This is a genomic window from Phenylobacterium terrae, from assembly GCF_042681205.1.
Lineage (GTDB): Bacteria > Pseudomonadota > Alphaproteobacteria > Caulobacterales > Caulobacteraceae > Phenylobacterium > Phenylobacterium terrae.
The window spans coordinates 1,981,082-2,035,001 of record NZ_JBHUEY010000001.1 but is presented as its reverse complement, the minus strand read 5'-3'; the positions used below and the strand labels follow the sequence as shown (position 1 = coordinate 2,035,001).

Annotated in this window: 55 protein-coding genes (2 of these 55 cut by a window edge); 34 read left to right on the top strand and 21 right to left on the bottom strand. The window is 70.2% G+C overall.

Features of this window, described 5'->3' with window-relative positions; all coding sequences use genetic code 11:
* A protein-coding gene (locus tag ACFSC0_RS10230; RefSeq protein WP_377283038.1) for a glycerophosphodiester phosphodiesterase crosses the window boundary here: on the top strand, positions 1 to 379 show its 3' portion. The gene continues 680 nt to the left of window position 1, outside the view; 379 of the gene's 1,059 nt are visible here — the last part of the coding sequence; the start codon falls outside the window, past its left edge; it ends in the stop codon at positions 377 to 379.
* 29 nt (positions 380 to 408) lie between these two features.
* Here ACFSC0_RS10230 and ACFSC0_RS10225 read toward each other — a convergent pair whose 3' ends face one another.
* On the bottom strand, positions 409 to 2,244 hold the full coding sequence (locus tag ACFSC0_RS10225; protein ID WP_377283039.1) for an ABC transporter transmembrane domain-containing protein: 1,836 nt from the start codon (positions 2,242 to 2,244) through the stop codon (positions 409 to 411).
* A gap of 117 nt (positions 2,245 to 2,361) precedes the next feature.
* Here ACFSC0_RS10225 and rpmE point away from each other — a divergent pair, with 117 nt between their 5' ends.
* Positions 2,362 to 2,586, top strand: coding sequence for a 50S ribosomal protein L31 (gene rpmE, locus ACFSC0_RS10220; protein ID WP_377283040.1), 225 nt, complete (start codon positions 2,362 to 2,364; stop codon positions 2,584 to 2,586).
* A 107-nt stretch (positions 2,587 to 2,693) separates the two neighbouring features.
* Here rpmE and rcdA read toward each other — a convergent pair whose 3' ends face one another.
* Together rcdA and ACFSC0_RS10210 are read right to left on the bottom strand one after the other, a co-directional pair.
* A complete protein-coding gene (gene rcdA, locus ACFSC0_RS10215) occupies positions 2,694 to 3,206 on the bottom strand; it encodes a protease adaptor protein RcdA (protein ID WP_377283041.1) in 513 nt (170 codons plus the stop codon).
* A 93-nt stretch (positions 3,207 to 3,299) separates the two neighbouring features.
* On the bottom strand, positions 3,300 to 3,512 hold the full coding sequence (locus ACFSC0_RS10210) for a DUF1192 domain-containing protein (protein WP_377283042.1): 213 nt from the start codon (positions 3,510 to 3,512) through the stop codon (positions 3,300 to 3,302).
* Between the two features lie 84 nt (positions 3,513 to 3,596).
* On the opposite strand from ACFSC0_RS10210, the gene ACFSC0_RS10205 reads away from it, so the two are divergent.
* The 3 genes from ACFSC0_RS10205 (at position 3,597) to ACFSC0_RS10195 (ending at position 10,178) form a co-directional block, all read left to right on the top strand.
* Positions 3,597 to 4,586: an NAD(P)H-quinone oxidoreductase gene (locus tag ACFSC0_RS10205; protein ID WP_377283043.1), complete on the top strand. Its 990-nt coding sequence runs from the start codon at positions 3,597 to 3,599 to the stop codon at positions 4,584 to 4,586.
* 141 nt (positions 4,587 to 4,727) lie between these two features.
* Positions 4,728 to 7,340 (top strand): TonB-dependent receptor, encoded by a 2,613-nt coding sequence (locus ACFSC0_RS10200; RefSeq protein WP_377283044.1) that lies wholly within the window; start codon positions 4,728 to 4,730, stop codon positions 7,338 to 7,340.
* 237 nt (positions 7,341 to 7,577) lie between these two features.
* Positions 7,578 to 10,178: a TonB-dependent receptor gene (locus tag ACFSC0_RS10195; RefSeq protein WP_377283045.1), complete on the top strand. Its 2,601-nt coding sequence runs from the start codon at positions 7,578 to 7,580 to the stop codon at positions 10,176 to 10,178.
* A 100-nt stretch (positions 10,179 to 10,278) separates the two neighbouring features.
* On the opposite strand, the gene ACFSC0_RS10190 is transcribed toward ACFSC0_RS10195, so the two are convergent.
* Entirely contained in the window at positions 10,279 to 10,479 is a 201-nt protein-coding gene (locus ACFSC0_RS10190; protein ID WP_377283046.1) for a hypothetical protein, read from the bottom strand.
* A 97-nt stretch (positions 10,480 to 10,576) separates the two neighbouring features.
* On the opposite strand from ACFSC0_RS10190, the gene ACFSC0_RS10185 reads away from it, so the two are divergent.
* Together ACFSC0_RS10185 and ACFSC0_RS10180 are read left to right on the top strand one after the other, a co-directional pair.
* Positions 10,577 to 12,085: an MFS transporter gene (locus tag ACFSC0_RS10185; RefSeq protein ID WP_377283047.1), complete on the top strand. Its 1,509-nt coding sequence runs from the start codon at positions 10,577 to 10,579 to the stop codon at positions 12,083 to 12,085.
* A gap of 27 nt (positions 12,086 to 12,112) precedes the next feature.
* A complete protein-coding gene (locus ACFSC0_RS10180; protein ID WP_377283048.1) occupies positions 12,113 to 13,621 on the top strand; it encodes an MFS transporter in 1,509 nt (502 codons plus the stop codon).
* An 87-nt stretch (positions 13,622 to 13,708) separates the two neighbouring features.
* Here the strand turns inward: ACFSC0_RS10180 and ACFSC0_RS10175 are convergent, their stop codons facing one another.
* Complete coding sequence (locus ACFSC0_RS10175; protein WP_377283049.1) at positions 13,709 to 14,956, bottom strand: TetR/AcrR family transcriptional regulator; 1,248 nt, start codon at positions 14,954 to 14,956, stop codon at positions 13,709 to 13,711.
* Positions 14,957 to 15,194: 238 nt separating this feature from the next.
* Between ACFSC0_RS10175 and ACFSC0_RS10170 the strand changes: the two genes are divergently transcribed.
* A complete protein-coding gene (locus ACFSC0_RS10170) occupies positions 15,195 to 16,463 on the top strand; it encodes an LLM class flavin-dependent oxidoreductase (RefSeq protein ID WP_377283050.1) in 1,269 nt (422 codons plus the stop codon).
* Positions 16,464 to 16,472: 9 nt separating this feature from the next.
* Complete coding sequence (locus tag ACFSC0_RS10165; protein ID WP_377283051.1) at positions 16,473 to 17,249, top strand: alpha/beta fold hydrolase; 777 nt, start codon at positions 16,473 to 16,475, stop codon at positions 17,247 to 17,249.
* A gap of 211 nt (positions 17,250 to 17,460) precedes the next feature.
* Here the strand turns inward: ACFSC0_RS10165 and ACFSC0_RS10160 are convergent, their stop codons facing one another.
* Positions 17,461 to 18,888, bottom strand: coding sequence for a carboxylesterase/lipase family protein (locus ACFSC0_RS10160; protein WP_377283052.1), 1,428 nt, complete (start codon positions 18,886 to 18,888; stop codon positions 17,461 to 17,463).
* 187 nt (positions 18,889 to 19,075) lie between these two features.
* The gene (locus tag ACFSC0_RS10155; RefSeq protein ID WP_377283053.1) at positions 19,076 to 19,921 is read right to left on the bottom strand and encodes a hypothetical protein; all 846 of its coding nucleotides are present in this window, start codon (positions 19,919 to 19,921) and stop codon (positions 19,076 to 19,078) included.
* A gap of 119 nt (positions 19,922 to 20,040) precedes the next feature.
* On the opposite strand from ACFSC0_RS10155, the gene ACFSC0_RS10150 reads away from it, so the two are divergent.
* From ACFSC0_RS10150 to ACFSC0_RS10135, 4 genes are all read left to right on the top strand, one after another.
* Positions 20,041 to 21,615 carry an AMP-binding protein gene (locus tag ACFSC0_RS10150; protein WP_377283054.1) on the top strand — a complete coding sequence of 525 codons (1,575 nt, stop codon included), beginning with the start codon at positions 20,041 to 20,043 and terminating at the stop codon, positions 21,613 to 21,615.
* Positions 21,616 to 21,792: 177 nt separating this feature from the next.
* Positions 21,793 to 22,638, top strand: a complete 846-nt coding sequence (locus tag ACFSC0_RS10145; protein ID WP_377355142.1) for a DUF5961 family protein — start codon at positions 21,793 to 21,795, stop codon at positions 22,636 to 22,638.
* A 105-nt stretch (positions 22,639 to 22,743) separates the two neighbouring features.
* Positions 22,744 to 24,777 (top strand): elongation factor G, encoded by a 2,034-nt coding sequence (locus ACFSC0_RS10140; protein WP_377283056.1) that lies wholly within the window; start codon positions 22,744 to 22,746, stop codon positions 24,775 to 24,777.
* A 136-nt stretch (positions 24,778 to 24,913) separates the two neighbouring features.
* Complete coding sequence (locus ACFSC0_RS10135; RefSeq protein WP_377283057.1) at positions 24,914 to 26,152, top strand: pyridoxal phosphate-dependent decarboxylase family protein; 1,239 nt, start codon at positions 24,914 to 24,916, stop codon at positions 26,150 to 26,152.
* Positions 26,153 to 26,195: 43 nt separating this feature from the next.
* Here ACFSC0_RS10135 and ACFSC0_RS10130 read toward each other — a convergent pair whose 3' ends face one another.
* Positions 26,196 to 26,792 carry a GNAT family N-acetyltransferase gene (locus ACFSC0_RS10130; RefSeq protein ID WP_377283058.1) on the bottom strand — a complete coding sequence of 199 codons (597 nt, stop codon included), beginning with the start codon at positions 26,790 to 26,792 and terminating at the stop codon, positions 26,196 to 26,198.
* Between the two features lie 77 nt (positions 26,793 to 26,869).
* Here ACFSC0_RS10130 and ACFSC0_RS10125 point away from each other — a divergent pair, with 77 nt between their 5' ends.
* Positions 26,870 to 27,361, top strand: coding sequence for a Cif family virulence factor (locus ACFSC0_RS10125; RefSeq protein WP_377283059.1), 492 nt, complete (start codon positions 26,870 to 26,872; stop codon positions 27,359 to 27,361).
* 12 nt (positions 27,362 to 27,373) lie between these two features.
* Here ACFSC0_RS10125 and ACFSC0_RS10120 read toward each other — a convergent pair whose 3' ends face one another.
* Positions 27,374 to 28,363 carry a sulfotransferase domain-containing protein gene (locus ACFSC0_RS10120; RefSeq protein ID WP_377283060.1) on the bottom strand — a complete coding sequence of 330 codons (990 nt, stop codon included), beginning with the start codon at positions 28,361 to 28,363 and terminating at the stop codon, positions 27,374 to 27,376.
* Between the two features lie 94 nt (positions 28,364 to 28,457).
* Between ACFSC0_RS10120 and ACFSC0_RS10115 the strand changes: the two genes are divergently transcribed.
* Complete coding sequence (locus tag ACFSC0_RS10115) at positions 28,458 to 29,075, top strand: DUF938 domain-containing protein (protein ID WP_377283061.1); 618 nt, start codon at positions 28,458 to 28,460, stop codon at positions 29,073 to 29,075.
* Positions 29,076 to 29,102: 27 nt separating this feature from the next.
* Here the strand turns inward: ACFSC0_RS10115 and ACFSC0_RS10110 are convergent, their stop codons facing one another.
* From ACFSC0_RS10110 to ACFSC0_RS10095, 4 genes are all read right to left on the bottom strand, one after another.
* A complete protein-coding gene (locus ACFSC0_RS10110) occupies positions 29,103 to 31,931 on the bottom strand; it encodes a TonB-dependent receptor (RefSeq protein WP_377283062.1) in 2,829 nt (942 codons plus the stop codon).
* 221 nt (positions 31,932 to 32,152) lie between these two features.
* Positions 32,153 to 33,355, bottom strand: coding sequence for an acetyl-CoA C-acyltransferase (locus tag ACFSC0_RS10105; protein ID WP_377283063.1), 1,203 nt, complete (start codon positions 33,353 to 33,355; stop codon positions 32,153 to 32,155).
* 36 nt (positions 33,356 to 33,391) lie between these two features.
* Positions 33,392 to 35,491: a 3-hydroxyacyl-CoA dehydrogenase NAD-binding domain-containing protein gene (locus ACFSC0_RS10100; protein ID WP_377283064.1), complete on the bottom strand. Its 2,100-nt coding sequence runs from the start codon at positions 35,489 to 35,491 to the stop codon at positions 33,392 to 33,394.
* Positions 35,492 to 35,609: 118 nt separating this feature from the next.
* Positions 35,610 to 36,467: a LysR family transcriptional regulator gene (locus ACFSC0_RS10095; RefSeq protein WP_377283065.1), complete on the bottom strand. Its 858-nt coding sequence runs from the start codon at positions 36,465 to 36,467 to the stop codon at positions 35,610 to 35,612.
* Positions 36,468 to 36,566: 99 nt separating this feature from the next.
* On the opposite strand from ACFSC0_RS10095, the gene ACFSC0_RS10090 reads away from it, so the two are divergent.
* From ACFSC0_RS10090 to ACFSC0_RS10060, 7 genes are all read left to right on the top strand, one after another.
* On the top strand, positions 36,567 to 37,247 hold the full coding sequence (locus tag ACFSC0_RS10090; protein ID WP_377283066.1) for a flavodoxin family protein: 681 nt from the start codon (positions 36,567 to 36,569) through the stop codon (positions 37,245 to 37,247).
* A gap of 11 nt (positions 37,248 to 37,258) precedes the next feature.
* Positions 37,259 to 37,924 carry a hemerythrin domain-containing protein gene (locus ACFSC0_RS10085; RefSeq protein ID WP_377283067.1) on the top strand — a complete coding sequence of 222 codons (666 nt, stop codon included), beginning with the start codon at positions 37,259 to 37,261 and terminating at the stop codon, positions 37,922 to 37,924.
* An 18-nt stretch (positions 37,925 to 37,942) separates the two neighbouring features.
* Complete coding sequence (locus tag ACFSC0_RS10080) at positions 37,943 to 38,356, top strand: DoxX family protein (RefSeq protein WP_377283068.1); 414 nt, start codon at positions 37,943 to 37,945, stop codon at positions 38,354 to 38,356.
* Positions 38,357 to 38,417: 61 nt separating this feature from the next.
* Positions 38,418 to 39,224 (top strand): SDR family oxidoreductase, encoded by an 807-nt coding sequence (locus ACFSC0_RS10075; protein ID WP_377283069.1) that lies wholly within the window; start codon positions 38,418 to 38,420, stop codon positions 39,222 to 39,224.
* A 126-nt stretch (positions 39,225 to 39,350) separates the two neighbouring features.
* Entirely contained in the window at positions 39,351 to 39,581 is a 231-nt protein-coding gene (locus tag ACFSC0_RS10070) for a DUF2061 domain-containing protein (protein ID WP_377283070.1), read from the top strand.
* An 18-nt stretch (positions 39,582 to 39,599) separates the two neighbouring features.
* Positions 39,600 to 40,079, top strand: a complete 480-nt coding sequence (locus ACFSC0_RS10065; protein ID WP_377283071.1) for a Dps family protein — start codon at positions 39,600 to 39,602, stop codon at positions 40,077 to 40,079.
* Positions 40,080 to 40,113: 34 nt separating this feature from the next.
* The gene (locus ACFSC0_RS10060; RefSeq protein ID WP_377283072.1) at positions 40,114 to 40,824 is read left to right on the top strand and encodes a hypothetical protein; all 711 of its coding nucleotides are present in this window, start codon (positions 40,114 to 40,116) and stop codon (positions 40,822 to 40,824) included.
* Between the two features lie 125 nt (positions 40,825 to 40,949).
* On the opposite strand, the gene ACFSC0_RS10055 is transcribed toward ACFSC0_RS10060, so the two are convergent.
* On the bottom strand, positions 40,950 to 41,672 hold the full coding sequence (locus ACFSC0_RS10055) for a Crp/Fnr family transcriptional regulator (protein WP_377283073.1): 723 nt from the start codon (positions 41,670 to 41,672) through the stop codon (positions 40,950 to 40,952).
* 171 nt (positions 41,673 to 41,843) lie between these two features.
* Here ACFSC0_RS10055 and ACFSC0_RS10050 point away from each other — a divergent pair, with 171 nt between their 5' ends.
* Together ACFSC0_RS10050 and ACFSC0_RS10045 are read left to right on the top strand one after the other, a co-directional pair.
* Positions 41,844 to 42,026 (top strand): hypothetical protein, encoded by a 183-nt coding sequence (locus ACFSC0_RS10050; RefSeq protein ID WP_377283074.1) that lies wholly within the window; start codon positions 41,844 to 41,846, stop codon positions 42,024 to 42,026.
* A 36-nt stretch (positions 42,027 to 42,062) separates the two neighbouring features.
* The gene (locus ACFSC0_RS10045) at positions 42,063 to 42,632 is read left to right on the top strand and encodes an NUDIX domain-containing protein (RefSeq protein WP_377283075.1); all 570 of its coding nucleotides are present in this window, start codon (positions 42,063 to 42,065) and stop codon (positions 42,630 to 42,632) included.
* A 3-nt stretch (positions 42,633 to 42,635) separates the two neighbouring features.
* Here ACFSC0_RS10045 and ACFSC0_RS10040 read toward each other — a convergent pair whose 3' ends face one another.
* Positions 42,636 to 43,457, bottom strand: a complete 822-nt coding sequence (locus tag ACFSC0_RS10040; RefSeq protein WP_377283076.1) for an SIR2 family NAD-dependent protein deacylase — start codon at positions 43,455 to 43,457, stop codon at positions 42,636 to 42,638.
* A 113-nt stretch (positions 43,458 to 43,570) separates the two neighbouring features.
* Between ACFSC0_RS10040 and ACFSC0_RS10035 the strand changes: the two genes are divergently transcribed.
* The 3 genes from ACFSC0_RS10035 to ACFSC0_RS10025 all read left to right on the top strand — a co-directional run bounded on the left by ACFSC0_RS10035 (position 43,571) and on the right by ACFSC0_RS10025 (position 44,395).
* Positions 43,571 to 43,741, top strand: a complete 171-nt coding sequence (locus ACFSC0_RS10035) for a hypothetical protein (RefSeq protein ID WP_377283077.1) — start codon at positions 43,571 to 43,573, stop codon at positions 43,739 to 43,741.
* Positions 43,742 to 43,747: 6 nt separating this feature from the next.
* Entirely contained in the window at positions 43,748 to 44,122 is a 375-nt protein-coding gene (locus ACFSC0_RS10030) for a hypothetical protein (protein WP_377283078.1), read from the top strand.
* 78 nt (positions 44,123 to 44,200) lie between these two features.
* Positions 44,201 to 44,395 (top strand): hypothetical protein, encoded by a 195-nt coding sequence (locus ACFSC0_RS10025; RefSeq protein WP_377283079.1) that lies wholly within the window; start codon positions 44,201 to 44,203, stop codon positions 44,393 to 44,395.
* Here the strand turns inward: ACFSC0_RS10025 and ACFSC0_RS10020 are convergent.
* Positions 44,392 to 44,787, bottom strand: a complete 396-nt coding sequence (locus ACFSC0_RS10020) for a VOC family protein (protein WP_377283080.1) — start codon at positions 44,785 to 44,787, stop codon at positions 44,392 to 44,394. The two genes, ACFSC0_RS10025 and ACFSC0_RS10020, sit on opposite strands and share 4 nt — an antisense overlap.
* 53 nt (positions 44,788 to 44,840) lie before the next feature.
* On the opposite strand from ACFSC0_RS10020, the gene ACFSC0_RS10015 reads away from it, so the two are divergent.
* The gene (locus ACFSC0_RS10015; protein WP_377283081.1) at positions 44,841 to 45,263 is read left to right on the top strand and encodes a PAS domain-containing protein; all 423 of its coding nucleotides are present in this window, start codon (positions 44,841 to 44,843) and stop codon (positions 45,261 to 45,263) included.
* Between the two features lie 69 nt (positions 45,264 to 45,332).
* Positions 45,333 to 45,590 carry a hypothetical protein gene (locus tag ACFSC0_RS10010; protein WP_377283082.1) on the top strand — a complete coding sequence of 86 codons (258 nt, stop codon included), beginning with the start codon at positions 45,333 to 45,335 and terminating at the stop codon, positions 45,588 to 45,590.
* On the opposite strand, the gene ACFSC0_RS10005 is transcribed toward ACFSC0_RS10010, so the two are convergent.
* Positions 45,587 to 45,754, bottom strand: a complete 168-nt coding sequence (locus ACFSC0_RS10005; RefSeq protein WP_377283083.1) for a hypothetical protein — start codon at positions 45,752 to 45,754, stop codon at positions 45,587 to 45,589. The two genes, ACFSC0_RS10010 and ACFSC0_RS10005, sit on opposite strands and share 4 nt — an antisense overlap.
* A gap of 110 nt (positions 45,755 to 45,864) precedes the next feature.
* Entirely contained in the window at positions 45,865 to 46,806 is a 942-nt protein-coding gene (locus ACFSC0_RS10000) for a CPBP family intramembrane glutamic endopeptidase (protein WP_377283084.1), read from the bottom strand.
* Positions 46,807 to 46,989: 183 nt separating this feature from the next.
* Here ACFSC0_RS10000 and ACFSC0_RS09995 point away from each other — a divergent pair, with 183 nt between their 5' ends.
* Both ACFSC0_RS09995 and ACFSC0_RS09990 read left to right on the top strand, forming a co-directional pair.
* The gene (locus ACFSC0_RS09995; protein WP_377283085.1) at positions 46,990 to 47,193 is read left to right on the top strand and encodes a hypothetical protein; all 204 of its coding nucleotides are present in this window, start codon (positions 46,990 to 46,992) and stop codon (positions 47,191 to 47,193) included.
* Between the two features lie 86 nt (positions 47,194 to 47,279).
* Positions 47,280 to 47,558 (top strand): hypothetical protein, encoded by a 279-nt coding sequence (locus ACFSC0_RS09990; RefSeq protein WP_377355141.1) that lies wholly within the window; start codon positions 47,280 to 47,282, stop codon positions 47,556 to 47,558.
* On the opposite strand, the gene ACFSC0_RS09985 is transcribed toward ACFSC0_RS09990, so the two are convergent.
* On the bottom strand, positions 47,555 to 48,208 hold the full coding sequence (locus tag ACFSC0_RS09985; protein WP_377283087.1) for a 2-hydroxychromene-2-carboxylate isomerase: 654 nt from the start codon (positions 48,206 to 48,208) through the stop codon (positions 47,555 to 47,557). The two genes, ACFSC0_RS09990 and ACFSC0_RS09985, sit on opposite strands and share 4 nt — an antisense overlap.
* A gap of 70 nt (positions 48,209 to 48,278) precedes the next feature.
* Here ACFSC0_RS09985 and ACFSC0_RS09980 point away from each other — a divergent pair, with 70 nt between their 5' ends.
* Together ACFSC0_RS09980 and ACFSC0_RS09975 are read left to right on the top strand one after the other, a co-directional pair.
* A complete protein-coding gene (locus tag ACFSC0_RS09980) occupies positions 48,279 to 48,920 on the top strand; it encodes a TetR/AcrR family transcriptional regulator (protein ID WP_377283088.1) in 642 nt (213 codons plus the stop codon).
* Positions 48,917 to 50,407: an MBL fold metallo-hydrolase gene (locus ACFSC0_RS09975; RefSeq protein ID WP_377283089.1), complete on the top strand. Its 1,491-nt coding sequence runs from the start codon at positions 48,917 to 48,919 to the stop codon at positions 50,405 to 50,407. Before ACFSC0_RS09980 ends, ACFSC0_RS09975 begins: the two co-directional genes overlap by 4 nt.
* 142 nt (positions 50,408 to 50,549) lie before the next feature.
* On the opposite strand, the gene ACFSC0_RS09970 is transcribed toward ACFSC0_RS09975, so the two are convergent.
* Entirely contained in the window at positions 50,550 to 51,380 is an 831-nt protein-coding gene (locus ACFSC0_RS09970) for an enoyl-CoA hydratase/isomerase family protein (protein WP_377283090.1), read from the bottom strand.
* A gap of 86 nt (positions 51,381 to 51,466) precedes the next feature.
* Entirely contained in the window at positions 51,467 to 52,744 is a 1,278-nt protein-coding gene (locus ACFSC0_RS09965) for a DUF6880 family protein (protein ID WP_377283091.1), read from the bottom strand.
* A 187-nt stretch (positions 52,745 to 52,931) separates the two neighbouring features.
* Between ACFSC0_RS09965 and ACFSC0_RS09960 the strand changes: the two genes are divergently transcribed.
* A protein-coding gene (locus tag ACFSC0_RS09960; protein ID WP_377283092.1) for a coiled-coil domain-containing protein crosses the window boundary here: on the top strand, positions 52,932 to 53,920 show its 5' portion. 136 nt of this gene lie beyond the right edge of the window; only the first 989 of its 1,125 coding nucleotides appear in the window; it begins with the start codon at positions 52,932 to 52,934; the stop codon falls past the right edge of the window.

Below are 53,920 nucleotides of genomic sequence, written 5' to 3'. Positions count from 1 at the left end.
GCTGATCGCCGCCGAGGGCGGGCCGGCCGACGAGAAGGGCGCCCGCTACGCCGACATGCTCACGCCGGCGGGCCTGAAGGCGATCAAGGCCTACGCCGACGGAATCGGCGTGGAGCTGCCCCTCGTGCTGAACCTGGACGACGGCGCCGTCGGCCCGCCCACCCCGCTGGTCGCCAACGCCCACGCCGCCGGCCTGCAGGTCCACGCCTGGACCGTCCGGGCCGAGAACCACTTCCTGCCCGCGAACCTGCGGCGCGGGACCGCTCCGGACGCCTACGGCGACGTCCACAGCCTGCTCCGGGCCCTCTACGCCGCCGGCATCGACGGCGTGTTCAGCGACTTCCCGTGGGTGGCGGTGCAGGTGCGCGGCGGGAAGTAATCCTTCCTCCCCTTTAGGGGAGGGAGCTCTCACGTCCCGAACTGCAGCGCGGCGAGCCGCGCGTAGAGGCCGCCCTTGGCCACCAGTTCGTCGTGGGTCCCCTGCTCGACCGCCTTGCCGGCCTCCATCACCACGATGCGGTCGGCCTTGAGGACCGTGGCCAGGCGGTGGGCGATAACCAGCGTCGTGCGGCCGGCCATGGCGGTGTCGAGCGCGGCCTGGACGAGGCGCTCGTTCTCGGCGTCGAGGGCGCTGGTGGCCTCGTCGAGCAGCAGGATGGGCGCCTCGCGGACCAGCGCGCGGGCGATGGCCAGCCGCTGGCGCTCGCCGCCGGAGAGGGTGCGGGCCCGCTCGCCCAGGCGGGTCTGATAGCCCTCCGGCAGGGCGTCGAGGAAGCCGGCCTGCGCGGCGCGGGCGGCCGCGCGCACGTCGTCGAGATCGGCGTCCTCGCGGCCGAAGCGGATGTTCTCCAGCGCCGAACCCGAGAACAGCGGCGAGTCCTGGGCGACCAGCGCCATCCGCCGGCGCACCTCCACGGGATCGGCGGCGCGCAGGTCCACACCGTCCAGCCGCACCGCGCCCGATTGCGGGTCGTAGAAGCGCAGCAGCAGGCGGAAGACGGTGCTCTTGCCCGCCCCCGAGGGCCCCACCAGCGCCACCCGCTCCCCCGGCCGCACCTGGAGCGTAAAGCCGTCCAGCGCCGGCAGGTCGGGCCGGCCGGGGTAGGCGAAGACCACGTCCTCGAAGGCGATTTCGCCGCGGGACGGGCTGGGCAGCGGGACCGGGACGGCCGGCGCGGCGATGCGCGGCCTGGCGTCCATCAGCTCGCCGATCCGCTCCATGGCCCCGGCCGCCTTCTGCAGGTCGCCCCAGGTCTCGCCGAGCGCGCCGACCGAGCCGGCCGCCAGCACCGAGAGGAAGGCGAACTGGAAGAGGGCGCCCCAGCTCATCTCGCCGCGCAGGCCCGCGTGGACGCCGAGCCAGAAGACCCCGACCACGCCGCCGAACACCAGGGCGATGACCAGGGCGGTCATCACCGCCCGCGCGGTGATCCGCCGCAGCGAGGTGGCGAAGGCGTCCTCCACCGCCTCGCCGAAGCGGGATGCGGCGGCGCGCTCGCGGCCGAAGGCCTGCACCGTCTCCAGCCCGTCCAGCGTCTCGCCGGCGTAGCCGACGGCGGCGGCGAACCGGTCCTGGGTGGAGGTGGTGAGCTTCCTCACCCGGCGGCCGAACAGGAACAGCGGCGCCAGGACCAGCGGGAAGCCGGCCAGCACCAGGCCGGTCAGCGTCGGGCTCACCCAGACCAGCAGGATCAGCGCCCCGATCAGCATCACCAGGTTGCGCAGGGCGACGGAGATCGAGGTCGCCAGCAGCGTCTCGACGATCTGGATGTCGGTGGTCAGGCGCGAGAGCACCTCGCCGGTGCGCACGGACAGGAAGAAGGACGGGTCCAGCGTCAGGATGTGGCCGTAGGCGGCCTTGCGCAGATCGGCGACCACCCGCTCACCGAGCTTGGTGACGAAGAAGTAGCGCAGCGCCGTGGCGATCCCCAGCGCCAGCGCCACCGCGCCCAGCAGCAGGAACCAGCGGTCGACCTGCGCCGCCTGGGCGGTGGTCAGGTTGTCGACCAGCAGCCGCACCGCGCCCGACAGGCCCAGCGTCGCCGCCGTGGAGCCGAACAGGAAGACGACGCTGAGGATCGCATCGCCCATGTGCGCCCGGGCGAAGGGCAGCAGGCGCGAGAGGGTCTTGAGGTCGCGGCTCTTGCCGCGCCGCGCGGCCTCCTCCGTCAGGTTGTGGACCAGGCTCGCGCCTGCGCTCGGCCGCCCCTGGGCGTCGGCTTGCGGGGCCGCAGATTCACTCACTAAGCGCTCGCCCTTGCCTTCGGGGGCCCTCTTGAAGTATAGGCCCGGCTCCTTTGGGGCCCGCCGCAGCGGGCCCTGCCTCATTCAGGCCGACCCTTTACGTCAGGCGCACGCGCGATGAAACAAGACACCCACCCGGACTACCACTTCATCACCGTGGTCATGACCGACGGCACCACCTACCAGACCCGTTCGACCTACGGGAAGGAAGGGGCCACGCTGCACCTGGACATCGACCCGAAGACCCACCCGGCCTGGACCGGCGGCAACCAGCAGCTGCTGGACCGCGGCGGCCGTGTCTCCCGCTTCAACGCCAAGTTCGGCGCCTTCACGCGGAAGTAGCTCGGGTCACAATCCGAATTCGCGAAACGCCGCGCCCCTCGGGCGCGGCGTTTTTCGTTGGGCGCCCTCCTCTCCCCCGCGCTTCGCGTCGCAGGAGAGGAGACTTCCTACCCCCCGAACGCGCTGCGCAGGCGGTCGAACTGGGACTGGACGGGGTTGGCGGGCTCGGCGCCTTCGTCCTGGGCCAGGTACATCCGCTCGTCGAGGTGACGGACCCGCTCGTAGAGGCGCTCGGCCCGGTGCAGCAGTCCGGTCAGGCCCGGCGGCAGCTCGGCCTCGGCTTCCGGACGGGACTTGGAGACCTCCTGGGCGCCCAGGCGGTAGCGGGCGTCGCAGGCCGCCTCGGGGGCCATGTCGCCCTCCTTCACCGCCCGCTGGACCAGCAGCCAGGAGGCCACCTGCATCAGCCGGGTGGTCAGCCGCATGCTCTCGGCCGCGTAGGCCAGGGCCGCGTTGCGGGAGAGCAGCTTGGATTCCTGCCGCCCGGCGCCGTCCAGATAGGCGGCGGTTTCCTCCACGAGGTCCATGCCCTCCTGGAAGGTGCGCTCGAACAGCTCAGAGCGGGCGAAATCGCGGATCACGGTCGCGCGCCAGGGCCCGGTCGGGTCGGTCTCGCTCATGGGGGCGTCACGCCTCTTCCGTCAGCCTGCGGAGCAAATCGGCTCCGCCTCTAGCGGGCTGCAACGCCCGTGCCAAGCCGTTGTCCAGAAAGCTCAATTCTTGCCGCCGGAGAACAGGGCGTCGGCCGCGGCGCGCCCGGAGCGCTTCTTGTCGATCTGGGCCTGCACCCGGGCGATTTCGCCATTCAGGATGGCGATCCGCTCCTCGAGTTCGGCCACGCCGAACAGCTCCAGGTCCTCCCTGACCGCTTCGGCGAGGCGCTGGCCGCGTCCGATGCGGACATCCGCCGGTTCGTCGATGGCCACGCGAGCCTCCCTTTGCGGCCTGAGCTCCAGCCGGCTATTTGGCCGCAGCGCCGGTGAAGGCGCAAGTTCGCGGAGGTCACACCGATGAGCCAATCGACGCAGGGCCAGAGCATGGCCGCGGTCGCCATCGAGGGCGGCAAGGGCCCGGCCCAGGCCCTGAAGACGGTGCAGATCCCCCGCCCGGCGCCGGGGCCCGGCCAGATCCTGATCAAGGTGCAGGCGGCCGGGGTGAACCGGCCCGACATCGCCCAGCGCCAGGGCTTCTACCCGCCGCCGCCGGGCGCGCCGGAAACCATGGGCCTGGAGGTCGCCGGCGAGGTGGCGGAGGCCGCCGGCCGCTGGCAAGTGGGCGACCGGGTCTGCGCCCTGCTGGGCGGGGGCGGCTATGCCGAGTACGCGGTCTGCGACGCCCGGCACGCCCTGCCGATGCCGAAGGGCCTGGACTTCACCGAGGCGGCCGGCCTGCCCGAGACCGTCTTCACCGTCTATGCCAACGTCTTCGAGCACGGGTCGCTGAAGGCGGGCGAGACCCTGCTGGTCCACGGGGCGACCTCCGGCATCGGCGTGACCGCCATCCAGATGGGCAAGGCCGCCGGCGCCAAGGTGATCGCCACCGGCCGCGGCGCGGCCAAGGCCGAACAGGCCCGGCAGATGGGCGCCGACGTCGCCGTCGACGCCACGAGCGAGGATTTCGCCGAGGTCGCCGCACGCGAGGGCGGCGTGGACGTGGTCCTCGACATGGTCGGCGCCCCCTATTTCGAGCAGAACCTGAAGGCGCTGAACACCGGCGGGCGGATCGTCTACATCGCCGCCCAGGCCGGCGGGACCCTCGAGGTGCCGATCGGCCGGCTGATGCAGAAGCGCGGCCTGATCACCGGCTCGACCCTGCGCCCCCGCCCCGCCGACGAGAAGGCGCGCCTCGCCGCCGAGGTCGAGCGCGTGGTCTGGCCCTGGATCGAGGCCGGCAAGGTCAGGCCCCACGTCGACCGCACCTTCCCGCTCGCCGAGGCCGCCCAGGCCCACGCCCACGTGGAGAGCGGGACGCACCTGGGGAAGGTCGTCCTCGTCACCTGACGGGCGAGCCCCGCCCCACGTCTGTACTGGAAATTCGAACGCGGACCCCAGCGCGTCATTCGTCTGGGCATTGACGCGCAGGCAGACATACCCGTATTTCTAAGCTTAACAGATAACACTGATAAGCGATCGGGGGAGACTATGGGGTTCAAGCATCGGTTGCTGCTGTCCGGAGCGGCGCTGAGCGTCGCGTTCGGCGCGACGGCTGCGCGGGCGCAGGAGGAAGCCAGTCTCCTGGACGAGGTGGTGGTCACCGCCGAGAAGCGCGAGGAGAGCATCCAGGATGTGCCGGTGGCGATCACCGCCTTCACGGCCGAGCGCCGCGAGCTGATCGGCATCGAGACGGTCACCGACATGACCAACTTCACGCCGGGGCTGAACTACTCGGTCGGGACGGACCGGATCACCCTGCGCGGCATCGGACGGCTGACCAACAACCTCGCCTCCGAGGGCGGCGTCGCCAACTACGTCGACGGCGTCTACTCCTCCTCGAGCGTCTCGGCCGGCGGCTCGCCGCTGATGATCGACCGGGTGGAGGTGCTGCGCGGCCCGCAGGGCACGCTCTATGGCCGCAACTCCATCGGCGGGGCGATCAACACGATCTCGAAGCGTCCGACCAACGAGTTCTACGCGGAGGTCCGCGCCACCTTCGCCAACTACGACCGGCAATATTACGAGGGGGTGATCTCCGGCCCGATCACCCAGGGACTGCGCTACCGCCTGTCGGTCGGGCGCCTGAACCAGGACGAGGGCTGGTTCACCAACTACGCCGGCGGCCCCGACGAGGGCGAGATCCGGGACAGCTGGTACTACGAAGGACAGCTGGAAGCCGACCTGGGCGAGAACGTCGAGGCCTGGGTGAAGGTGGCCTTCAGCCAGTACAACAACCGCGCCTCGCCGGGCGGCCGCAGCGGCGGCTCCTTCGCCCAGCCGGACCCCTCGTTGTTCGGGCCCGGCAGCCTGTCGCCCTCGACCGGCTTCGGCTACCTGAGCGGCGCCAACCTGGTGGCCATCGGCCCGATCCGCGGCAACACCGTGCTGCAGACCGGCGACCTGCGCGGGTTCTCGACCAACATCCCCGGCGAGAACGACCAGGAAAGCGAGTCGATCGTCGGCGAGATCATCTGGCGCCTGCCCGGCATGGATCTGAAGTACCTGGCCGGCTACTCGCACTACGACTACGAGCTGACCACCGACTTCGACGCCTCGGCGATCGTCTCCTACCAGGTACCGTTGAACCCGACGGGCCTGTGCGCCCTGCTGGGCCCGGCCCGCTGCCAGCCGTTCACGGTCTTCCCGAACGTCGTCTCGCAATATGTGGAGGACAAGGAGTGGTGGAGCCACGAGGTGAACCTCACCTCAACCACCGAGGGGCCCCTCCAGTGGATCGTCGGCGCCTACTACTATCATGAGAAGTACCGCCAGCCGGTCACCCTGACCGAGCCGGACCAGCCGCAGCTGGCCGCCCCGCTCGGCGCCGCGCCCAACCCGCTGCGGATCATCTACCACACCAACCAGGCGATGGAGGCCGAGTCCAAGGCCGTCTTCGGCCAGATCGACTGGTCCTTCGCCCCCACCTGGAGGGCCACCGTCGGCCTGCGCTACACCCAGGACGAGAAGGCCGGCGTCGAAAGCACCCGGCAGATGTGCCTGGGCCTGCCATCCTGCCTGGCCTCGATCGCCGGCCTGTTCGGGGTGAGCCCCGCCAACGCCACCATCGCCAACCTGGGCTCCCTGACCCCGGCCCTGGACATCACCAACTCGGTGGCCTCGGGCCTGCCGCCGGCGGGGGTGACCGCGCCGCAGAACGGCGTGGTCGGTCCGGCGGTGACCAATCCGGCGACCGGCATCCGCTCGCGCGCCCTGGCCGGCGAGTGGGACGCCTGGACCGGCACCGCCGGCCTGGAGTGGAAGCCCGAAGAGGAGACGCTGGTCTATGGCCGCTACAGCCGCGGTTACAAGGCCGGGGGCTTCAACTCCGGCACCATCACCGCCTTCCCCGAGACCAAGCCCGAGTTCGTCGACGCCTACGAACTGGGCGTGAAGCGGGACTGGTCGCGCAGCTTCCAGACCAACATCTCGGCCTTCTACTACGACTACACCGACGCCCAGGTGCTGGTGACCTACCAGCCGGAAATCGGCCCCCGCTATTCCACCTATTTCAACCTGCCCAAGTCGACGATCCAGGGGATCGAGATCGAGAGCACCTGGGCGCCGCTCGACAACCTCCGGATCCTGGCCAACTACGCCTATCTCGACGCCCAGATCGACGAAGCCTGCTGCATCGTCGACTCCGACGATCCGACCGCCATGCTCCCGGGCGCCCGCCCGGCCGGCCCGCTGGGACCGATCGACGCCGCGACCGGCCAGCCGACCCGGGGGCAGGACCTGGCCGGCCAGACGCTGCCGGCCTCGCCCAAGCACAAGGTGGCCGTGAACGCCCTCTACACCTGGGATCTCGCACCGGGCTCCCTGACCGGTTCGATCAGCTGGCTGTGGCGGGACGAGGTCTATTCCTCGATGTTCAACCGCGAACTGAACCTCGCCCCGTCGCGCAGCCAGATCGACGCCCGGCTGACCTTCACCGACGCGGAGGACCGCTACACCCTGGTCGCCTACGTCCAGAACCTGACGGACGAGGAGGACATCGACAGCATTGGCGCCTCGCGCAACTCGCTCGGCGTCATTCAGCCGGGGGCCTACTCGCTGGTCCCGCCCCGGACCTACGGGGTGCAGATCCAGTATCGCTTCTAGAGCCCTAGATCCCTCTAGAGCCACCTGGGCGCGCCGCTTCCGCGGCGCGCCCTTTCTTTGCCCGCGGCGTGGCCCGGCCAACACACCGGCGCTGGATACCACTCTTTAGAATCGCTCCGGCACAGTGCGGAAACGACGTGACGTTGACGGGAGCGCCGCCGTACCGCACCTTCCGACCAACGAAAAATAACGACGATCTGTTGGGGAGAAACAATCGTGAGCCGCAAGACGCCACTCATGGTGACCACAGCGCTGGTCACCGCAACGCTCGCGGGCGCCGCCCACGCGCAGGACTCCACGCCCAGGACCACCGAGAACCCCAATCAGGGCCTCGCGGCGGGCAACGTCATCGAAGAGATCGTGGTCACCGCCGAAAAGCGGGAGCAGAGCCTGCAGGACGTGCCGGTCGCGGTCTCGGCCTTCACCGACGAGACCCGCGAAGTGGTCGGCATCCGCTCCGTGCAGGACCTGACCAACTTCACGCCGGGCCTCGCCTACGCGACCAACACCGACCGCATCAACATGCGCGGCATCGGCCGGTTCACCAACAACCGCTCCTCCGAGGGCGGCGTGGCGATGTACAGCGACGGCTTCTTCACCTCCTCGGTGACGTCCTTCGCCCGCTCCACGCTGTTCATCGAGCGCACCGAGGTGCTCCGCGGTCCGCAGGGCACCCTCTATGGCCGCAACGCCATCGGCGGGGCGCTGAACATCATCTCCAAGCGGCCGACCGATGAGTTCTACGCCGAGGTCCGCGCCAACTTCGAGAACTACGACCTGCAGACCTACGAGGCGGCGGTGTCCGGGCCCCTATGGGGCAACATCCGCGGTCGCCTGGCCGGGACCTATACCAGCCAGGACGAGGGCTACTTCACGAACATCAGCGACGGGCGCACCGAGGGTGGGCGCGGGGACACCTGGCAGATCGAGTACCAGCTCGACGGCGAGCTGGCGGACGGCAAGTTCGAATGGTGGTTCAAGGGCTCCACCGCGGAGTGGGACACCTTGGGCCGCGGCCCGGGCGGGCGCACCACCGCCGTGATCGGCCAGCGTGAGATCGGGCAACTGCTGATCGGCGCGGCCCCGTCGCTCACCCCCAACCCGAGCTTCGGCTACACCACGCCCTATGCCGCCAACAGCGGCGACCTGCGGCTGTTCGACACCAATACGCCGAACGTCATCACGCTCGAGGACGTGGACTTCACGCTCCACGCCACCTTGCACCTCGACGGGTTCGACATCCGCTATATCGGCGGCCACCACTATTACGACTACCGGCTGCAGTCGGACCTGGACAACAGCTCCAACGTCGGGCCGATCCAGATCACCAGCGCCACGCCGTTCTTCCGCACGCCGACCAATCCGACCGGCGCGCCGGGCTTTGCGATTCCGCCGGGGGGCATCGCCTTCTTCCCCAGCCAGGTGAACCAGTACCACGAAGAAGTCTGGTGGTTCTCGAACGAGCTGAACTTCGCCTCGACGACGGACTCGCCGCTGCAGTGGCTGTTCGGGCTCTACCAGTACCGGGAAGGCTCCAACTACACGCTGTCCGACGCCCGCTTCCCGGACCAGCCGCAGTTCGCCAACCCGATCAACTTCAACATCGCCGCCCCGACCGCGTTCGTGCCGGCGGCCCCCAACCCGCTGCGCCGCTACGCCTACGGCAGCTCCCAGAACGTCAACGAGTCCTACGCCGCCTACGGGCAGGTGGACTGGGAGATGACCGAGCAGTGGAAGCTCACCGCGGGCCTGCGCTACACCTATGACCGCAAGCGCGCCTTCGAGAGCGCCCGGCTGTTCTGCTGGCTCTCGACCAGCCCCGGGTGTCCGACGCGGGCGTTCCTGACGCCGGTGGACGTCACCTCCATCGTCGTGGGCCAGGGCCCCCAGATCGACCCAGCCGTGGTCGTGGCGCCCTACACCGATCCCACCACCGGCTACCGCCATCGCCTGCTCGAGCAGGACTGGGACGCCTTCAGCGGAACCCTGGGCGTCCAGTGGGAGCCCGATCCCGACACCATGGCGTACGCGAAGTACACGCGCGGCTACAAGGCCGGCGGCTTCAACGCCGGCACCGTCACCCTTCAGCAGCTGGTCTCTACGGACAAGGAGCTGATCGACGCCTACGAGATTGGCCTGAAGAAGAACTTCGGCGGCAACCTCCAGGTCAACGCGTCCGCCTTCTACTACGAGTACAGCGACATCCAGGCGCCTCTCTCCGGGATCAATCCGATCACGCAGAACGCCACCACCGAGTTCTTCAACCTGCCGCAGGCGACGAGCAAGGGCTTCGAGCTGGAGACCATCTGGCAGCCGATCGACAACCTTCAGCTGCTGCTCAACTACTCGTATCTGGACGCGACGATCGAAGAGGCTTGCTGCTTCAGCGATCCGGACGATCCCAACGCCACCCAGCCCGGCGCCCAGCCCGCGACGCCGACCGGTGCGCAGAACCTCTCGGGCCAGAAGCTGCCTTCGTCGACGCCGCACCGGGTGACGGTGAACGCCAACTACACCTGGGAGCTGGCGCCTGGCGACCTGACGGCCTCGGTGAGCTACGTCTGGCGCGACGACACCTACTATTCGGTGTTCAACCGCTGGTACAACCAGGCCAAGGCCTACGAGACGGTGGACGCGCGGGTCCTGTTCAACGACGCCGACGACCGGTTCACGGTCATCGGGTTCGTCAAGAACATCTTCGATGTGGAAGGCGCGGCCGGGGCGGACGCCAACCGGCGCAACACCGCCATGCTGCCGACGTTCGGCTTCATCACCCGCAACCTGTCGCTGATCGCGCCGCGCACCTACGGCGTCGAGCTGCAGTACCGGTTCCGGTAGAGACCCCTTTCAGGAGAGCAAGGCGGGGCGCGTCGCGCGAGCGGCGCGCCCCTTGTTTTTCCGGCGAAGGCCCGACCGTTTCGGCTCCGCCGGATTGTGTCTATTCGGTAAGAACAAAGTCGTTGACGCCGCGTCGCCACCTAAGCACCGTTGAGGAATAAGCGGTCGACGCGCGCGCCTCCTGCCGAGGTTGCTTGCCGACGCAATAATAATTTGGCCGGGCAAACTTGCCGGGCAGGAGGAACAGGGTGACGTGCGGCCACAATTCGCTGGCGCGCGAGCTGGCGATGCTCGCCTTCATCTTTCCTCGACATCTTGGGCCGGCCGCGTGAGGCGCGGACGGCGAGCGCGGCCGCTTGCGGCGGAGCGCGCCTGCTCGTGAGCCTCAAGGAGAGTGTATGACGCAGACGGAAACAGCGGCGCCGCGTCTCAGCTTCCCGGTGAAGCTGATCTACGGCCTGGGCTCGATCGCCTATGGCCTCAAGAACCAGCTGATCGCCAGCCTGCTGCTGCTCTACTACAACCAGCTGATGGGCGTGCCCGCCCACATCGTCAGCCTGGCGCTGTCGGCCTCGATGATCCTGGACGCCTTCTGGGACCCGGCGGTCGGCTATTTCTCCGACGGCCTGCGTTCCCGCTGGGGGCGGCGCCACCCGCTGATGTATTTCTCCGCCATCCCGTTCGCGATCTCGTTCGTGCTGCTGTGGCATCCGCCCGAGGGCCTCAGCGACTGGCAGATGTTCGGCTGGCTGCTGACCTTCGTGATCCTCTCGCGGGCCACCATCAGCCTCTACGAGGTGCCGAGCTCGGCGCTGGCGCCGGAGCTGGCGCCCGACTACCACGACCGCACGGTGCTGCTCAGCTACCGCTATCTGTTCGGCACCATCGGCGGCGCCCTTTCGGCGATCATGGCCTACGGCTGGTTCCTGCGCTCCACGCCCGAGCAGCCGATGGGCCAGCTCAACGAGGCCGGCTACAGCCCTTATGCGATCACCGTCGCCCTGATCACCATCGTGGTGATCATCTTCTCGGCCGCCGGCACCCACCACACCATCCCGCGCCTGCACGTGCCGCCCAAGCGGCGGGCCAGCCCGGCGGAGATCTTCCGGGAGATGTTCGCCACCCTGTCGAACAGGAACTTCCTGGTGATCCTGATCGCCGGCGCCTTCTCCGGCATCATGCTGGGCATGGTCAGCGGCCTGCACATCTACTTCAGCACCTATTTCTGGGAGCTGCCGTCCTCGAGCCTGCTGATCATCGTGCTGGCGCCGCTGATCTCCTCGCCCATCGGGGCGATCCTGGCGCCGAAGATCTCGCGCAGGATCGGCAAGAAGCCCACCGCCATGCTGCTGCCGGCGATCGGCATCACCATCTCGATCGCGCCCATCGTGCTGCGGCTGATGGGGCTGATGCCGCCGAACGGCACCGACATCCTGCTGTGGATCCTGGTGGTCGACCGCATCCTGGCCTCGGCCTGCCACACCGGCGCGGCGATCATGCTGACCTCGATGCTGGCCGACACGGTGGAGGAGAGCCAGGTGAAGACCGGCCGCCGGTCCGAGGCGCTGCTGCTGTCGGCGGACAACACCCTGCAGCGGCTGGCGCAGGGCCTGTCGGTGATCATCCCGGGCGTGCTGCTGACCGTCGTCGGCTTCCCCGAAAAGGCCAAGCCGGGCTCGATCGATCCGCAGATCCTCACCAACCTGGCCTACATCTACGTGCCGGTGGTCTACGTCGCCGTGCTCGCCATGGCCGGCATGCTGGTCTTCTACAGGATCAGCAAGGAGGCCCACGAGCAGAACCTCGCCAAGCTGCGCGAGGCGACAGCGACGGCCGAGGCCATCGTCGAAGCCGATCCCCTGCCGAGCCCGGCAGGGACGATCGGGGTGCAGAGCCGGCCGATCTAGGGCGGCGAACGGGGCCGGAGGGAGAGCATGACGCAGACGGCCACGGCTCCCCCTCGGCTCAGCTTCCCGGTGAAGCTGGTCTACGGCTTCGGCTCCATCGCCTACGGGCTGAAGAACCAGCTGATCAGCAGCCTGCTGCTGCTCTACTACAACCAGCTGATGGGCGTGCCGGCCCACATCGTCAGCCTGGCGCTGTCGGCCTCGCTGATCCTGGACGCGCTTTGGGACCCGTTCCTCGGCTTCGTCTCTGACGGCATGCGCACCCGCTGGGGCCGGCGCCATCCGCTGATGTACCTCTCGGCGGCGCCCTTCGCGCTCAGCTTCATCCTGCTGTGGCACCCGCCGGCGGGGCTCAGCGACTGGCAGATGTTCGGCTGGCTGCTGGTGTTCGTCATCCTCTCGCGGGCCACCATCAGCCTCTACGAGGTGCCGAGCTCGGCGCTGGCGCCCGAGCTGGCGCCCGACTACCACGAGCGGACCGGCCTGCTCGGCTACCGGCTGGTGTTCAACGCCATCGGCGCGGCGCTCGCCGCCGTGCTCGCCTATGGCTGGTTCCTGCGCTCCACGCCGGACCAACCCATGGGGCAGTTGAACGCGGCCGGATACAGCCCCTACGCCGTCACCGTCGCAGCGATCACCGTGGTGGTGATCCTCGTCTCGACGGCTGGGACCCACCACACCATCCCCCGGCTCCACATTCCGCCCAAGCGGCGCACCGAGCCGGGCGAGATCCTGCGCGAGCTGGTCTCCACCCTCTCGAACCGCAATTTCCTGGTCCTGCTCTGCGCCGGCGCCTTCATCGGCGTGATGCTGGGCATGGTCGGCGGGCTGACGCTCTACTTCAGCACCTACTTCTGGGAGCTGCCCTCCTCCAAGCTGCTGATCCTGATGCTGGCGCCGCTGTTCGCCACGCCGGTGGGGGCGCTGCTGGCCCGCCTCGTCTCCCAGAAGGTCGGCAAGCGCTCGACGGCCATGCTGCTGGGCCTGGGCGGGATCACCGTCAGCCTCTCGCCGATCGTGCTGCGCCTGATGGGACTGATGCCGCCGAACGGCTCGGACGCCCTGCTGTGGATCCTCGCGGCGGCGCAGTTCCTGGCCACCTCCGGCATCTCCGGCGCGGCGATCATGCTGACCTCGATGCTGGCGGACACCGTGGAGGAGAACCAGGTGAAGACCGGCCGCCGGTCCGAGGCCCTGCTGCTGTCGGCCGACAGCACGCTGCAGCGGCTGGCCCAGGGGCTGTCGGTGATCATCCCGGGCGCCCTGCTGACTGCCGTCGGCTTCCCCGAGGGGGCCAAGCCCGGGCAGGTGGACCCGCAGATCCTCAACAACCTGGCGCTGGCCTACGTGCCGACCGTCTACATCGCCATCCTGATCGCGGCGGGCGTGCTGTTCCTCTACCGGCTCGACAAGGAAGGCCACGAGCGCAACCTGGCGACCATCCGCGAGACCGCCGCCGTCACCGAGGCGATCGCCGAGGCCGATCCCCTGCCCGCACACGTCGGTCCGGTCGGCGTCCAGAGCCGGCCGGTCTGACAGAGGTGACAAGTAGGTCTTCGCCCAACCCGGCACCGGCGGACATCGGTGGCGGGTTGCGCGGAGCGCTACGTGTCACCCATCCCTTCAGCCGCCCCGCTGGGCCGGCAGTTCGAAAATGCCCATCAGCAGGGGGCGGACGAACACCGCCGGGGCCGCCTTCTGCTTCACGCCCGGGACCCAGAAGCTCAGCTCGGCGCCGGCGTTGAGGGTGGCGTTCAGCATCTGTGCGGCGATGAACGGGTCCACCGGCCGGATCGAGCCCTCGGCGATGCCGTCGGAGATCATGCCGGCGAAGCGGTCGGAGACCCGATTGGACTGCTCCACCATCTTGCCGCGGATGTGCTCGGGCACGGCGCTGAGCGCCGAGGTGCGCAGCAGCGGGCCGTAGTCGGAGAGCTGGTATTCGGCCAGGGTCGCGGCGGCGCTGACCAGCCTGCTCCACTGGTCGCCCGGCCCGGCCATCGCCTTGCGCTGCACCCGCCGCATCACCTCGAAGGTGCGCTCGAAGCAGGCCACCACCAGATCGTCCTTGGCGTCGATGTGGTGGTAGAACGAGCCCTTGGTGACGTTCAGCTCGGCCGAGATCAGCTCCACCGACGCGCCGCGGTAGCCGCGGCTGTTGATCAGCCGGGTGGCGGCCAGCAGGAAGGTCTCGCGGGAGATCTCCTGCGGATCGGCGCCGGCGATCTCTTCCAGCTCCATCGGCTCGGGCGCCCAGGCGGCGCCGGGCTGGGCCAGGCCGCCGGTCAGGATCCCGAACACCCGCTCGGCCAGGCGCGGATAGTCCTCCAGGTCGTAGCGGCGCAGCCAGGCCTCGGCCCAGAACAGCTGCTCGAGCAGCATGTGGGTGCGCGCGGTTTTGCGGCCGCGGCTCAGCGCCGCGAGCTCCGGGGCGTCGAACACCTGCCGCACCTTGCGGAACACCCGCATGAAGGCCTCGAAGACCTGCGCCTTGCGCGGCGGGTTCAGGGCCCGAAGGTCGCTCAGCACCGGCAGCGGCGGCGCCTCGCCCGCCGCGCCCTGCCGAAGGCGCTCGAAGTGCAGCTCCAGCAGCTTCTTCAGCCGGGCCTCGGGCGTGGCCTCGGCGCAGGCCGCCTCGGCGAAGCCGTAGAGGGCGTCGATGCCGCGCATCAGGCAGGCGGCCGCCAGGTCTTCCTTGCGCTTGAAATAGTAGGTGACGCTGGTCGTCGAGAGGCCGACCGCGGCGGCCGCATCGCCCAGCGTCAGGCCGCGCACGCCGGCCCGGTTCAGGATCTCCGTCGCCGCGTCGAGGATGGCCTCACGCTTCTTCTCGTATCGTGCGGTGGATCGCGCGAGGCTGCGTTCGGCCATGGGTCCCCTTGCTGGTCGGGTTTTCGAAACCGCCATGCCACGAGAGACCTCCGCAGGGGAAGGCTTTTCGAACGTTCGGGATCGCACCCGCCGGCCGGCCAGCGGGCCCGGCCCGCGATCGGCGCCCCCGACCCGGCCATCCGCGCTTGGCCGCGCTCCTCTTTGGGTTATCGTTGTTCACCGAAGGCCGCACGCCAGAGGCGGCCAAGAGCCCTTCGATGGGTCGAGGAGGACGCCGATGAAGTTCACCTGGTTCAACCTGATGCCGTGGCCCTATCTGCCGGACGATTTCCGGGAGAAGAACCGCAGCGTCTGGGTCGACATCGACCAGAACCTGTTCGACCCGGCCAGGAGCCACGAGGTCTACAACACCTACATGGACCTCCTCGAATACGCCGCCGACCTCGGGTTCGACGGCATCGGGGTCAACGAGCACCACCAGAACGGCTACGGCATCATGCCGAGCCCCAACATCATCGCCGCGGGCCTCGCGCGCCGGACGAGCGATGCGGCCATCGTGGTGCTGGGCAACTCCATCGCCCTCTACAACCCGCCGGTCCGGGTGGCCGAGGAGTTCGCGATGCTCGACTGCATCTCGGGCGGGCGCCTCGTTGCGGGGTTCCCGGTCGGGACGTCGATGGACACCAACTATTGCTACGGCCAGATCCCCTCGCTCACCCGGGAGAAGTACGCCGAGGCCCACGACCTGATCATCAAGGCCTGGACCACGCGCGAGCCGTTCACCTTCAACGGCCGCTACAACAAGCTGCGCTACGTCAACATCTGGCCCAGGCCCATCCAGCAGCCGCACCCGCCGGTGCACATCCCCGGCGGCGGCTCGGTGGAGACCTACGACTTCTGCATCGACAACACCTACAGCTACTCCTACCTCAGCTTCTCGGGCTACCTGCGGGCCCAGGCGCTGATGAACGGCTACTGGAAGCGGGTGGAGGAGCGCGGCGCGCCCGACAAGAGCCCCTACCGGGCCGGCTTCGCCCAGACCATCTGCGTGGCCGAGACCGACGAGGAAGCCGAGCGGCTCTATTCCGAGCACGTCAGCTATTTCTACAACCGCTGCCTGCACGTCTATCCGGGCTTCGCCGACGCCCCCGGCTACCGCACCATCAAGACCATCCAGTCCGGGGCGCTGTCGCAGTACGCCCCTCAGCGCGGCGGCTACGCCAACCTCACCTGGAAGGACCTGACCGAAGGCGGCCACGTGATCGCCGGCAGCCCCGAGACCGTCCGCCAGCGGATGGAGGAGCTGATCAAGGGCCTGCACGTGGGCAACATCTTCTGCCTAATGCACGTGGGGAACATGCCGGCCGACAAGTGCATGTATTCGACGAAGCTGTTCGCCGAGAAGGTGATGCCCAAGCTCCGCAACATCTTCCCCGAATACGCCGACGACGACCGCTTCTGGTGCAAGCCGCTGGGATCGCGCGTCAGCCCCGGCTCCCTGCCGCCCGCGCCCACCAAGGCGCCGCTCGTGCCGGCTGCGGAATAGGAGGGAACGATGGAGCTCACCACCGTCCAGACCCACCACGTTCCGGTCCGCGTGATCACCGGCGGTTCGGGCAGCCCTCTCGTCTATCTGCACGGCGCCGGCGGGGTCACGCCCCAGGACCCGCTGCTGAACGCCCTGGCCGAACGCCACCAGGTGTTCGCCCCGCTGGTCCCCGGCTACGGCGACTCCGAGGAGGCCCCGGAGATCCGCGACATGCTGGATTTCACCCTCCACACCTGGGACGTGGTCGAGGCGCTGGGCCTGGAGGACCCGATCCTGGTCGGCCACTCGATGGGCGGCATGATCGCCGCCGAGATGGCCGCGGTGCAGCCGAACGACATCTCGCGCCTGGCGCTGATCGCCCCGGCCGGACTTTGGATAGACGATCACCCGATCGCCGACCTGTTCTCGATGATGCCCTACGAGGCCCCGGCCCTGCTGTTCCACGACGCCGAGGCCGGCGCGGCCATGCTGACCGCCGGCCGAAACGTGGAAGACCCCAACTTCCTGCAGACCTACCTGGTGACCAACGCCCGCCAGCTCGGCATGGCCGGGCGGATCCTGTTCCCGATCCCGGAACGGGGCCTGTCCACGCGGCTCTACCGGGTGAAGGCGAAGACGGTGATCGTCTGGGGCGACAGCGACCGCATGATCCCGCCGCCCTACGCCCACGCCTTCAAGCGCGGCATCGCCGGCGCCGAGCTGGTCTCGATCCCCGAGGCCGGGCACATGGTCGTGCTGGAGAAGCCGGCGGAGGTCGCGCAGGCGATCGGCAGGCTGGCGTGACGTCCTCCTCTCCCCCGACGCGAAGCGCGGGGGGAGAGGATTGAGGAGAGGGGTGAAGCGGCGTCAGCGCTGCGCGGGCGGTCGTACGCTCATCCCCACGGCTCGCGCCGCGATCCGAGGACGACCATCCGGAGCGGCGGCCAGGCCGCTCCGCCCCTCTCCCGACCTCTCCCCTCGGGCTGCGCCTCGGGGGAGAGGAGAGGAGCGGTCGCTAGTTCGCCCCGGCGGGCGCGGCCGCAGTCGCCGCAGGCGCGGCGGCGCGGGCCGGCGGGCCGTTGGGAATCTCCGCGCCCTTGCGGACCGAGAAGGCGTCGGCGAACACCGAGACGTCGTCCGCAGCCGGATCGTAGGCCGTCACCTTGAAGCCGTTCCCGCACGTGAAGGCCTTATCGCTCGGCGACGACTTCACGAACGCCACCCAGCAGGAGTTGACGTTCTTCGCCACGGCCCGGTCGGCCTCGGTCACCTGCGAGCCGCCGCCGGTCGAGGCGGTGTCGAGGCTGGCGAAGACGTAGGGCAGTTCCGCCGAGTGGGGCGCGCCGTTCGGCTGGGCCGCGGTCCGCCAGGCCGGCACATAGGTGAAGTAGTACTGGTAGGCCGGCGCGCCCTTGGCCGCGAGCTGCACCAGCTTGCGGGCGCCGTCGGCCCCGCCCTCGCCGTTGTTGCTGCCCACCAGCAGCGGCACGTCGTGCGCCTGGCCGGCGTTCAGCGCATCCAGCGTCGTGGTGGTGACGAACTTGCCGTCGACGACGCCGCGGATCCCTGCGCGGGTCTCCTGCTTGCTGACGAACGCCTCGGGCGGCAGGGCCCGGAGCTGCTCGAGCGTGGCCTCGGCGCCCGGCAGCCCGAGCGCCGTCGCGGCCTTGACGCCGTCCGCCTCGCCTTCGGCCAGGGTGCGGCCGGGGCGCAGGCCGGCGCCGGACTGCACGACCGCCTTGTGGAACAGGCCCTTGGCGCTGGGGATGGAGAGCAGGCCCACGACCATGAAGCCGCCGGCCGACTGGCCCATGACGGTGACGTTCTCCGGATCGCCGCCGAACTGGTCGATGTTGCGCTGGACCCACTTCAGGGCCTCGACCGCGTCCATCATCGCGTAGTTGACCAGCGGCTCGTCCGGCGCGGCCGCCTTGGTCAGCGCCGGGTGGGCGAAGTAGCCGAGCGCGCCCAGCCGGTAGTTGGTGGTCACCACGACGACGCCGTTCTTGGCGAAGCTCGTGCCGTTGTAGGAGCCCAGGTGCGCGCCGCCCAGGTAGCCGGCCCCGCCGTAGAGCCAGACGATCACCGGCGCCTTCTTGGCGTTCGCCGGCGCCCAGACGTTCAGGTAGAGGCAGTTCTCGCTGGTCTCGCCAGAGACGCCGCCGCCGTTCGGCCGGCCGTCGGCGTTGATCGGCTGCGGACAGGGCGGCTGGAACTTGGTCGCATCGCGCTCGCCGCTCCAGGCGGCGGGGGCCACCGGCGGCTTCCAGCGCAGCTCGCCCACCGGCGGCTTGGCGAAGGGGATGCCCTTGAACGAATTGACCCCGTCCTCGCTGGAGCCCGCCAGCACGCCGGCGTCGATCTTCACCTTCACCGGATCGGCCGCACTGGCGGAACCCGCCAGCAAGGCCGCGGCGGCCGCCACCGCGAACAGTCTGCCCATCATCGCGCCTTACCCCTCATGCTCGCGCCCGCTCATCTGTAGGCGGGCCTGACCACAGCTTAGGCGCGGCCTGACGCGGGGGCAACAAACCCCGTCATCCCGGACGCGCGCAGCGCGATCCGGGACCCAGCGACCGCGCGCTGACTGGGTCCCGGGTCGGCCTACCGGCCGCCCGGGATGACGTGGATTATTGCGCCCACAGCGGCAAAGACGCCTTCATGAAGCGGAGCATGAAGAGGACGTTGGCGACGTCCTGGCCGGAGGCCTTGTCGGAGAGGGTCACGTCGTACCAGACGTTTTCGGTTTTCGGGCTCTCCGAGAGCTGCCTGACCTTGGTGCGGGCGAGGTAGGCCGTCCCGGCCCGCAGCGGCCCGGCCAGGTGCTGCACCTCCAGGGCGCCGAACAGACCCACCGACTTGCCGGCCGAGCCGACCACCGCCGAGCGGGCCTGGTGGGCGAGGCCGACCGCCAGCGACGGCGGCAGGACGCCGGTTTCGCCCTCGTAGACCGCCAGCGGCTCGGTGATCGTCTCCATCCGGCGCCGCGCGCCTTCGGCGCTGATCTCGACGGGAATGTCCTTCGCCGCGTCGCCCACCTTCAGCGCCGCCAGGATGCGCAGCGCGCCGGGCCCCGCCGGCTCCTGGGCCGGCAGGCGCCTGGAAAGCTCCGACTCCGTGTCGGGCGCGAGCAGGCTCGCCGTACCCTCGCAGATCAGGTCGCCCGGCCGGTTGAACATGGTCAGCCGGGCGCGCGGCTCGCCCGGGCGCACCACCGCCCGCACCTCCTCGCGGTCCACGGTGGCCTGCTTGAACATCAGCGACAGGCAGCCGGTCTTCCACCAGGCCTCGCCGTAGAGATCGACCAGCAGGGGGACGAACTGGTCCATGTGGATGGAGCCGGCGACCGTGCCGCCCTTCAGGCCGAGCTTGGAGGCCGTGGCGTCGTCATGGATCGAGCCCTTGACCTGCTGGGCCATGTTGCGGGGCGTCCGGAAAGGCCCCACGCGCTCTTCGGCGTCCTTTATCATGCTCATCGTCGTCCTCGTCGCCGCTCTGCCGGCGGCCTTTCCACTGGCTTTTCTGTCAGCTTATCCTCTCACGGCCCCGCCAGAGGGTCACGACGCGAAGTAGCGTCGATATTCGGGAGGATGGAATGGACGCAGCGATCGACAAGCTCGACCTGGCCACCCGGGTCAACGAGGCCATCAAGGTCGGCATGATGCATGCCGTCTGGGCGGACCTGACCCCGCACAAGGTGGCGGTCTACGACCCCGACGGCCGCGAGCGGACCTTCGGCGAGCTGAACGCCAACGCCAATCGCATCGTCCGGCTGCTGCGCGAGGCCGGGCTGAAGGCCGGAGACAGCGTCGCGCTGCTCTGCTCGAACCGCAGCGAGTTCTGCGAGGTGCTCTCCGGCGTCATGCGCACGGGCATGCGGGTGACACCGGTCAACTGGCACCTGACCGCCGACGAGATCGCCTACATCGTGCAAGACTGCGAGGCCAAGGCGCTGTTCGCCGACGCCCGGATCGCGGCCGCGGGCCCTGCCGCCGGCCAGTGCCCGGCCCTGTCGGTCAAGGTCGCCATCGGCGGGGAGATCGAAGGCTTCCTGCCGTACGAGGCGACGCTGGCGCGCTACGAGGGGGCGGACATCCCCGATCCCCAGCGCGGCTACACCATGCTCTACACGTCCGGCACCACGGGACGGCCCAAGGGCGTCTTCAAGCCGGACGCGCCCGACCCGGAGTTCAACCCCGCCTACGACCGCGACCACGACCTGCACATGTGCACCGGACCCGCCTACCACGCCGCCCCGCTCTTGGGCGACGTGCGCCGGCCGCTGACCAACGGCGTGCCGCTGGTGTTCATCGACAAGTGGGACTCCGAAGGCGTGCTGCGCACCATCCAGGAGCGGCGCGTGACCCACTCGCACTTCGTGGCGATCATGTTCCAGCGGCTGCTGGCGCTGCCGCCGGACGTGCGGGCGAGGTACGACGTCAGTTCCCTCAAGGTCATCACGCACGGGGCGGCGCCCTGCCCGCCGGAGACCAAGCGGGCGATGATCGAGTGGTTCGGCCCGGTGCTAAACGAATACTACGCCGGCTCAGAAGGCGGCGCGGGCTTCCGCCTGGACTCCCACGAGTGGCTGAAGAAGCCCGGCAGCGTCGGCAAGCGGCCCTCGCCTGAGGCCGCCAAGATCCTCGACGAGGAAGGGAACGAGTGCCCGCCGGGCGTGGCCGGGACCATCTACATGAAGCTGCCCGAGCGCGGGGCCTTCCAGTACTACAACGACCCGGAGAAGACCCAGAAGGGCCGGCGCGGCGACTACTTCACCCTGGGCGACATCGGCTACCTGGACGAGGACGACTACCTGTTCCTCACCGGCCGCAACGCCGAGACGATCATCTCCGGCGGAGTGAACATCTATCCCCAGGAGATCGACAACGAGCTGATCAAGCACCCGGCGGTGGAGGACAGCTGCACCATCGGGATCCCCAACGACGAGTGGGGCGAGGAGGTGCGCGCGGTGATCCAGCTCAAGGCCGGGGTCCAGCCGACCGAGGCGCTGAAGCAGGAGATCCTCGACTTCGCCCGCCGCGCGCTGGCCCGCTACAAGGTCCCGCGCGACATCGACTGGGCCGACGAGCTGCCCAGAAGCCAGGCCGGCAAGATCCAGCGGAACAAGGTCCGCGAGCCCTACTGGAAGGGCCGCGCCCGACAGATCTGACGCGACAGGAGGCCGCGCCGCCAGCGGCCCATTTTCGCCATCCTTCGCCCAGATTGGGTAGCGCGCGATCGGGGGCCGCCTGCGGGCGGACCGGGCGAGGAGCGGCGCGCCGCGCCTCGCCGGACGCGGGCCGTCCCCGCCTTCCGAACCCAGTTCCGAGAGGCGAGGGAGCGCGCCTTGAGCCATCCAACCACCCGAAGCGACGGCGGCTTGCGGCGGTTCGTCGTCCACACCGCCCACGAGACCCGCGACCGCGGCAAGGTGGTGCGCGCGCCCGACTTCGACGAAGCGGCCCTGGCGTTCGCCGAAGCCTGGCGGCCGGTGCCGGACGCCGACGGCGCCGTGCGCCTGGTGCTCACAGACCTGGACAGCGGCGAGCGGCAGGAGACGGTGATCGACGTCGCCCGGCCCGGCGTGTCCGACCTGCAGGTGCGCCGAGCCCGACTTGAGGCCAGGGCCGCGATCCGCACGGAAACCCCGCCCGGGGCTGAGCGGTTCGCCATCGGTCCGATCTCCAGAGCCGAGCCGCCGATGGCCCATGCGAAGACCCCCGACCTACGCCGCTGGATGGTGAACGCCGCCGCCGCGCTGGCCGTGATCCTCGTCGCCGCGATCGTCATCACCCAGCTGATCCGCGACCGGATGAGCCAGGCCCCCTGGTCCGAGGCTGTCGCGCCGGCCCAGCCCGCCGCGCCCGCCGAGGAGACGCTCCGCCTCAGGGCGGCGGTCCTGCAGACCTCGCCCAGCCCGGCCCCCGCGGCCGCCTCCCCCGAGGCGGCGCAGCCCGCCGCGGCCCCGGCGGCGCGGCCGTCCTCCGGCGCCAGGAGCCTCGCCGCGGCGCGTCCGGCCGCCCCGCGCCCGGTGCAGCCCGTCGACCCGGGCGACGGCTTCCTGACCCTGCCGGCGCCCGACATCGCCCCCGAGCCCCTCGAGCTCCCGGCGGCCGAGCCGGCGGCAGCCGCCGAGCCGCCGGCCCCCGAGCCGGCCACGGTCGAGGCCGAGGAGCCCCCTCTCCTGCCCTGACGGCGCGCCCGTTCGCGCTTGCACTTGTGTCCTCGCGGGTGGAGCATCCTCCCATCGGCCGGCCATTGAACGAGCCGGCGTCCGATAGAGATGGAGGACCAGACCATGGCCGGCACTAAGCCGGGCGCCATGCGCGCCATCGCCCTGGTCGGCGCTGCAGGCGCCGGCAAGACCACCCTTCTGGAAGCGATGATGTTCGCCAGCGGGGCCATTCCTCGGCAGGGGAGCGTCGACGCCGGATCCAGTGTGGGCGACGCCAGTCCCGAGGCCCGCAAACGAGGCCAGTCCGTCGAACCCAACCTGGCCGCCTTCGAGTTCATGGGCGACCGCTACGCCATCTTCGACTGTCCCGGCGCGACCGAATTCTGCGGCGCCGCCGACGGGGTGCTGCCGGCCGTGGACCTGGCGATCATCGTCGCGGACCCGCACCCCGAGAAGGCCGCCCTGCTGCAGCCGATCTTCAAGTCGCTGGAGCGGCTGGGCGTGCCGCACGCCGTCTTCATCAACCGCATCGACCAGGCGCACGGGCCGCTGGACGGCCTCCTGGACGCCCTGGCCCCGATCAGCTCCGCGCCGATCGTGGCCCGCCAGATCCCGCTGTTCAAAGGCGAGCAGGTGACCGGCTTCGTCGACCTGGCGCTGGAGCGCGCCTTCGTCTACCGGCCCGGCCAGCCCTCCGAGCGCATCGACCTGCCCGAGGACATCGTGGCGCAAGAGGCCGAGGCCCGCTTCCACATGCTGGAGCAGCTGGCCGACTACGACGACACCCTGATGGAGGAGCTGCTCTCCGACCTGACGCCCAGCCAGGACGAGGTGTTCGGCGACCTGGTGAAGGAGATGAACGAGGGGCTGATCGTCCCCGTCTTCTTCGGCTCGGCGCTCAATTCGTTCGGCGTGCGCCGCCTCCTGAAGGCGCTGCGGCACGAGACGCCGGACGTTTCCCGCGCCGCCGAGCGGCTGGGCCTGGACGGGCCCTGCGCCTACGCCTTCAAGACCTCCTACGCCGGCCAGGCCGGCAAGCTGACCTTCGCCCGGGTCATGGGCGGGACGCTGAAGGATAGCGACGAGCTGACCGATTCCGAGGGCCAGCGCACCCGGCCGGGCGGCCTCTTCAAGCTGGACGGGGCCGCGACCAAGAAGGTGGACCACGCCGGCCCCGGGGAGGTGGTCGCCATCGCCAAGCTGGACCAGGCCCTCGCCGGCCAGGTGCTGTCGGTCGACGGCAAGGCCCGCCGGCCGAAGATCGACGCCGCCGACCCTGCGCCCCTCTACTGCATGGCCATCTCGGCCAAGGAGCACAAGGACGACGTCCGCCTTTCCGGCGCCCTGGCCAAGCTGGTGGAGGAGGACCGCACGCTGCGGCTGACCCACAATCCCATCACCCAGGAGCACCTGCTGGCCGGCCAGGGCGAGGCGCACCTGGCGATCACCCTGGAGCGGCTGAAGCGGCGGTTCGGGGTCGAGGCGCAGGTGGCCCGGCCCAAGGTCTCCTACCGCGAGAGCATCCGCAAAGGGGTCACCCAGCACGGCCGGCACAAGAAGCAGACCGGCGGCCACGGACAGTTCGGCGACGTGATCATCGAGATCAAGCCGGGCGCGCCGGGCTCCGGCGTCGTCTTCTCGCAGCGGATCACCGGCGGGGTCGTCCCCAAGCAGTGGATCCCGGCGGTCGAGCAGGGCGTGCGGGATGCGGCCCAGAAGGGCCCGCTCGGCTTTCCGGTGGTCGACGTCGACGTCTGCCTGATCGACGGCAGCTACCATTCGGTGGACTCCTCCGAAATGGCCTTCCGGGCCGCCGGGCGCCTGGCCATGAGCGAGGGGCTGAAGTCCTGCGGCAGCTACCTGCTGGAGCCGATCGAGAAGCTGACCATCCACGCCCCCTCGTCGGCCACCGCCCGGATCACCGCGGCGATCTCCGCCCGCCGCGGCCAGATCCTCGGCTTCCACCCGCGCGAGGGCTGGGCCGGCTGGGACGAGATCGAGGTCTACCTGCCCGAGAGCGAGCGGCAGGACCTGATCGCCGAACTGCGCGGCCTGACCCAAGGCCTGGGCGACTACGTGGCCGAGTTCGACCACATGGCCGAAGTCACCGGCCGGATCGCCGAGGACATCGTCAAGCGCGAGCACGCGATGGCCTAGGCCAATGATGCTCCCCCACAGGGGGAGCTGTCGCGAAGCGACTGAGGGGGTTCACAAGCTCCGACTCGGTGCGCGTGAACCCCCTCCACCGCCTTCGGCGGTCCCCCTCCCCTGTGGGGGAGGATTGAGGAGCCCCATGACCCAATCCGCCTTGCCCTCAACCGGAACCCCCTGGCCCGAGCTGAAGGCCCGCATGCTCGGCTACGCCACGGGCGACGTCCGCTGGCGCGACGGCAAGACCGCCGTCTACGTGTTCAACGCCGGGCCGGAGGTGGAGCAGGTCCAGAAGGAGGCCTACGCCCTCTTCCAGTCGGAGAACGGGCTCGGGCCCGCCGCCTTCCCCAGCCTGAAGCGCATGGAGGCGGAGGTGGTCGGCTTCGGCCTCGCCCTGCTGCACGGGCCGGAGGGGGCGTCCGGGGTCATCACCTCGGGCGGCACGGACTCCATCACCATGGCGATGAAGGCGGCGCGCGACCACGCCCGCAAGGCGCGCGGCGTCGCCGGCCCGCTCAACATCGTCATCCCGCGCTCGGCCCACCCCGCCTTCGACAAGGCCGCCGCCCTGATGGAGATCGAGGTCCGGCGCACGCCGCTGAAGGACTACCTGGCCGATCCCGACGCCATGGCCGCGGCGGCCGACGGCGCCACCGTGATGGTCGTGGGCTCGGCGCCCAACTTCCCCTACGGCCTGATCGATCCGATCGCGCGGCTCTCCGCGCTGGCCGTCAGCCGGGACCTGTGGCTGCACGTGGACGCCTGCGTCGGCGGCTACATCGCCCCCTTCGTGCGGATGAACGGGACCGACATCCCGCCCTTCGACTTCGAGCTGCCGGGCGTGCGCTCGATGTCCGCCGACCTGCACAAGTACGGCTACTGCGCCAAGGGCGCCTCGACGGTGTTCTTCCGCGACAAGGCCCTGCAGGACTTCATGACCTTCGACTTCAAGGACTGGCCTGGCGGGCGGATGGTCACCCCGACGCTGGCCGGCACCCGGCCCGGCGGGGCGATCTCGGCGGCCTGGGCGGTGATGAACTTCCTGGGCGTGGAGGGCTATCGCGCCAAGCAGGGCGAGGTCGTGCGCGCCCGCGAGGCCATCGAGGCCGGCGTGACGGCGCAGGGCTTCGCGGTGCTCGGCCGTCCGCAGCTCGGCCTCGTCGCCTTCACCCGCGAAGACGTCGACATCCTGGCGGTCTGGGCCAAGCTTCGGGAGAAGGGCTGGTTCACCGGCATCACCACCGAGCCCAAGAGCCTGCACCTGATGCTCTCGCCCGTGCACGCGCAGGTCGCCGGCGCCTACCTCGAAGACCTCGCCTGGGCGGTGGATGAGGTGCAGGGCGCGGCGGCGCCGGCGCAGGTTGAGGCGCGGTATTCGTAGGCTCTTACCTCCCCCGCGCAGCGGCGGGAGGTAGGAGTTCGAGCTACCCCCCCCGCGGCCGCTCGAGCTGCCAGGTCAGGTGGGTCCGCACGGCGGGCCATTCCGCCGCCGTGATGCTGAAGACGTAGGTGTCCCGCAGCGAGCCGTCGGGGTTCTTCGAATGGCTGCGCAGCACCCCGTCCAGCTTCGCGCCCAGCCGCTCGATGGCCCGGCGGCTGGCGAAGTTGAACTGATTGGTGCGGAACTCCACCGCGAGGCAACCGAGGCTCTCGAAGGCGTGCCGCAGCAGCATCAGCTTGCACTCGGTGTTGAGCGCCGTGCGCTGCACGCTCTTGGCGTACCAGGTGTAGCCGATCTCCACTCGCGGACTGACGGGATCGATGTTGCAGTAGGTGGTCATCCCTGCCAGCCGGCCGGCGGCGTCGCGGACGGCGAAGGGATGCATCATCCCGCTGGCCTTCAGCTTCAGCCGCCGCTCGATCTCGGCCGGAACCTCCTCTGGCGAGGGCACGCGGGTGTACCACAGCCGCCAGACCTCGCCGTCGGCGCTGGCCGCCGCCAGCCCCTCGGCGTGCTGCGGCCCCAGCGGCTCCAGGCTCGCGTGGGCGCCCGTCAGCGTGACATCATCGGGCCAACTCATGGCGCCAGTCTCCCCCTCAAGGTTCCATCGCGCCGAGGGATGGCGGATAGGTGGTCCGGCGGAAAGGTCCAGTTTCGATGCGCAGGCCAGACCAGTTGTATCGCCTGGCGCTCATCGCGGCGGCGCTCGCCGGACCGGCGCAGGCGGCGGGGCTAACGGAAGCGGGCGTGCGCCGCTACCTCGCCGCCCAGGAGAAGGCGTGGAACGAGCGGCGGCTGGACGCCTATTTCGCGGGTTTCACAGCCGACGCGGTGTTCGTCGACCAGCACAAGACGCCGGAGGAGACGATCACCTACGGCCGCAGCGGGCTGGCTGAGGCCAAGGCGGCCGCCAGGCGCTTCCTGGCGAGCTCGAGCTCTCAGGAGCGCGGCGCCGTCCGCAGCATCCGGATCGCGCCGAGCGGACGCACCGCCCGTGTCCTCGGCTTCGAAGTGACGACCGTCACCACCGGCGGCCGCGTGCGGAGGGTCTGCGCGCAGACCGACCAGACGCTGGTGCTGGCCGGCGGACGGGTGCTCTCGAAGGGGCAGACGGACAGCATCGTGAAATGCCCGCCGTCCGCCCCTTGAGGCGGCCGGGCCCTAGGCGCCCTGGCCGGTCTTGAGCCAGCGCGCGCAGTCGCGGCCCAGTTTCTCTTCCGCCAGGGCCTCGTACCAGGCGCACTCCTCGGCGGAGAGGACGTCGCGCCAGCGCCCGTTCGTACCCTTGTTGATGAAGGTCCCGGCGCCGCCCTCGAAGATCGCCCCGCCCAGCGGCGCGACCTGGGTCGCGTGCTCCTTCATCCAGTCGAAGGTGCAGTGCTCCACGATCGTGGGCCACCGTTCGGCCGGAACGTCGATCCCGAGGAAGTCGGCGATCGCCTGCATCTCGCCTTCGAGGTCGAGCTTCAGGTTGGCGAAGTGCACGAGCTTCACGTTCGGCAGGTGGCGGGCCGTCCACCAGGTGGAGATGTTCTCCCAGAACGACCAGAACGGATAGCCGTCCTTCTCCACGAAGGTCCGGAAGTAGCGGCGGATGTCGGGATCGGGCTTGCCGATCGGCGGCCCCACCCGGCCCGGCGTGTTGTTCAGCGCGTCGTACCAGAGCTGGTTGGCGTTGGCGTGGTGGTTGTACATGCTCCACACGACGTCGCGGCCGTCTCGCGCGATGTAGAGGTATTTGGCCTTCGGCGAGAAGACGAGCGCGTCGAGCGGCAGATGCGTCTTGATGATCCGCCGGTGCGTCTGGGCCTCGAGCTTGGCCTTGGTGTCCGGCGGCATGATGCGCAGGTCCAGCCACGGCGAGATCTCGTGGATCGGCACGTCCGGGTCGCCCTGGAACACCAGCTGGCCGACGATCTGCTGCGTCCAGGTGGTGCCGCTCTTCGCATAGGTGCCGACGATCACGTCGTCGTCGCGGAACGCGAAGTCGTTCCAGACGGTGGAATCCATGTGGTGGTTGAAGAGTTCGCGCGTCTTCTTCGGCCAGGCGGCCTGCGCCGGCTTGGTCAGGGTGTCGGTGGTCAAGGGAATGCCTTCCGAGGCGGTGTTCAGGTTGGCGGCGGAGATATAGCGGCGTTCGCTAAGGCTCAATCGGCGCTTCCGCCGAGCCGGTCTGCAGGAATGAAGAACGCCGTCCGGCCCGTCGGCCGGTGCTAAGGTGCGGCTCCCGAGTCCGGAGCCTCCCATGTCGGACACCCCGCCCGGCGCCCTGTCATCGCCCGCCACGGCGCGCAACCGCGATCCGATCCTGGCCGTGCTGCGCGCCCGGCTGTCCGAGCGGGCGCGGGTGCTGGAAGTGGCCAGCGGGGCCGGCGAGCACGCCGTCTGGATGGCCCGCGGCATGCCGGGGGTGACCTGGCGGCCGAGCGATCCCTCGCCCGAGGCCCTGGCCAGCATCGCCGCCTGGCGCGCCGCGGCCGCCCTGCCCAACCTGCTCCCGCCGATCCGCCTGGACGCGACGGACCCGTCCACCTGGCCGGCGGAGGGGTTCGACGCCCTGGTGTGCATCAACATGATCCACATCAGCCCGTGGTCCGCGGCCGAAGGGCTGATGACGCTGGCCGAACGCGCGCTGCCGGACGGGGGCCTGCTCTACCTCTACGGCCCCTATCTGGAGGCGCAGGTCCCCACAGCGCCGAGCAACCTCGCCTTCAACGAGGACCTGAAGCGCCGCAATCCGGAATGGGGTCTTCGCCGGCTGGAGGAGGTGGCGGCGCTGGCCGCTCGCTCAGGGCTGAAACTGGCCGGACGCATCGAGATGCCCGCGAACAACCTCAGCCTCTGGTTCGAGAAGGCCGGCTGAGGCTCGCCCCAGCCGGCCGATCGACGATCAGAACCGCTTCTGGATCCAGATCCCGTAGGTGCGGGGCTCGGTGAAGAAGACGTTCCGGAACAGGCCCGAGGAGTCGTCGGTCAGGTAGAAGTCGGTGATCGCCTCCTCGTCGGTGGCGTTCTTGACGAACGCGCCGACCTCCACCCCCATGTCGAGGTTGGCGACGGTGAGGGTCAGGTTGACGTTCTCCCAGCTGTCGATCCGGTCCGCCGGGCTGTTGTAGATGCGGGCGAAGGTCTCCGACTGGCGGTAGTAGTCGCCGCGCAGGGTGGCCGACCAGTCGCCGAAGTTCATCGTGTACTGGGCGCCCAGCGACACCGTCCACTCCGGCGCATTGGGCAGTTCGTTGCCGTCGAGGTTGACCGGCACGCCTTCGCTGACCAGGCCGCCGAAGGCGTTGGTGCCGGCGGCGATGGCGCCCGTTCCGCCGATGTTCGTCCCCGCCCCGGCGGCGGAGGTGAGGGTGCAGACCCCCAGCAGGTTGAAGGGATTGGGCGCAAAGCCCGGCACCTGGCCGTTGGAGATGGCCAGCGCCGTCTGGGCCGCCGCGAGCGAAACCACGCAGTTGGAGGCCGAGCTCGACTTCACCAGCACCAGGTTGGGGTTGCCCTGGGTGCGGTTGAAGGTGTCGATGGAGCTGGCGTTCTGGATCTCCGTATCGAGGTAGCCGATCGCCGCGTTCAGCCGCAGGCCCTCGATCGGCTGCCAGACGCTCTCGATCTCGAAGCCCTTCACCTTGGCGTCGATGTTCTCGTTGATCGAAGTCCGGTTGATGATCTTGGAGACCTGGTAGCCGGCGTAATCGTAGTAGAAGCCGGTCAGGTTCAGCTGCAGCGACCCGTCCATCAGGGTGTTCTTGGTGCCGATCTCGTAGGCGTCGATGAACTCGGGCTGGAAGATCGGCGAGGTCGGCACGACGCCGATCCCGGGGCTGAACGGCGGGTTCAGGCCGCCGCCCTTGTAGCCGCGCGAATAGAAGCCGTAGATCAGGGTGTCGTTGGTGAAGCCCAGGTCCGGCTTCCAGTCGAAGCCGAAGCGGCCGGTGGGCTCCTTGAACTCGGCCTCCAGGATCCGCGGCGTGCCGGGGGTCGGGCCGATGCCGGGCGTGCCCAGGGCGACCGTGTTGTTGAGGACCTCCTTCTTGTCGACCGTGTAGCGCAGGCCGAGCGTCCATTTGAAGTTCTCGGCCATCTGCCAGTAGAGCTCGCCGAATACCGCGTAGCTCGTCAGGTCATAGGGCCCGTAGCTGTCGTAATAGTTGTGGCCCGAGCGGTTCGGATCCTTGTTCGGGTCGATGGTCACGCAGGGCGCCGGGCCTTGGCAGTTGGCGTTGCCGGTCGCGAGCAGGTTGTTCATCTGGTACCAGCCGGTACCGGTGTTGAACATCACATAGTAGTCGCCCTGCGTCTGGTAGCGCAGGAACAGGCCGCCGAGGTTGAAGTTCAGCGGGCCGTCGTAGTTCGACTGCAGACGGACCTCGTGGCTCCAGTTCTCCGTGTAGGCCGACGAGATGTCGCTGGTCGCAAAACGGTTGAAGGCGCCGTTCTGCGGGTCGTTGATCACGCCGCCGGGGAAGAGGCCGGCGTAAAGGGTGGGGTAGCCGGGCACGGCGGCCAAGGCGTTGACCGGATTCGGCGTGGTGTTGAAGGTCGTGCTCGGGACATAGCGGTTGTAGTCCTGGCGCGTGTAGAGCTTGTAGTAGGTGTAGCTGGTCAGCCAGCTCAACATCAGGTTCTCGGTGACGTCGAACTCGGCGTTGAACTGGTAGATGTCGGTCTTGGACTTGTAGATCGGGTCGAAGGTCGACTCGATGTCCCGGATGTCCGGCGTCTGCATCTTGCCGGCGTAGGCGTCGCCGGTCTGGAAGCCGCCGAGGGCGCCGAACAGGCCGCCCAGCGTCGCCTGGGAGTTCACCGTGCCGAGCGCGCTCGGATCATACAGCGAGGTCGGCAGACAGCCCTGGCTGAACAGCCCGCGCTGGATCTGACCGATCAGGCCGCCGGCCGCCGTCGAATAGCCGAGGCCGCCGATGTTCGCCGGCCCCAGATCCTTGGTGCAGAACTGCTTGCCGATCCGCGAGCGGTTGTCGTCCTCCTCGAAGTGGTCCCAGACGAACCAGGCGCGGAAGTTCTCGGCCGGGTCGAACGAGACCGAGGCGCGCACGCCCCACAGCTCGCGGTTATCGGCGTCGTTGCCGGTGACCAGGTTCTCGCCGTAGCCGTCGCGCTTGAGGTAGGTCCCGGCGAAGCGGGTCGAGACCACGTCGTTGATCGGGATGTTGACCATCCCGCGGGCCTTCCAGGTGTCGTAGTTGCCGAATTCGCCGCGGATCATGCCCTCGAACTGGTCGGTGGGCTTGGCGGTGATGATGTTCACCACGCCGCCGGTGGCGTTGCGGCCGTAGAGGGTGCCCTGCGGCCCGCGCAGCACTTCCACCCGCTCCACGTCGTAGAACTCGGTCTCGAACAGGTTGTTGGAGAGCAGCGGGGCGTTGTTGAGGTGGATGCCGGTGCCGGCGTCGCCAGAGCCGGCCACCAGCTTCGAGCCGATGCCGCGGATCTGGAAGTTGTAGCCGGTGAAGTTGCCCTTGGAGAAGTTGACGTTCGGCACCGCCGTGACGAGGTTCGGCCCGCCCTCGATGCGGGAGCGCTCCAGCGCCCCCTGGTCGAAGGCCGAGACGGCGATCGGCACGTCCTGCAGGGCCTCCTCCCGCCGCTGCGCCGTGACCACCAGTTCCTCGACGACCGTGCCCCGATCCTGGGCCAGGGCGTCCGTCGCGATCAGACTGACCGCGAGCGCGCTCGATGCGAGCAGGTGCCGCTTCATGATGTTCCACTCCCCCCGGCCCGCGGCCGGTTCATGCGTTTCCGCGTGCGCCGGCTCTGGCGGCCAGCGTCACAGTGGGGAGCATTGCTCAGGCGGTCTGGAATGTCACCGTTAGATGATCGCTGTTTTTTATCAGTGTTGCAGAAAAAAGACGGCCGCGCCTGAACAGACGCGGCCGACGTTAGGTAAACTTCAAAAGAAAGCGCGTGCTCGCGCCCCGCTTAGAAGATTTCGAACAGCCCGGCCGCGCCCATGCCGCCGCCGACGCACATGGTGACGACGCCGTACTTGGCCCCGCGGCGCTTGCCTTCGTACATGATGTGGGCCGTGCAGCGGGCGCCGGTCATGCCGTAGGGGTGGCCGATGGAGATGGCGCCGCCCGAGACGTTCAGCTTCTCGTTGGGGATGCCCAGCTTGTCACGGCAGTAGAGCAGCTGCGAGGCGAAGGCCTCGTTCAGCTCCCACATGTCGATGTCGTCGATCTTCAGGCCGTTGCGCTCGAGCAGCTTGGGGATGGCGAACACCGGGCCGATGCCCATCTCCTCCGGGCCGCAGCCGGCCACGGCCATGCCGCGGTAGGCGCCCAGCGGCTGCAGGCCGCGGCGCTCGGCTTCCTTGGCTTCCATCAGCACCACGGCGGCGGCGCCGTCCGACAGCTGGCTGGCGTTGCCGGCGGTCACGAACTTGCCTTCCTGGACGTAGCGGCCGCCCTTGAACACCGGCTGCAGCTTCTGCAGGTCGGCCAGGGTGGTCTGCGGGCGGTTGCCCTCGTCCTGGCGGATGGTGATCTCCTTCTCGGAGAATTCGCCGGTCTCCTTGTTCTGCACCATCATGGTGGTGGTGACCGGGACGATCTCCTTGTCGAAGCGGCCTTCCGACTGGGCCTGGGCGGTGCGCTGCTGCGACTGCAGGGCGTACTCGTCCTGGTACTCGCGGGAGACGTTGTAGCGGTCGGCGACGATCTCGGCGGTCTCGATCATCGAGACGGCCAGTTCCGGCACGTGCTCGGCCAGCCATTCGTCGCGGGCCTTGAAGCGGTTCATCTTGTCGTTCTGGACGAGCGAGATCGACTCGATGCCGCCGCCGATGGCCACCGGAGCGCCGTCGTTGATGATGTACTTGGCGGCGGTCGCCACGGCCATCAGGCCCGACGAGCACTGGCGGTCGAGGCTCATGCCCGAGACGGTGTTCGGCAGGCCCGAACGCAGCGCGGCGGCGCGGGCGATGTTGGAGCCCGTGGTGCCCTGCTGCAGGGCCGCGCCCATCACCACGTCGTCGATCTCGCCCGGATCGACGCCGGCCCGCTCGACCGCCGCCTTGATGGCGAAGCTGGCCAGGGTCGGGGCCGTGGTGTTGTTGAACGCGCCGCGATAGGCCTTCCCGATCGGGGTGCGGGCGGCGGAGACGATGACGGCTTCACGCATGTCGTAGGAGTCCTGGTTTCTAAGAAATTCGTGGGCTTAGAGAATGCGGGGGTTGGCGGGCAGCTTGGCGAAGGTCGTGCCTTCGGCGACCATCTTCTCGAGCAGGGCGGCCGGCTTGAAGACGTCGCCCATGGTCGCCTCGAACTCCTTCATCTTGGCCAGCACCTTGTCCGGCCCGATCTGGTCTCCGTAGAACATCGGCCCGCCGCGGTAGACCGGCCAGCCGTAGCCGTTGACCCAGACCACGTCGATGTCGGAGGCGCGCAGCGCCTTGCCCTCTTCGAGGATCTTCGCCCCCTCGTTGATCATCGGGTAGATGCAGCGCTCGAGAATCTCCTCGTCGGAGATCTTCCGCGGGTTGCGGCCGCTCTTCACGATGAAGTCGTTGATGATCTTCTCGGTGACGGGGCTGGGCTTGGCGTTGCGGTTCTCATCGTAGTCGTAGTAGCCGGCGCCGGTCTTCTGGCCACGGCGGTCCATCTCGCAGAGCACGTCGCGGATGCTCTCGCCCTTCGAGCGCTCCTTCACCCAGCCGATGTCGAGGCCGGCTAGGTCGCTCATCGCGAACGGCCCCATCGGGAAGCCGAAGTCGTAGAGGACGCGGTCGATGTCCCAGGGCATCGCCCCTTCCATCACCAGCTTCTGGGCCTCGCGCTGGCGCGCGCCCAGGATGCGGTTGCCGACGAAGCCCGGGCAGACGCCGACCAGCACGGCGATCTTGCCGATCTGCTTGGCCAGCTTCATCGAGGTGGCGATCACCTCCTTGGAGGTGTGGTCGGCGCGGACGATCTCCAGCAGCTTCATCACGTTGGCCGGCGAGAAGAAGTGCAGGCCGATGACGCTCTCGGGACGCTTGGTGGCCGAGGCGATCTCGTTGATGTTCAGGCCCGAGGTGTTGGTGCCCAGGATCGCGCCCGGCTTACAGATGCGGTCCAGGTTGGCGAAGATGTCCTTCTTGATGTCCATCCGCTCGAACACCGCCTCGATGACGAGGTCGACGTCGGCCAGGTCCTCCATCGAGAGGGTGCCCTTGATGCGGCCCATCCGCTCTTCGACCTGCTGGGCGGTGATGCCGCCGCGGGAGGCGGTGCGCTCGTAGTTCTTTCGCACCACGCCCAGGCCCCGCTCCAGCGCCTCGGGCTTCACCTCGACGATCTTCACGTCGATGCCGGCGTTGGCGAAGTTCATGGCGATGCCGCCGCCCATGGTGCCGGCGCCGATGATGCCGACGCTCTTGATCGGGATGGTGGCCACGTCGTCGCCCACGTCGGGGATCTTCTGGGCCTGGCGCTCGGCGAAGAAGTAGTAGCGCTGGGCGGCCGACTGCGGGCCCATCATCAGCTCGTTGAACAGCTTGCGCTCTTGCTTCAGGCCCTCGTCGAAGGGCAGGTTCACCGCCGCCTCGACCGCCTTGATGTTGTTCTCCGGGGCCATGAAGCCGCGGAACTTGCGGGCGTTGGCCTTGCGGAAGTTCTCGAAGATCTCCGGCTTGCCCTTGGCTTCCTGGATCTTGTCGTCGTTGTCGCGGACCTTCCGCAGCGGGCGGTTCTCGGCGATCACCTTCTTGGCGTAGGCGACCGCGCCGTCGCGCAGCTTGCCCTCGTCCACCAGCTCGTCGACCAGGCCCATCTCCAGGGCCGCCTTGGCCGGCACATGCTCGCCGCTGGTGACCATCTGCAGCGCCTTCTCGACGCCGACGATGCGCGGCAGCCGCTGGGTGCCGCCGGCGCCCGGCAGCAGGCCGATGTTCACTTCCGGCAGGCCGACCTTCGCGGACGGGACGGCCACGCGGTAGTGGCAGCACAGCGCGACCTCGAGGCCGCCGCCGAGCGCGGTGCCGTGGATGGCCGCGACGACCGGCTTGGAGCAGCCTTCGATGGCGTCCTGCACGTCCTGCAGCGAGGGGCCGCCCATGGCCCCGCCGAACTCGGTGATGTCGGCGCCGGCGATGAAGGTGCGGCCTTCGCAGATCAGCACCACCGCCTTGGCGGCGCCGTCGGCGCAGGCCTGCTGGAAGGCGGCGTGCAGCCCCTCGCGGACCTTCTGCGAGAGGGCGTTCACCGGCGGCGAGTTGAGGGTGACGATCGCCACATCGCCTTCGACCGTCAGGTCGGTCACCGGATTGATCGCAGTCATGTTGAGCGTCCTCACGGGCTTATCCCGGCCGCGCGCTGGACTCGCCGGCCGCAAATTCAAACGGGTGTTAGCCGCCTCGCCGCGGCGGCGCTAGTCAATTATGCCGCAGGGGTCGCACCTAGCGGCCAGCGAGGAGCCTGCGGCTCGCGTGCGCCTCGTCCGCGAGGAAGGCCATGACGGCCTGCACCCGCGGCGAGGACCGAAGGTCGCGATGAACCACCAGCCAGAGGCCGAGGCTGAGTGGCGGGTCGCCCTCGTCCACGCGCTCCAGCAGCGGGTCCGGGTCGCCCATAAAGCAGGGCAGGATCGCGCAGGCGAGGCCCGAGCGCGCCGCCTCCTGATGGGTGATGAAGTCGCTGGCCCGCAGCACGGGCGCGCGCCCGCCGAGCCGGCTCTCCGGAAGCCGGGCGATCGCGGTGCGCGCCGGCTGTTCGTGGAAGACCATCCAAGCCCCGGGATCGACGTCGCCGCCCCGCAGCCGGTAGCCCGCGAACGAGACCTCGCCGACGCGCCGGGCCCGCAGGTCGCCGCCCTCCGGCCGCGCCAGGCGCAGGGCGACGTCCGCCTCACGGCGGCCGAGACTCACGACCTCCGACCCGGCCAGGATCTCGATGGATATGCCGGGGTGCTGGCGGTGGAAGCGGACGAGCCGGGAAGCGAGCCAGCCGCTGGCCAGCGACTCCGTCGTCGAGATCCGCACCAGCCCCGAAGGCGCCGTCGGCGCGCCTTCCGCGAAGCGGGCGATATCGTGAGCCGCGGACTCGAGCGGCTGGGCCCGCTCGAGAATCGCCTGGCCGAAGGCTGTGAGCGCGTAGCCCTCCCGGGAGCGGTCGAACAACAGTTGCCCGAGCGTCCGCTCCAGGTCGGACACGCGCTTGATCACCGTCGAGGGGCTGGCCTTCAGCTCGCGCGCTGCGCCCGTGGCTGTCCGCGCCTTGGCGACGGCGAGGAAATACCGAAGATCCTCCCAATCCATGTTCGGAAAATCGAACTCTGCATGGCGAAGGTCAACGCTGACGCAGATGCAGTCTGGGCATAGTTGGTCGGCTCCACGTCTCGAAGGGAGCCAACGACCATGACCAAGGTCGCTATCGTCTATCATTCGGCCAGCGGGCGGACCGGCCTGCTGGCCCAGGCGGTCCACCGCGGCGCATCGCGCGTCGAAGGTGTCTCCGCCGACCTCCTGCGCATCGTCCCCGAACAGCTCGACCGGCGCATGCGCTGGCGGGACGAGGCGATGATGCGCACGCTCCAGGCCGCCGACGGCGTGATCTTCGGCTGCACCACCCTGATGGGCATGCCGAGCGCCCCGTTCAAAGCCTTCATGGAGGGCTGCTTCGAGCCCTGGTGGGTCCAGGGCTGGAAGGACAAGTTCGCCGGCGGCTTCACCAGCTCGGCCTCGCTGAACGGCGACAAGACCAACACGCAGATCCAGCTGCTGGTCTTCGCCGCCCAGATGGGCATGTTCTGGGTGCCGATGGGCGACCACCCCGGCGCCAACTGGAGCGGGGCCGGCGTGGACGACGTCAACCGGCTCGGCGCCTTCCTCGGCCCCATGAGCCAGAGCCTCGCCGACGTGCCGGTGGAGGAGGCGACGCCGCCCAGCGACCTCGTCACCGGCGAGCGGTACGGCGAACGGTTCGCCCGCATCGTCCGTCACTGGGCGCAGGGCGGCGACTTCCACACCGAGCGTTACGTCGACAAGGCCACCTCGGCGGCGCGCCTTCGCCGGGCGGCGGCGACGGCGGCGGCTTAGGAGGGCGCAACATGGAACGTCACGACCTCTATGGCCCCATCCACAAAGCCCTGCGCCTGCTGCAGGCCCGCACGCTCACCCTTATCGGCGTCACCGACTTCAGCGACGAGGCCGCGGCGGCCCGGACGATCGGGGTCGTCAGCGAGTTGCTGCACACCGCGGCCAAGCACCTCGAGCACGAGGAGGCGGTGATCCACCCTCTACTCGCCGCCCGCGCGCCGGACGCGGTGATCCTGCTGGAGGCGCAGCACGGAGAGCACCGGGCGGCCTTCGCCGAGTTCGTCCACCTGGCCGGACGGATCGCCGGCGCCGATGCGCTCGAGCGTCCCGCTCGGGGACGCGAGCTCTACCTGGCGCTGGCCCGGTTCATGGCCGCCGACTTCCTGCACATGGCCCACGAGGAGCAGATCATCATGCCTCTCCTCCAGCGCCTCTTCACTGACGAGGAGCTGATCGCGATGGAGGGGGAGATCGTCGCGTCGATCCCTCCGGACGAGCTGACGGTCCTGCTCCAGGCGATGCTCGAGGCGCTCAGCCGGCCCGAGCGGGCGCAGCTGATGGGTGGGGTGCGGGCCGGGGCTCCGCCGGGCGTGTTCGAGCAGCTGATGCAGGCCACCGCCTGCGCCGTCCTCTCGGACGAGGACCTGATCGACCTCAACCGCCGCCTCGCGGCCTGATCTCCTTCGGACACGACCATGTTCACCAACGCATCCGCGCTGGCCGGGCGTGCGGCCCTCAGCGCCATCTTCCTCTGGAGCGCCCATGGGAAGTTTCAGGCCCCCGACGCCGTCATGGGCTACATCGCGAGCTATGGCGTACCTCACCCCCAGCTGGCCTATGTCGCAGCCCTGCTGGCCGAGTGCGTCGGCGGCGTTCTGATCCTGCTCGGGCCGGGCGCGCGGTGGGCCTCGCTGGCCCTGGCCGGGTTCTGCCTGGCGACGGCCGTCATCTTCCACCGCCAGTTCGGCGACCAAAACGAGCTGATCCACGCCCTGAAGAACCTGGCGATCGCCGGCGGACTGCTGCAACTGGCGGCCTTTGGTCCGGGCCGCTGGACGATCGCGGCGCTCCCATGGCTGCGCGTCCGGGACGCGCACGCCCGCGGCTGAGCGGCTTGTGCTGGCCCTCCCCTTCGCTAAGCCTATGCGCCCGCGTAGGGGAGGAGCCCACATGAACGTCGCCGATCTGTTTTCTCTGAAGGGGCGCACCGCCCTGGTCACCGGCGGCTCGCGGGGGATCGGGCGGATGATCGCCGAAGGCTTCATCGCCTCGGGCGCCAAGGTCTACATCTCGGCCCGCAAGGCCGAGGCCTGCGACGCCGCCGCTGCGGAGCTGTCCAGGCAAGGCGAGTGCATCTCCCTGCCCCAGGACATCTCCACCGTGGAGGGCTGCCACGCCCTGCGCGACCAGTTGCTGGCGCGCGAGGAGAAGCTCGACATCCTGGTCAACAACGCCGGGGCCGCCTGGGGCGCGAAGTTCGAGGAGTTCCCCGAGAGCGGCTGGGACAAGGTGCTGGACCTGAACCTGAAGAGCCCCTTTTTCCTGACCCAGGCCCTGCACGAGACCCTGAAGAAGGCCGCCAGCCCCGAGCGGCCGGCGAAGGTGATCAACATCGCCTCCATCGACGGCATCAAGCTGAACCCGATGGACACCTACTCCTATCACGCCTCCAAGGCCGGCCTGATCTACCTCACCCGCCGGATGGCCGCCCGGCTGGTGCGCGACAAGATCGTGATGAGCTGCATCGCGCCGGGCCCCTTCGCCTCGCAGATGAACCGCGCCGCCCGCGACCAATCCGAGGAAGTCGGCCGGCGCGTCCCGCTCGGCCGCATCGGCACGGACGAGGACATGGCCGCCGCCGCCATCTACCTGGCCTCGCGGGCCGGCGACTACGTGGTCGGCGACACCATCGCCGTCGACGGCGGCGTCGCCCTGGCGGACCTGCCGGCCCGCGGCATCAGCGGCGATCCGATGTGAGCGCCCTCCTCTCCCCCAGGCTCAACCCGTGGGGAGAGGCGGTCAGCCATAGAAATTTCCGAAGGAGTCTTGCAACCACCATCGCTCCAGCCTATTTTGCGAATCGTTCGCAATTAGGTTCGAGCCATGCAGATCGCGAAGAAGACGCTGACCTACAGCCTGACCCACCTGATCGTGGCGGTGGCGGTGGCCTTCGCGCTGACCCGCGACTGGCGCGCGGCGCTGGCGATCGGGATGATCGAGCCCATCTTCCAGACCATCGCCTTCGCCCTGCACGAGCGCGCCTGGCGCCGGGCCGAGGCGCGGGCGCAGGCCGGAACGCGGCCCCTGCGTGGCCGTTCGGCGGTGGAAGCGTAAGGATCGAAGGAGACGGACATGGCGGACGGGATCAACACCGGCCTCGAGGCCCAGAGCCGGACCAGCGTGGCCCAGGGCCTTTCCAAGCTGCTGGCGGACACCTACGCGGTCTACCTGAAGACCCACGGCTATCACTGGAACGTGCGTGGGCCGAACTTCGGATCGCTGCACCAGCTGTTCATGGAGCACTACACCGAGATGTGGAACGCGATCGACGACATCGCCGAACGCATCCGGGCGCTGGGCGAGTTCGCGCCGCAGGGCTACCGCGCCTTCGGGAACCTCTCGTCGATCGGCGACGGCGACCCGGAGAAGGGCGCCGACGAGATGGTCCGCGAGCTGCAACGGGACCACGAGACGGTGATCGCCACCGCCCGGGCGGCCCTGCCCGCCGCCCAGCAGGCCGGCGACGAGGTGACCGTCAGCCTGCTCTCCGACCGCCTGACCGCGCACGAGAAGCACGCCTGGATGCTGCGCGCCTCGCTCGGCGACAAGTAGGCGGGTGGAGCCGGTGTGGCGGGGAGCTCTCTGCATGGCGCTGGCCCTCGGCATGACCGGCCAGGCGTTCGCCGCGCCGGTCGTCCTGCCGGGCGATGAGCGGAGCCGGATCGAGGCGCGCGCCCGGCTGGAGGCGCTGCGCCTCAACCTGCAGAGCTATCCCAGCGCCACCACCGTGCTGCGGGTCTGGTGCGAGGACTATGGCCTGGCCCCCGAGCCCAGGATCCGCGCCATCCCGGTGATCGGGGTCGACAAGCCGCTGAGGCCCGAGGACCGGGTCGCCCTGGGCGCCGCACCGGACGAGGAGGTGCGCTATCGCCGGGTCCAGCTCGCCTGCGGCGAGCGGGTGCTGTCGGAGGCCGACAACTGGTACCGCCCCGGCCAGCTGACGCCAGAGATGATCCAGGCCCTGGAGACCACCGACACCCCGTTCGGGGCCGTGGTCGCCCCGTTGCGCTTCACCCGCCGGACGCTGTCGAGCCGGCTGATGTTCCAACCGATGGCCGATCCGCCCCGCCGGCTGTTCCGCCGGCCCGCGCCGAACGCCCCCCTCATCGTGCCGCCGCATGTGCTGGAGCACCGGGCGGTCCTGCTGAAGCCCGACGGCACGCCCTTCAGCCTGGTGGTCGAGAACTACACGGGCGAGGTGCTGGCCGGCCAACTGCGGCCCGACGCCGAGGCGCTGGCCGAAGACCCAGCGCCCGCTGCGGACGCGGAAGCCCGGGACGCCGAGGCGGTGGAGTAGGCCCCCTTTCCTCCCCTGCGACGCGGGGAAGGGGGCGGACAGCGCCGCACCTGGGGCCTGCCCTCTCCACCACCCGCTCTGCGGCGGGTGGTCCCCCTCTCCCATGAGTGGGAGAGGAAGACAGATCAGCAGCCGATCTGCCTGCGATAGCTCTGGATGAGCCCGCGGCACTCGCAGGCGGCGGCCTCCAGGCCGTCGATGTCGAACAGGCGCACGCGGGCGCGGCCGGTGCGCAGCAGGCCCCGCTGCTCGAGCGAGGCCAGGGCGGCGGTCACCGAGGTGCGCTGCACGCCCAGCATGATCGACAGGAACTCCTGGGTCAGGTGCAGCTCCTCGCCCAGTTCGCCGCGCTCGCGGCACTCCAGCAGCCAGCGGGCCAGCCGCGGCTCCAGCCGGTGGAAGGCCTGGCAGGCGATCGACTGGCGCGCCTCGGCCAGCATCGCCTGGGCGTATTCCTCGACCAGGGTGCGGGCCGGCTCGCTGGAGAACACCTCGCGGCAGACGTCGGCGGGCGCGATCCAGGCCACCCCGGCGGCCTGAACGGTGGCGGTGGGGAACATCGGCGAGCAGGTCATCGCCTCCACCAGGCCGAGCGCGCCTTCGCAGCCGACCACGCCGCTCTCCACCTGGCCGCCTTCGCTGGTCACGGCCACCATCGAGACGATGCCGCGCTCAGGGAAGTAGACGTGCTCGGTGGTCTCGGAGCGGTGATAGAGGATGTGGCCGGCGATCAGCTCGACCTTGCGCGAAGCCGACAGCAGCCGGCGCCGCTCGGCCTCGCCGAGCCGGGTGATGAAGCGGTTGCGGACCTCTTCCGTCTGCTTGGCGGCGGTCTCGAACGCGGCCAAGGGAGCCTCCGACTAGCTGTGCGCCGCACCACAGGTTCGAATCTGCGCGGCCGACGCTAAAGGAGCGCGGAGCCTCGGCGCAGGTTCCGCGGCCGAATCCCGCCTGAGTGCGCAAGGCGACAGACAAAGCCCGCGCGACCCGGCACAAGCCTTCCCCGGGGAGGGCCCAGGTTGCCCACGTACAGAGTGTATCTCATCGAGGCCGACGGCCGCGTGCGCATGGGCGAGACGTTCGAGCGCCCCGACGATGCGGCCGCCCAGGCGGCGTTCGAGGCCATCGACCGCCAGGGGCTGAACGCCGAGCTTTGGCAGGGCGGCCGGCTCGTGCGCAAGCTGCCCAGGGACAAGGGCTGAGGCGTCCGGCGCGCCTCTCCCGGCAAGGAGGCCCGCATGCGCATCCGCATCACCGGAGAGGAGACCGTCTATTCCGGATGGTCGAAGATCATCCGCGCCGAAATCGCCGCGCCCGACGGCGGCGCCTTCGCCCGCGAGATCGAGCACCATGGCGACGCGGTGGCGGTGCTGCCCTACGATCCGCAGCGGCGCTGCGCCCTGGTCGTCGCCGCGCCCCGCGCGCCGGTGGTCTGGGCCGGCGGCCCGGACGCGCTCATCGAGGCGCCTGCCGGCATGCTGGAGGATGGCGAGCCGGCCGAGGACTGCGCCCGGCGCGAGGCGGAGGAGGAGGTGGGCGTGCGGCTGGCCGACCTGGAGCCGGTGGCCCAGGCCTGGTCCACGCCCGGCGTCTCGTCGGAGAGGATCGCCCTTTTCCTGGCGCCCTACGCCGAGGGCGACCGAACCGGCGACGGCGGCGGTCTGGCCGAGGAGAACGAGCTGATCGAGGTGCTGGAGCTGCCGCTCGCCGACCTCTGGACCCGCTTCGAGGCCGGCGGCCTGCAGGACATGAAAACTTTGGTCCTGCTGCTGGCGCTGCGGCAGCGCCGGCCCGACCTGTTCGACTGACCCTCAGCGGCCCTCGTCCACCGCCGCCTTCAGCTCGGTGAGGAAGGCGATCAGCGAGGCCTCCGGGTCGTCGCCCTCGCCGGTGACGACGGTGATCCCCCACTGGCCGAGCACCGCCTCCTGCACCGGGTTCGGCCGCGGCATGAAGACGAAGGAGGCCGGCCGGCTCTTCTCGTAGCCGGACAGGCGCCAGGTCTCCCACAGCCGGTGCAGCAACAGCCGGATGTTGAGGTCGCTCATCGAGTAGCCGATGAACAGGATGGTGCGGCCGAGCGCGTCGGCCCGGAACTTCACGTCCAGGGGCGAGGCGAAGTTCAGGCGGTTGAAATAGTCCGTCTCGGCCAGCACCAGGGACTGGTCGTCCTCGAAGTCGCCGTGGAACTTGACGATCTGGGCCACCCCCTCGGTGGCGCGGGCCACGTCGCGGGCGTTGGCGATCTTCACGAACTCGCGCCCGTAGAGCTGGTAGGCGGTCTCCAGGTTGTTATCGTAGTTGGTCGTGTAGACGATCGGGAACTCCAGGCCGACGACCAGTTCGTGCACCTTGGACGCGCGGACCCGGTCCTCCGAGACGCTCCAGGTCCGGTCCATCCAGCTGCGCAGCGGACCGACGCTGCCCTTCTGCAGCCGGTAGTACTCGGCCAGGGTCTGGTAGCCGGCCTCGGCCGGCACGCAGGCCGGGTCGAGCTCCAGCTCGTGGCACATGTGCTCGATGAGCTGGCTCCAGGAGGGTAAGCCCACGCTCATGGAAAGCCCGGCCCCGGCGAAGAGGATGGCTCGGCGCTCGCGGACGGCGGCGGCCAGGGCGCTCAGGTCGGACGTCATGCAAAACTCCCGCGGTGCTTAATCCGCGGCCGCCGCGCCGGTTCAACTTGCGGGAACCGGCCCGGCGGGCGGCCGGTTGGCCGTTGACGATCACCGATCACCAGGAGGCGACGATGGCTCAGGGCGGACGCGGCGGCGGGGCGCCGGGCAAGGGCAATCCGGGCGGGAACCGGGGCGGCAACCGCGGCGGTGGCAAGGAGGCCAAGCCCTCGGGCTCCGGGCCGCGCAACAGCCAACAGTCGCACGGCAAGGATCCCCACCGCGACCAGCCGGGCGGCGGCTGAACCTCGATGGCGGGCGGCTACGTCGGCTGGGCGCTGCACGAGCAGGACCGCGAGGCGCTGCTCGAGGCCTTTCCCCCCGCCTACCCGAAGGTGGTGGCCGACCACGTCACCTTGTCGCTGACAAGCCTGATGAAGGGCGGGCTGCCCACCGCCCGCTCCGGCGAGGTGGTCGGGATCACCGACGACGGCGCGGGCGTGCAGGCCCTGGTGGTCCGCATCGAGGGCACGACCGACCGCCCCGACGGCTCCACCTACCACCTGACCTGGTCGCTCGGGGCGGGCCGCAAGGCGGTGGAGAGCAACGACGTGCTGCGCGAGCGCGGCTGGACGCCCATCGACCCGCCCTGGCCGATCCGGCTCGAGCCCCGCCGCTGGCCCTGAGAAATTCTGGCGCCGGCCCACGGGACCCGCCGCTCGGGCGCGCGCGTTCTTGAAGCTTCCACGTGGCGGAGGATGACCATGCCCCAAGCAAAACCCCTGGAGCAGTTCCGGCTCGAAGAGACGGATGCGGGTTATCTGATCAGCATCCAGGCCCAGGGCGGCGAGTCCCTGGCCGTGGAGGCCTCGCCCGAGCAGCTGGACGCCATCATCGACGCCCTCGACGACCTGCTCTCCGACGACGACCTCGACTTCGACGAGGAGGAGGAGAGCTAGCCCCTCAGCTCCAGGCCGTTGCCGTCGGGGTCGGAGAGATAGACGCTGATCCCCTCCCCGCCCGCGCCGTAGCGCAGGCCGCTCTCGCCCACGGAAACGCCGTGCGCCTCGAGATGCCGGCGCACGGCCTCAAGGTCGAAACCCTCGATGCGCAGGCAGAAGTGGTCGAGGTTGCGGCCCTCGGCGCCCGGGCCCGCGCCGCCCGCGCGGCCGAGCCGGCCGTCCACAGGCACGAGGTCGATGAGGCTCGTCCCCGCACGCAGCTGGATCAGGCCGAGCTCGTCGTTGCGCCGCTCCACCGGGCAGCCCAGCACGTCCACGTAGAAGGCCAGCATGGCCGGCAGGTCCTTCACCCGCAGCACCAGGTGGTCGACGCCCGTCACGGTCAGCATGGGGTGGTCTCCGGCGCTGGATCGGCTCTGCTTGTGGACGTAGGCTCTGGAGCATGGATATCCAAGCCGCCCTTGGCCCCGCCCTGCTCGCCTCGGCCTCCGACGCCATCGTCGCCAGCGACCGGGAGGGCGCGATCGTCTTCTGGAACCCCGGCGCGGAGCGGATCTTCGGCTTCTCCGCCGCCGAGGCCCTCGGCCAGTCGCTGGACCTGATCATCCCCGAGCCCCAGCGGGCCCGCCACTGGGAGGGCTACGACCGGGTCATCGCCTCGGGGGAGAGCCGATACGGGGCCGGCGACCTGCTGGCCGCCCCGGGCATCCGAAAGGACGGGGCCCGCATCAGCCTGGAGTTCTCCATCGTGCTGGTGAAGGACGGCTCCGGCCAGGTCGCGGCGATGGTGTCGGTGATGCGCGACGTCACCGCCAAGTTCGAGGAGATGCGCGCGCTTCGCAAGCGCCTGGCCGGAGCGGTCTAGCGCCAAGGAACGCGCCGCGCCTGTTCCAAGTTGGGACAGGCGCCTGTCTCAAAACGGGAGAACCGCCGCATGAGCTCGGCCACCCCGACCACCAACCATGACGAAATCCGCCGCTGGGCGGAGGAGAACAACGGCAAGCCGGCCTGCGTGAAGGGCACCGGCAAGGGCAAGGACCCGGGCATCCTGCGGCTCGACTTCGACGAGAAGGAGGAGAACCTCGAGCCGATCGACTGGGACACCTGGTTCGACTGGTTCGAGAAGAACGAGCTGGCCCTGCTGAAGTCCGACGACAGCCGTTTCAACAAGCTCGTCAGCCGCAAGCACTAGACGAGGTCGGCGGCCATCTTGGTCAGCACCGCCGTCAGCAGCGGCGCGGCCAGGGTCAGCTCGATCAGCAGGACCGCATAGAGCCCGGCCAGCACCGGCCGGCGATCCTTGAGGTTCAGCACGACGCCGGCGACCAGCGGGCCGGTGATGGGTCCCAAGAGCATGAAGGGCGCGAGGCGGAACGCGTGCTGCTTGAACGTGCGCCGGGGCGGCGCTGTCTCGACTTGGGACACCATGAGCGCCGCGGGGCAAATCCGGCGCCAGGAATTAATCCTTAGGTAACTATGCCGAGCCGCCGTCCCAGCGACGGGCGGCGGCGGGCGTACTCCACGACCGCGATCAGGGCCATCAGCACCATCAGCTCCAGCCCCAGGCTGATGAAGTCGAACGGCAGCGGCTTGGGGGGCTCGAAGGTGATCGGCGTCAGGAAGAAGCTGATCATCAGGTTGTTGGCCAGGTGCGCGCCGGTGGTGAACTCCACCCCGTCGGTGCGCAGGGCGATCCAGCCCCAGGCCACCCCCATCGCCGCCCGCACCAGGAAGGCGTCGGGGTTGGGATCGGCGTGCCCCAGCGAGAACAGCACGCCCGGCACCAGCAGGATGATCCACAGCCGGCGGGTGAAGGCGCGGACCTGCTGCTGGGCCCAGCCGCGGAACACCACCTCCTCGGCGAAGGCGGCGAGGAACAGGAAGACGGCGGCGGCCGTCACGTAGGCCAGCTTCGCCCCGGTGGTCTCGTCGCGCAGCAGAGGCGCGGTCTCGGGCGGCGGGCTGCGCTGCACCTCCAGGCCGATGACCAGCAGGATCATCGGCGCGGCGACCAGGAAGCCCCCGGCCACGGCCCGCCAGCGGAACCGGCCCGCCGCGGTGATGAAGCTCATCATGGGCCGGCCGTAGACCCGGCTCGCGACCATCAGGAAGACCGCCAGGGCCGCCGCGAAGCCGAGCCCGATGGTGGACAGCTCGGCCAGGTAGCTGGTCAGCGGCCGGCCCCCGTGCGCCTGCGTCAGGGTCTCGATCGCCGCGCTGAAGCTGCCGCCGAGGTCGTCCGCGAAGGCGATGGCGCTGCCCACAAGCGCCAGACCCGAAACGAGCACCGAGACCAGGAAGGCCAGCCCGCCGCCGCCCAGCACCACGGCCAGCGGCCGCCACCAGCGGCGCTCGCCGGGCCCCACCACGGCCAGAAAGGCGGGCGTCTCGGTCTGAAGGGCGCTCATGGAAGCTGAGCCTCTCTTTCGGGCGCTAGAGCGTGGCTATGGGGCGACTCGCGGCGGCGGGTCCAGCCGCGCCGCTGCGGACCGGTCGCCATCGGGCCGATCCGCCGCCGTCATTTTTTCGCCCCATGGGCAAACCAAATGCGCCCCCTTCCGGTTTGCCTGGGCGTCGCGTTGAGAGTTCCAATGGCTCCGCAGGTCTTCGTCGTCGTGCCCTATGCGGGTAAATGGGGCGTGAGCGCCGGCGGCGAAGTGCTGGCGGTCGCCCGCTCGAAGGCCGCCGCCCAGGACCTCGCGCGCAAGGCAAGCGAGGCGCTGCAGCCCGGCGAACCCGCACCGGACCCGGGCCGGGTTCGCATCCACGAGCGCCGCAGCTTCATCGACAGCTGACCCGCGCCCCTGAGGCGACCTGCCGCAGGCGCCGGCGCCGATTTTCGGCGGCTCTGTCACATTTCGACGGACTCCCTCGCCCCTATATGCACGATGTCCGCCTGGGAGGGGCCGTGGTCGATCCGAAGCACATGGACGTGGAGGAGCAGCGCGCCGCCGGCGCGGCCTTGCCCTACACCGTCGAGCTGTGGGACGCCGCGGGCGAGCGCCCCGACCTCGTGCTCGGCCAGCTGCGCACCGCCAGCCTGGCCTTCGCCTGCTACTACGGCGCCCTGCGCGAGTACGTCGGCCGGCGCATCATGCTGCGGCAGGGCGACCATGTCGTCGCCGCGTTCAATCCGTCGCAGGAGCCTCCGGCCCGCTAGCCGCGTTCGGCGAGGCCATGCTGGCGCAGCCGCCAGAGCAGGGTCTCGATGCGGTCCTGTCCGAAGAAGGGCTCGTCCCTGAACACCATGGTGGGCACGCCCCAGTGGCCCACCGCCTCCAGCCGCTCGTGGCTCGCCTGGATCGCCGCCTCCAGGCGCTCGCCCTCGGCTTCGATCGCCTGCTCGAGCTCGGCCAGGTCCAGGCCCGCCCACACGGCCGCGCGCGCGAGGTGGTCGCCCTCGTTCCAGCCCTGGACCTCTCCGCCCCAGATCAGCCGGCTCACCTCCTGGATGAAGGCCAGGCCCCGGCCGCGTTCGACCGCAGCCTGCCCCAGGTGGGTCAGCCGCCGGATGTAGGGCTGGTCCTTGGCCACCTCGCCGCTCGCCATGTCCATGACGATGGGGTCCGGGCGCGGCGGGCCGAACGGCAGGCCCAGCATCTGCGCGGTCCGGAACGCGTCGCGCGCCACGTACATGGGCCAGCGCCGGTCCTGCCGCTTGAAGAAGCCGTCGACGCGGACGGCGAGCGGATAGACCGGCCGCACCGTCAGCTCCACGTCGTAGCGGGCGGCGATGTCCGCCAGCCTCGGCGTCGCCAGGTAGGAATAGGGGCTGCGAAAGCTCCAGAAGACCTCGACTTCCAGCGTCATGGCCGCCTCCTTGCGAAACTGACTAGATCGTTCAATAATGACTGTCTAGTCTAATAACGGAGCCCGCGCCGTGGCCGCCCCCGACCGCACCGACCGCCGCCGCGTCCGCACCCGCGCCGCCCTGATGAGGGCCGGGCAGGCGCTGTTCGCCCACCGGTCCGTGGACGCCGTCAGCATCGACGACATCGTGGCCGCGGCGGACGTCGCCAAGGGCAGCTTCTACAACCACTTCCCGGACAAGGAGGCGCTGGCCCAGGCGCTGGGCGAGGAGGTGCGCCGCGGCGTCGAGCAGCTGGCGGCGGAGGTGAACGCGGGCCTGGCCGATCCCGCCGAGCGGGTCGCCCGGGCCCTCTGCGGGTTCGTCCGCCAGGCCGCCGCCGAGCCCGAGCGCGCCCGGGCCATGCAGCGCCTGTTCCCGGCCGCCGCCGTCCCCGACGCCCCCATGAAACGGGGTGTGCGCGCCGACATCGCCGCGGGACTGAAGGCCGGCCGCTTCACCGGCCTCAGTCAGGACGCCGCCATTCTCACGGCCGTCGGACTCGTGCAGATCGCCGTCGCCCGGGCGGCCGGACCCGAGGGCGGCGCGCCCGAACGGCTCGGCCGCGAGCTGGCCTTCGCCCTCCTGCGGGGGCTGGGGGTGGAACCGTCTGAGGCCGAGACGCTCGCCGCGCGCGCCGCAGCCGACCTTCTCGGGAAGGGCGCAGAACGATGACCCAGGCGCTGCGTTGGCTCGTCGGACTCTACGGCCTGCTGTTCGCCCTGCTCGGGCTGGCGGGCTGGGCCGCCCCCGAGCGGCTGGCCGAGCGGCTGGGCCTGGCCACCCTCACGACGGCCGGCTTGGCCAGCCTGAGGGCCGACCTCGGCGGCCTGTTCGTGGGGCTGGCCGTGCTGTGCCTGGCCGGCGCGATCCTGCGTCGGCGGGGGCTGCTGGCCGCCGCCCTGATCGTCCTGGCCGCCATCCTCGCCGGCCGCCTGCTCGGCGTCGTCGCCGACGGGGGCCTGGCCGAGACCGCCGCCAGCCTCGCTGTGGAGGCGAGCGCCGTGGCGGTGCTGGCGCTGGCCCTGCGCGCGCTCCGGCCCGCCGACGAGACGCCCCGGCCCCGCCGTCGCGCGCTCGTCCTGGCCGGCGCCGGCCTGCTCGCGGTGGCGCTCGGCGTCGGAACCGCCGCGTCCGTCCCGGCCGTCCAGCAGCACGCCTTCGAGGCTGCGGCGCGGCGCCAGATCGGGCGCAGCAACGCCGCCCTGCTGAACGACGACGCGCTGCGGGTGGCGGTCTGCGGCTCGTCCGCGCCGCTCCCCAGCCCCGACCGCGCCAAGGCCTGCGTCGCCGTCTTCGCGGGCGGAAAGATCTACGTCGTCGACGTGGGCCCGGAGTCGGTGGAGCGGCTGATGCAGTGGGGCGTGCCGTTGTCGCAGGTCGCCGGCGTGCTGATCACCCACTTCCATTCCGACCACATCGGCGATCTGGGCGAGCTCAACCTGCAGACCTGGGCGCAGGGCCGCCCCGCCCCGCTGCCGGTCTACGGCGGGCCTGGCGTCGAGCAGGTGGTCGCCGGCTTCAACCAGGCCTACCGCCTCGACCAGGGCTACCGCACCGCCCACCACGGCGAGGCGAACATGCCCGCCGCCACCTGGGCGCTGGTCCCGCGCCCGGTCGCCCTGCCCGGGCCCGCCACCCCCGCCAAGGGCCGCACCGGGCTCGTGCTGAAGGACGGGGACCTGACCATCACCGCCATCGAGGTGGAGCACGCGCCGATCGAGCCGGCCTACGCCTACCGCTTCGACTACAAGGGCCGTTCGGTGGTGATCACCGGCGACACCCGCGCCCATGCGCCGCTGATCGCCGCCTCTCGGGGCGCAGACCTGATGCTGTCCGAGGCCCTGGCCCGGCCGATGATCGAGACGCTCGAGCAGGCCTCGGCCGAGGCCGGCCGGCCCCGCGTCTCGGCCATCATGCACGACATCCAGAGCTACCACGTCTCGCCCGCCGAGGCGGCCGACATCGCCGACGCTGCAGGCGTGCGCCTCCTGGTGCTCTACCACCTGCTGCCGGCGCCGGATAACGCCCTGGCCCGGCGGGTGTTCGTCCGCGACCTCGACCGCGCCCGGGACGGGGCGTGGCGGCTGGCCGACGACGGCAGCCTCTACACCCTGCCCCTGGGCTCGACCCAGGTGCGGGTCGGGCGGGTCCCGCGCTAGTGCGTGCGCCCCCTCCGTCTCGTCGCTTCGCGCCGATCCACCTCCCCCGTCGTCTTCGCGCCGGGGGAGGAGCCCGGTTCAGATCCTCCCCCGCTTGCGGGGGAGGGGGACCGCCGAAGGCGGTGGAGGGGGCGCGGCCGCGCTAGCGGCCCTTGAAGTCCGCCGGCCGCTTCTCGAGGAAGGAGGCCATCCCCTCGCGGAAGTCGTCGGTGCGGATCAACTGCAGGAACTGCAGATAGACGTGGTGGACGTGGTCGTTGAACGTCTCGTTCAGGCCCATCCGCATCAGCCGCTTGGCCGACTGCACCGCCAGCGGCGCGTTCTCGGCCATCGACCTCGCCATCTCCCGCGCCGCCGAGGCGAGCTCGGCGTCCGGCACGACCTTGGAGGCCAGGCCGATCTCCACGCACTCCTGCGCCGACAGCGTGCGGCCGGTGAAGACGATCTCGGCCGCCTTCTCCCAGCCCAGCAGCCGGGGCAGGATCCAGGTCCCGCCGGACTCCGGCACCACGCCGCGCTTGACGAAGGCCGGGGCCATCTTGGCGCTCTGCGCCATAATCCGCACGTCGCAGCCCAGGGCGGTGTCCATGCCGTAGCCGGCCGCGGCCCCGTTCAGCGCGCAGATGGTCGGCTTGTCCATGTGGTGCAGCACGGTGGGCGGGGAGTTGCGCAGGTCGATGTCCACCGACACCGCCCGGGCCTGGTTCTGCGAGCCGATGCCGTCGCCCTGAGTCGCGTCCACGAGGTCCAGGCCCGCGCAGAAGGCGCGGCCGACGGCGGTGAGAACGACGACCCGCACCTCCTTGTCGGCGTTCGCCTGCAGCAGCAATTCCGACAGCCGCCGCAGCATCGGCCCGGAGATGGTGTTCATCTTCTCCGGCCGGTTGATGGTCAGGGTCGCGATCCCCTCGGAGACCTCGTACAGGACCTCGTCCTGCGCAGACCCGGCCGGCGGCTTCACGGGCGCGTTCATCGGCATCCTCCTCCGTCTTAATTCTGGTTGGGAGAAGCTTAGCCCGGATCACGGGGCGTGAGGCTAGGGGGAAAGTACGGCCTGCCTCAGAGGCCGATCGAGTCCGCCTCGGCCGTGAGCCGGTCGCAGGTGGCGAGGTCGCGGCGCCGGAACGCGGCGGCGGCGGCCTTGCGCAGCAGAAGCTCGGCGGCCTCCGGGAAGCGGGTGCGCAGCCGCCCCGCCCACAGCTCGGCCAGCTCGGCGGCGACCTCGGCCTCGGCCCGGCGCGCCAGGATCATGCCGGCCGCCTCCGGCAGCGCCGGCCAGTCGAGCAGGAACCGCAGCCCCGCCTCGAAGTCCGGGTGGCCGGCGGCCAGGGCGAAGGCCCGCGCCTCGGCCTCCACGTCGTCGAAGCCGCCCAGCCGGGCGATGAAGGCCCTGGCCCTGTCCACCGACAGCGTGCGCTCGAACGAGGCCCACAGCGCCGCCTGCGCCGCCGCCGACTGGCCGGACCGCTCGAGGTATTCGATCCAGGCGCTCTCCCAGGCGAACAGCGGCTCGGCGGCGCGCCGGCCCGGCGCGCGGATCGGAGTCGAGGCCGCCGCCGCCTCGAGGACCTCGCCCGCCTCCTCCACCCGCCCTGCGGCGAGCAGGCGCGCGCCGACCTCGGCCGCGACGGCCTGGCCGGCCAGCTCGGCCGGCGTGAAGGTGGCCCGGTAGGCGTCCACGTTCCCGGCCGCATCGGCCAGGGTTCGCAGGCTCGGAAGCCAGCTTGCGGCGAAGGCGGGGTGGTCGCTCAACCGCCGCAGGGTCGCCTCGGCGAGCTCCGGGCGGCCGTCGACCGCCAGCGGCAGCCACTGGGCCCAGTCGCCGGGCGCGAGGGCGACCTGCTGGGCCAGCGTGCCGGCGAGGAACCCCACGTCCGCCGCCTCGGCCAGCCGCGAGAGGTCCCGCGCCCCTTGCGCGAACGTCTCGGCCACCTGGCCGTCGGCGTCGCGGACCCGCGTGCGCAGCCGCGGCGCGAGCTGCAGGAACTGGAACAGGCGATCGCGCGCCGCCGGCCCGTCCAGCTCCGCCAGCCGGACGGCGATGAGCTCCCGCAGGCCCTTCAGGTCGCGCACGAACGTGCTGCGCTGGCGCCAGGAGACCCGCGAGCGGCTGGTCTCCAGGGCGGCCAGGCGCCGGTCGATCTCCACCATCAGGTGGTCGGCGCCCTGCTCGGCCGCCAGCTCCATCCGCAGCCGGCGCTTCAGCTCCGGACGGGCCTGGGCGACGCCGGCCAGGATCTCGGCCAGCCGCTCGGCGCCCAGCCGCGCCAGGTTCTCGGGCGTGACCTTCTTCAGGCTCGCGGCGCTCGGGCGCTTCTTCGGTCGCGCAGCGTCCATCGCCGTGGAATGCCCGGGATGGCGGGGCGGGTCCAGAGTCCAGGACCCAGGGCGCCGGGCGCAGCTGAACCTGAACCCCGTGCAACAAACCGGTTCAGGCGCGTTTCAGTGGGCAGACGTCAGAAGACAAAGCACGGCCCCGGCAAGCACCCGCTCCGGGAACGCAGACCTGCAAAGGACCATGACCATGAACCGCACGATGATGGCGCTGCTTGCGGCCACCACCCTCGCCGCCGGCGTTCCGGCGGTCGCCAGCGCCCAGGACTGGGGGGTCAACCAACGTCAGGCCCAGCTCGACCAGCGTATCGACGCCGGCGTCCGCAGCGGCCAGCTCACCGACGCCGAGGCCGCCCGCCTGCGCGAGGAGTTCCAGGACATCGCGCGGCTGGAGCGCCGCTATCGCGAGGGCGGCCTGAGCTCCGCCGAGCGCGCCGACCTCGACCGGCGCTTCGATGTGCTGTCGGCCCGCATCCGCGACGAGCGGCAGGACTGGCAGGCCGAACGCCCGGGCTCGGGCGCATGGCAGAACATCAACCAGCGCCAGGCCCAGCTCGACCAGCGCATCGACGTCGGGCTGCGCAACGGTCAGCTGACGCAGGCCGAGGCCGCCCGGCTGCGCGCCGAGTTCCAGGAGATCGCCCAGCTGGAGCGGCGCTACCGCCAGAACGGCCTGAGCGCCGCCGAGCGGGCCGACCTCGACCGGCGCTTCGACCAGCTCTCGGCCCGCATCCGCGACGAGCGGCAGGACTGGCAGGCCGAGCGCCCGGGCTCGGGCGCGTGGCAGAACATCAACCAGCGCCAGGCCCAGCTCGACCGTCGCATCGATGTCGGCGTGCGCAACGGCCAGCTGACCGCCGCCGAGGCGGCCCGGCTTCGGGCCGAGTTCCAGGAGATCGTGCGGCTCGAGCAGCGCTATCGCCGGAACGGCCTGACCCAGGCCGAGCGCGCCGACCTCGACCGGCGCTTCGACCAGCTGTCGGCCCGCATTCGGGACGAGCGCCGCGACGGGCAGGCCCGCTGGGAGAACCTCAACCAGCGCCAGGCCCAGTTCGAGCAACGGCTGAACCGGGCGGTGGCCGACCGGCGCCTCAACTCCCGCCAGGCGATGAACCTGCGGATGGAGTTCGACGCCATCGCCCGGCTGGAGCAGCGCTATCGCCAGGACGGCCTGACCCG

Bases quoted from the DNA above. Each gene is read 5' to 3' on its own strand.
- ACFSC0_RS09995 (WP_377283085.1), top strand. From the start codon at position 46,990: ATGGCTCCGCAGGTCTTCGTCGTCGTGCCCTATGCGGGTAAATGGGGC.
- ACFSC0_RS10195 (WP_377283045.1), top strand. From the start codon at position 7,578: ATGGTGACCACAGCGCTGGTCACCGCAACGCTCGCGGGCGCCGCCCAC.
- ACFSC0_RS10085 (WP_377283067.1), top strand. From the start codon at position 37,259: ATGGAACGTCACGACCTCTATGGCCCCATCCACAAAGCCCTGCGCCTG.
- ACFSC0_RS09985 (WP_377283087.1), bottom strand. From the start codon at position 48,208: ATGACGCTGGAAGTCGAGGTCTTCTGGAGCTTTCGCAGCCCCTATTCC.
- ACFSC0_RS10025 (WP_377283079.1), top strand. From the start codon at position 44,201: ATGCCCCAAGCAAAACCCCTGGAGCAGTTCCGGCTCGAAGAGACGGAT.
- ACFSC0_RS10040 (WP_377283076.1), bottom strand. From the start codon at position 43,457: ATGACGTCCGACCTGAGCGCCCTGGCCGCCGCCGTCCGCGAGCGCCGA.
- ACFSC0_RS10185 (WP_377283047.1), top strand. From the start codon at position 10,577: ATGACGCAGACGGAAACAGCGGCGCCGCGTCTCAGCTTCCCGGTGAAG.
- ACFSC0_RS10065 (WP_377283071.1), top strand. From the start codon at position 39,600: ATGGCGGACGGGATCAACACCGGCCTCGAGGCCCAGAGCCGGACCAGC.
- ACFSC0_RS10090 (WP_377283066.1), top strand. From the start codon at position 36,567: ATGACCAAGGTCGCTATCGTCTATCATTCGGCCAGCGGGCGGACCGGC.
- ACFSC0_RS10070 (WP_377283070.1), top strand. From the start codon at position 39,351: ATGCAGATCGCGAAGAAGACGCTGACCTACAGCCTGACCCACCTGATC.
- ACFSC0_RS10075 (WP_377283069.1), top strand. From the start codon at position 38,418: ATGAACGTCGCCGATCTGTTTTCTCTGAAGGGGCGCACCGCCCTGGTC.
- ACFSC0_RS10190 (WP_377283046.1), bottom strand. From the start codon at position 10,479: ATGAAGGCGAGCATCGCCAGCTCGCGCGCCAGCGAATTGTGGCCGCAC.
- ACFSC0_RS10135 (WP_377283057.1), top strand. From the start codon at position 24,914: ATGACCCAATCCGCCTTGCCCTCAACCGGAACCCCCTGGCCCGAGCTG.
- ACFSC0_RS10030 (WP_377283078.1), top strand. From the start codon at position 43,748: ATGGCGGGCGGCTACGTCGGCTGGGCGCTGCACGAGCAGGACCGCGAG.
- ACFSC0_RS09965 (WP_377283091.1), bottom strand. From the start codon at position 52,744: ATGGACGCTGCGCGACCGAAGAAGCGCCCGAGCGCCGCGAGCCTGAAG.
- ACFSC0_RS10045 (WP_377283075.1), top strand. From the start codon at position 42,063: ATGCGCATCCGCATCACCGGAGAGGAGACCGTCTATTCCGGATGGTCG.
- ACFSC0_RS10170 (WP_377283050.1), top strand. From the start codon at position 15,195: ATGAAGTTCACCTGGTTCAACCTGATGCCGTGGCCCTATCTGCCGGAC.
- rpmE (WP_377283040.1), top strand. From the start codon at position 2,362: ATGAAACAAGACACCCACCCGGACTACCACTTCATCACCGTGGTCATG.
- ACFSC0_RS10080 (WP_377283068.1), top strand. From the start codon at position 37,943: ATGTTCACCAACGCATCCGCGCTGGCCGGGCGTGCGGCCCTCAGCGCC.
- ACFSC0_RS10005 (WP_377283083.1), bottom strand. From the start codon at position 45,754: ATGCTCTTGGGACCCATCACCGGCCCGCTGGTCGCCGGCGTCGTGCTG.
- ACFSC0_RS10180 (WP_377283048.1), top strand. From the start codon at position 12,113: ATGACGCAGACGGCCACGGCTCCCCCTCGGCTCAGCTTCCCGGTGAAG.
- ACFSC0_RS10130 (WP_377283058.1), bottom strand. From the start codon at position 26,792: ATGAGTTGGCCCGATGATGTCACGCTGACGGGCGCCCACGCGAGCCTG.
- ACFSC0_RS10020 (WP_377283080.1), bottom strand. From the start codon at position 44,787: ATGCTGACCGTGACGGGCGTCGACCACCTGGTGCTGCGGGTGAAGGAC.
- ACFSC0_RS09990 (WP_377355141.1), top strand. From the start codon at position 47,280: ATGCACGATGTCCGCCTGGGAGGGGCCGTGGTCGATCCGAAGCACATG.
- ACFSC0_RS10105 (WP_377283063.1), bottom strand. From the start codon at position 33,355: ATGCGTGAAGCCGTCATCGTCTCCGCCGCCCGCACCCCGATCGGGAAG.
- rcdA (WP_377283041.1), bottom strand. From the start codon at position 3,206: ATGAGCGAGACCGACCCGACCGGGCCCTGGCGCGCGACCGTGATCCGC.
- ACFSC0_RS10110 (WP_377283062.1), bottom strand. From the start codon at position 31,931: ATGAAGCGGCACCTGCTCGCATCGAGCGCGCTCGCGGTCAGTCTGATC.
- ACFSC0_RS10140 (WP_377283056.1), top strand. From the start codon at position 22,744: ATGGCCGGCACTAAGCCGGGCGCCATGCGCGCCATCGCCCTGGTCGGC.
- ACFSC0_RS10115 (WP_377283061.1), top strand. From the start codon at position 28,458: ATGTCGGACACCCCGCCCGGCGCCCTGTCATCGCCCGCCACGGCGCGC.
- ACFSC0_RS10155 (WP_377283053.1), bottom strand. From the start codon at position 19,921: ATGAGCATGATAAAGGACGCCGAAGAGCGCGTGGGGCCTTTCCGGACG.
- ACFSC0_RS10160 (WP_377283052.1), bottom strand. From the start codon at position 18,888: ATGGGCAGACTGTTCGCGGTGGCGGCCGCCGCGGCCTTGCTGGCGGGT.
- ACFSC0_RS10125 (WP_377283059.1), top strand. From the start codon at position 26,870: ATGCGCAGGCCAGACCAGTTGTATCGCCTGGCGCTCATCGCGGCGGCG.
- ACFSC0_RS10035 (WP_377283077.1), top strand. From the start codon at position 43,571: ATGGCTCAGGGCGGACGCGGCGGCGGGGCGCCGGGCAAGGGCAATCCG.
- ACFSC0_RS10205 (WP_377283043.1), top strand. From the start codon at position 3,597: ATGAGCCAATCGACGCAGGGCCAGAGCATGGCCGCGGTCGCCATCGAG.
- ACFSC0_RS10095 (WP_377283065.1), bottom strand. From the start codon at position 36,467: ATGGATTGGGAGGATCTTCGGTATTTCCTCGCCGTCGCCAAGGCGCGG.
- ACFSC0_RS10015 (WP_377283081.1), top strand. From the start codon at position 44,841: ATGGATATCCAAGCCGCCCTTGGCCCCGCCCTGCTCGCCTCGGCCTCC.
- ACFSC0_RS09975 (WP_377283089.1), top strand. From the start codon at position 48,917: ATGACCCAGGCGCTGCGTTGGCTCGTCGGACTCTACGGCCTGCTGTTC.
- ACFSC0_RS10000 (WP_377283084.1), bottom strand. From the start codon at position 46,806: ATGAGCGCCCTTCAGACCGAGACGCCCGCCTTTCTGGCCGTGGTGGGG.
- ACFSC0_RS10150 (WP_377283054.1), top strand. From the start codon at position 20,041: ATGGACGCAGCGATCGACAAGCTCGACCTGGCCACCCGGGTCAACGAG.
- ACFSC0_RS10010 (WP_377283082.1), top strand. From the start codon at position 45,333: ATGAGCTCGGCCACCCCGACCACCAACCATGACGAAATCCGCCGCTGG.
- ACFSC0_RS10100 (WP_377283064.1), bottom strand. From the start codon at position 35,491: ATGACTGCGATCAATCCGGTGACCGACCTGACGGTCGAAGGCGATGTG.
- ACFSC0_RS10165 (WP_377283051.1), top strand. From the start codon at position 16,473: ATGGAGCTCACCACCGTCCAGACCCACCACGTTCCGGTCCGCGTGATC.
- ACFSC0_RS10060 (WP_377283072.1), top strand. From the start codon at position 40,114: ATGGCGCTGGCCCTCGGCATGACCGGCCAGGCGTTCGCCGCGCCGGTC.
- ACFSC0_RS10175 (WP_377283049.1), bottom strand. From the start codon at position 14,956: ATGGCCGAACGCAGCCTCGCGCGATCCACCGCACGATACGAGAAGAAG.
- ACFSC0_RS10200 (WP_377283044.1), top strand. From the start codon at position 4,728: ATGGGGTTCAAGCATCGGTTGCTGCTGTCCGGAGCGGCGCTGAGCGTC.
- ACFSC0_RS09970 (WP_377283090.1), bottom strand. From the start codon at position 51,380: ATGAACGCGCCCGTGAAGCCGCCGGCCGGGTCTGCGCAGGACGAGGTC.